The organism is Nitrosomonas supralitoralis, assembly GCF_003011925.2.
Classification (GTDB): Bacteria; Pseudomonadota; Gammaproteobacteria; order Burkholderiales; family Nitrosomonadaceae; genus Nitrosomonas; species Nitrosomonas supralitoralis.
This window is the reverse complement of the sequence record NZ_PXXU01000003.1, coordinates 1-57,671: the sequence shown is the minus strand read 5'-3', so window position 1 is coordinate 57,671 and position 57,671 is coordinate 1. Positions and strand designations below refer to the sequence as shown.

Sequence of the window (57,671 nt, the reverse complement as noted above, 5' to 3'; positions counted from 1 at the left end):
TGGGGTTGAGTTCGCTTTATCTGATTAATCCCAGGCTTTTCCCGAATAAAGCAGCCGATGACCGTGCGGTCAGTGCACGCGATATTCTGGAAAAAATAAAGATCTGCTCTGAACTGGATGAAGCGTTGGAAAGCACCGTGTTGAGTGCTGCAATTACCGCGCGACCACGTGGCCTATCGCATGAAATTTTCAATGCGCGACAGGGCGCTCGAGAATTATTGCGTTATGCACGTCAGCAGCCGGTGGCTTTATTATTCGGCGCTGAAACTTCCGGACTAACCACGGCGGAGGTGAGTAAATGCCAGATGATTATCCATATTCCCGCCAATCCGGAATTTTCTTCTTTGAATCTGGCGAGCGCTGTGCAAGTGATGGCGTATGAGTTGCGCATGGCGCTGATTGAACATGAGGAACCTATTCCCCCAATTGGATCACCGGCTAATTTCAATGAGCTGGAATTATTGTATGCGCATCTTGAGCAAGTCATGATTGCCAGTGATTTCCTCAATCCGCAAAAGCCCAGGTTATTGATGCAGCGCATTCGTCGATTGTTTGGCCGCGCCCGATTGGAAAAGGAGGAAGTGCAGATTCTGCGGGGTATCTTGACCGCTTTAGGCAAGCGCTGGTAGGTACTGATGTGTTTTGCGTTTGCAGAAAATCCCCTTAGCGCACGTTTGTCTTTCCGAACAAGGTAAGGAAACCTGGCAGATTTCTCGCACGGCTCGAAAGGACAGTTAAGGACACTTCTTATAATTCAGGGTGTTAAACAAATTGAGGCGAGAACAAAAAATGTTGTCGCAGCATATAACTGAAATGTAAGGAAACATTTTTTGCGAACAACAACGTTTTGTGACGAAATGTGGTTTTTTAGAAGTGCCCTTAAGTAAATTCTTCCTGATTTTCTTTGATCAAAGTGCCTACGCCCTGATCGGTCAAAATTTCCAGCAACAGAGCATGTACCACACGCCCGTCAATGATATGGCAGGACTTAACGCCTTTCTTGACGGCATCCAGCGCTGAGCCGATTTTCGGCATCATGCCGCCTGAAATAGTGCCATCGGCGAATAACTCATCCACTCGCTGCGCTGTGAGACCTGTCAGCAGGTTGCCATCCTTATCCAGCACGCCGGGTATGTTGGATAACAGAATCAGTTTTTCGGCTCTGAGAATTTCAGCCAGTTTGCCCGCGACCATATCGGCATTGATATTGTACGATTCGCCTTCGGCGCCGACGCCAATCGGTGCAATGACCGGAATAAAATCCTGCGTGTCGAGCAGCGCGATGAGTGCAGGATCAATCGATTCGATCTCGCCGACCTGCCCGATATTAATCCATTTGCCTGCGGTTTCACGATCCGCCATGAGCATTTTCTTGGCGCGGATAAAAGCGCCGTCCTTACCCGTCAAGCCGACGGCTTTGCCGCCGTGACGATTGATCAGATTCACAATGTCCTTGTTGACCAATCCGCCCAGCACCATTTCAACTACATTCATGGTTTCAGCGTCGGTTACGCGCATACCCTGGATAAATTCGCCCTGCTTGCCAACACGTTTGAGCATGTCGTCAATCTGCGGTCCGCCGCCATGCACGATCACCGGATTCATACCCACCAGTTTTAACAGCACGACATCACGCGCGAACCCATGTTTGAGATTTTCTTCCACCATGGCATTGCCGCCGTATTTAATCACGATGGTTTTACCATGAAAACGCTGGATATACGGCAAGGCTTCGCCCAGTATTTTAGCTTTATCTTTAGCGGTTGAGGGGGAAATCGACATGATGTTGTTAATCACTATTCAATCAATGTTAAATAAAAATGCACGGGTGCGGAACTCGACAGCAATTCATTCACGCGCGATCTGCAGGAATTTTTCGTCCCGGATCAGTGCAAATAAGCTCAATCCCTGCCACAAACGTCCTTCCGTATCCTTGTATTGCTTGATAATACCTTTCGGCAGTTTCTTCTTGGCAGGTTTAGCAGGAGTAAATTCAGACAAGTTTCTGATTCCCAGCATGCTGTTCACGATGAATCCGCCATACAGTTTATCAGCAGGCGATGACAATAAGATTCGCGATTTTTGATTGAACGGCATGGAAACTTTTTCCAGATAAGCGCCTAAATCCGTAATTCCATAAAGATTACCGCGTATATTTGCCAAGCCCAAAAACCAAGGTTGCGTCAGCGGAACATGGGCCAATTTTGGAATCGGTATAACTTCGCTGACCTCAGACATCGATATCAAATAGCGATCTTCACCCACAGCAACGCCCAGCACTGCGGATGAGGTTTCGCTGTTATCCGTGCTTGTTTTAACTTGATTTCGTGTCTGTTGCACTGGTTTTGTATTCATGCTGTCAGTTAACCGCCGTTTTGACTAACGGGTTGTTCGTTATCAGACTATTTTACTGTATTATCAGGCATGAAATTTTGAATTCTGTGGAGTTAATTAAATGAAATATCTCGATTGGCGCTGGTTGTCTGTTTTAGTCTGCTTTCCCTTATTAGCTGGCTGTCCTATGTATACACTGAGTACAGCTTCAGGATCGAATTCCTATATTTCTGAAGATCGTAGAACCAGCGGCATTTTTATTGAGGATGAAGGCATAGAGCTTAAAGCTTCACGGCGCATCCATCAACAATTTGGCAATAATGTCCACATTAATGTGACCAGCTACAACAGGATCGTACTTTTAACCGGAGAAGCGCCTACTGAAGCCATCAAAACAAATATTGAAAGACTGATTATGGGTGTTGACAATGTGCGCCGTATCCACAACGAAATCGCCATTGCCGCAAACACTGCATTGTCATCCCGCAGTCATGATACGCTGCTGACTTCAAAGGTAAAAGCGCGATTTCTGGCTGAACGCAAGTTCCAGATCAATCACGTTAAAATCGTTACTGAAAATGGCGTAGTGTACCTACTCGGTATGGTAACGCGCCAGGAAGGTGACAATGCCGCCCAAATTGCCAGCTCTACCTCTGGTGTGCGTAAAGTTGTTAAAGCATTTGAATATCTAAACTAGGGCTTACAGGTTAGCTTTTCCCTCATGTTGCCTGTTAATTTGATCACAGAGCTGCAACAAGCATTTCCATCCGACCGTTTTTATACTGATCCAGTGGATTGTTACTCTTATGCCTATGACAACAGCCGTAAGATCTTTCCACCTGATGCTGTACTATTTCCCTTAACCACGCAAGAAGTATGCCATATCATTTCATTGTGTAATCGATATCACGTTCCGATTATTCCTCGTGGTCGTGGTACCGGAACAGCAGGCGGCAGCTTACCAGAATTTGGTGGTATCGCCTTATCGATGGAACGCATGCTGAACATTATCTCAGTCGACCCAGCCAATCGAGTAATTGTGGCCGAACCCGGTGTACTAAATCAAACCGTGCAGGACGCTGCCAAGCCGCACGGGTTTTTTTGGCCACCTGATCCTTCCAGCGCTCATTTTTCGAGTATAGGCGGTAATATTGCCACCAGCGCAGGTGGCCCTCATGCAGTTAAGTATGGCACAACACGTGAGCATGTTCTGGGCTTGAAAGCCGTGACGGGCACGGGTGATTTGATCACTACCGGATGTTACACCACTAAAGGAGTAGTCGGTTATGATCTGACCCGGCTTTTAATTGGCTCCGAAGGAACGCTTGCTGTCATTACTGAAGCCACGCTCAAACTCACAGCGCTCCCCGTAACAGTCACTGGCATTACGGCACATTTCAGCGACCTCTCAAGTTGTACCAAGGCTATTGTCAATGTTATGGCGCTTCCGCAATTGCCGAGCGCATTAGAATTTCTCGATGCTGGCTCACTTAATCTCATTCGCGGGCGCTATCCTGATATGTTGCCTCTTAATACGCATGCCATGCTGATGATCGAAGTCGATGGCTTTAGCGAAGATATTACCTCTTCGATTGCTGCTACTCTCGATGCATGTCATACCGATGGATTAATTCACGCACAACAAGCAAACGATACAACTGCACTATGGCAGGCTCGCAAAGCCTTGTCACCGCTTCTGAAGGAAATTGCACCTAAGAAGATCAATGAAGATGTGGTAGTACCAGTGGATACTTTGCCGCAATTTTTAAAGGGACTGACAAGTCTAAGCGCTCACTACAACTTACATAATGTCAATTTTGGTCATGCAGGCAACGGCAACATTCATGTCAATCTGTTAATCAACCCTGATGATGTGGAAGAAGTGGCTCGTGCTGAACGCTGTTTGGATGAGATATTTGATTTGGTAATTAAACTGCGCGGCACACTGTCGGGTGAACACGGTATCGGCAGCGAAAAGCGTGCTTTTGTATCAAAAGAGATTGATAGTGTTACGTTGAATTTAATGAGAAATATTAAAAAACTATTCGATCCAAACGATATCTTAAATCCCGGAAAATTATTTCCGCCATAGTCTTAATGAGCGATTTTTATTGTTGCACTTGCAATACCATGGGTACTACTTCCAACACCCCATGCAAGTATTGCAAGTGCAATATATACTTTTTATGACACTAGTTCAGAAAAAAAAGTAGTGATCCACTAGTAGCGCGACAAACATTAGTGCTAGATAAAGGATTGAATAACGAAACGCCTCTCTTGCAAGCTGATCACTGTAATTACGATATATTTCTATCGCGTAGTACATAAAAACACCATTGAGTAGAATAGAGCTGACTAAATAGATCATGCCACTCATTTGTGTAATGTAAGGCAGCGTAGTTACCAAACACAATATAATTGTATAGAGCACCACATGTAATTTCGTAAACTGGTCACCGTGAGTAACAGGCAACATAGGCATGCCAATCGAGGCGTATTCTTTTTTTCTATAGAGAGCAAGCGCCCAGAAATGTGGCGGTGTCCAAGCAAATATAATTAAAAACAGCAGCAAAGCATCACTGGCAATTTCTCCAGTTACTGCCGTCCACCCCAATACGGGCGGCATAGCTCCCGACGCACCCCCAATAACAATATTTTGAGGAGTCAATGGTTTCAGGATCACCGTATAAATAATGGCATATCCCACAAATGTCGCCAATGTCAACCACATTGTAAGTTCGTTAATCCAGTTATACAGAATGAAAAGCCCTGAACCGCCAACAAGCAGTAAAAAGAACGTTGTTTCAGGAACGCTAACTTTTCCTTGTGGTAATGGTCTGCCTTTAGTACGAGCCATTACTGCATCCATTTTTTGTTCTACAAGACAATTTAAGGCAGCAGCAGCACCTGCCACTAAAGCTATGCCCAAGGTGCCCAGTAACAAGGTATCTATAGGAACAGCTCCGGGAACAGCCAAAAACATTCCGATTACTGCAGTAAATACAATCAGCGATACTACGCGAGGTTTTGTTAATCGATAAAATTGATTAATCCGCGATGCCGTTTCATGCCAAGCAATACTGGTAGCCATGTCATTAATCTCCTATGTCTGTACTCAATCTTTATTTTTTAGTTTCGCAGCTTTGTTATTCATACTTAGCAAAAATGCTAGTGTTCTAATTGTGAAACGTGTAACAAGCGTTTCAAATCGTGTCCCATTTTGGTGCCATCCACTTTCTCTGGAAATCGCATCATTAAATTACCAATGGGATCTATTAAATATATATGCTTTGTTTGCACATCCTGAGTCTCGATATAGCTAAGAATTTCGCTATCTTTTGCACTAACAAAAAAAGTACCTTCATATTCATTTTTTAATTCATCGTCTGGTTTAACATTGTCATTAATTAACCAAAGTCTTTCAATTCGATTTTTTTCTCTTCCTTGCACTAAGCGCACTTGACGCATGAAATATAGTTTATCTTTGCAAGCCTCATCACATTGACCTGAATCTACAGTTACCAAAACCCACTTTCCATGAAGATCTTTCATACGAAGTATTGTATTGTCACTCTGATTTGTGCCTGCTCCTGCAACTTTGACAATGGGGATTAGATCGCCATAGTGAGTGCTTTGCGGCCTGTATTCCGAGAAATACAAAGCATAAGAAACGATTACGGGCGCACACATTAAAGCAAGCAATAATAGAAACTTGCGTCTATTTCCCTTCTGAATTTGTTCGTTTGACATTCAAAACTATAAAAATAATTATTGTTGTAACTGCTAAAGAAAACCATTGAACTGCATACCCAATGTTTTTTGATGCTCCAGAATCTGGTTTATGCCAAGATCGTATCAAACCATCTTCGATTTCATCTTTTTGTAAAACCATAATGGGCTGCATTTTCAACCCCGTTATTTCTTGATACTTTTCCAGATTGAAGTTGTCCCAAACGGGCCCTGATAAGGTACTGCCAGAAAGTTCCAACATCCTTATCTCTGGTGATACTACCGTACCAAATACAGTTACTTCACCTCGATCTGTTGTTACTAAAGGCAATACTGACCGATCATTACCCGTGGCCACCCAGCCTCTGTTGATGGCTACAAACATTGAACTATTAGAAATTTTTAGCGGTGTTATGACATGGTAACCTGCACGCCCCTGATAAGTTCTATTGTCAAGAAATATCGTTTCATCTGCGAGGTATTCACCCCGTATTTCAACATCACGATATTGATAATCAACTAATTTTATCGGATTTCCTGGCAATGTAACTGCAGGCTGCATCGCATACTTTTCAAGTTGCTCATGCTGTACGTTTTTCTCATCAGCTCGAGACAACTGCCATTTACCTAGCTCGAAAAAAATTACGCCAAATAAAATGGTCAGTGCTATTGACCATAATTTTGGTTTAAAGTTGTATCCCATTGCTGTCATTTTTATTTACTTAAGTGCATGATACTAAATTATTTCTATTCTGGTTCATGCGATGAATCAGCATATTAAAAGAGGATAAAATTTCTTAATAACTCATTAAGTTTTGTATCGATTCCATCTTTGCGTGAAACTTGGGTAAAAAATCATGTGCTTTATTCCTAAGTTTCATAAAGATGGAATCTTGTTTTGCAACTACTTTAGCTATTTACATCAGATAAACAAATACAAACAGCCCTAACCATACCACGTCGACAAAGTGCCAGTACCAAGCCACACCTTCAAATCCAAAATGATGCTCAGGTGTAAAGTGTCCTGCGGCACTACGAAAATAGATCACGATTAACATAATCGTACCGATTGTCACGTGAAAACCATGAAAGCCTGTCAACATAAAGAATGTTGAACCGTATGCTCCGGTAGTCAATTTCAGGTTCAAATCGTTATAAGCGTGAACATACTCATAAGCTTGGCAAGCAATAAATAAGCTACCCAATGCTATCGTTGCCAATAACCATAGTTTTAGTCCATCGCGTCTATTTTCCTTCAATCTCCAATGGGCTATCGTACATGTAACGCCTGAGGTTAAAAGTAACAATGTATTGAAAGCAGGCAATCCCCAAGCACCCATCGGAGTAAATTCTTCGTGCGTACCCGGACCTGAAGTTGGCCAAGTACCATCATAAGCAGACCAGAAATCATTTCCTAAAACTGTGCTTTCTTCGATTAACCAAGGAATTGATAAATTCCGCATGTAAAATAACGCACCAAAAAATGCACAGAAAAACATCACCTCGGTAAAGATAAACCAACCCATACCCCAGCGAAAGGATAGATCTACCTGCTCACCATATTTCCCACTTTCACTTTCTCTGGCGACTGTTCCAAACCATCCAAACAGCATATAGATTAATATCGCAAAACCTATTCCTAACAACCCATAGCCAAGCTCTATCTTATTCATTGTCAGTGCAGCACCTGATCCCATGAATAAAATTGCCGCTGATCCAATTATTGGATACATCGACGGAGCTGGGACGTAATAATGTCCAGATTCTTGACTCATTCTTCTCTCCTTCTACTTAAGATTATTTCAAAATCTAACTAACCACCAATCTAACCACCAGCATAACGCCAAGTACAAAAATAATAGCTCCGATAATTCCACCAATGATTACTTGTGCAGGCGTTAAGGTTGCTGCATCATGCTCAAGATCACTTTTTTTCCGAATTCCCATAAAAGCGAACATTACTGCTTTTGCAATTTGCCAAATACTAGCGCTACTTTTTCTTTCAGTATTTTTGTTCAACTTCCAATTCCTTATTCCGTGGCCGTGCTTGCGCCACCAGGCAGTTCAAAAAAAGTATATGATATTGTCACCGTATCTATGTCTGCAGGTAACCCCGGTTCAATCACAAATTGCACAGGCATCTGCCTAGTTTCATGTGGTTTTAGCACCTGTTTTGTGAAACAGAAACACTCGAATTTCTTCAAATGCTTCTCAAGAAAACGTGGGCTATAACTGGGTATTGCCTGTCCACTAATTTCTCGATCTGTATCATTCGTAATTTCATACATCACATTTACTGATTCACCTGGATGAATGCGTACGCTGGTTTGTAGCGATTTAAATTGCCAAGGCAGTCCTCTTGTATTGGCATCCAACTCAATCGTAATCCAGCGGTCTTCATCCACCCAGTTATCCTTAGCCAGTACGTCCGGCTGCAGCAAATTATTAATTCCAGTTACTTCGCAAAACTTTTCATAAAATGGAACGAGTGCATATCCAAACACAAACATGATCAACGTGAAAACCAACAACTTTTTCATCATTAGAATATTTGATTTCAAATTACGCTCTACCATACTTTTAAAATAACCGTTATATAGATTGCTGCAACCATAGCAAACAGAATAATTGCTGTTATAAATTTCTTACGCTTTTTATCTGGCTCTTGTGACATACTTTTCCTTATTGTTTTACTTGACAATAGGTGGTTTCTCGAAGCTATGGTACGGAGCAGGACATGGCAAATGTGTCCATTCCAATGTTGTTGCGCCATCCCATGGTTTATCTGCCGCTTTTTCTCCACCACGAATACAGCTGATCATAATGTAGAGGAAAAGCAGCTGAGTCAGCCCAAATCCAAAAGCACCGATACTGGAAATCATATTAAAATCTGCAAATTGCAAATTATAATCCGGTATTCTTCGTGGCATTCCTGCCAGTCCCAAGAAATGCTGCACAAAGAATGTCAAATTAAAGAAGAACATTGACAGCCAGAAGTGCCATTTACCCAAGGTTTCGTTATACATATTGCCGGTCCATTTTGGCATCCAGTAATACGCACCCGCAAACAACGAGAACAATGCTCCTGATACCAACACATAATGGAAATGAGCAATTACATAATAAGTATCTTGAACTTGTATGTCGATCGGCACGATCGCGCAAATTACTCCGCTGAATCCACCAATCACAAACAGGAAAATAAAACCGATTGCGAATAACATTGGCGTTTCGAATGTCATCGAACCCCGCCACATTGTAGCTGTCCAGTTGAACACTTTAACCGCGGTTGGCACTGCAATCAACATCGTGGCGTACATGAAAAACAACTGGCCAACTGCTGGCATCCCTGCTGTAAACATATGATGCGCCCACACTACACAGGATAGAATCGCGATTGACGCAGTCGCATAAACCATTGAGGAATACCCAAACAGCGGTTTGCGCGAGAAAGTCGGAATAATTTCCGATACGATACCAAACGCAGGCAAAATCATGATATAGACTTCTGGATGACCGAAGAACCAGAATATATGCTGGAACATCACTGGATCACCACCACCCGCCGCATTAAAGAAACTAGTACCAAAATGACGATCTGTCAGCAACATGGTCACCACTCCAGCCAGCACTGGCATAACCAAAACCAGCAAGTAGGCTGTAATCAACCACGTCCATACAAACATTGGCATTTTCATCAATGTCATGCCAGGAGCGCGCATATTCAATATGGTCGTAATGATATTGATCGATCCCATGATTGATGATGCACCCAAAATATGAATTGCAAAAATCATTAGATCAACACCTAAGCCACCTTGTGTTGAAAGCGGCGGATAAAATGTCCAACCACCCGCTGCGGCACCGCCTGGAACAAAAAATGAACCAACCAGAAGCGAGCCTGCCACTGGCAACAACCAAAAACTCCAGTTGTTCATGCGCGCAAATGCCATGTCAGGAGCGCCAATCATCAGCGGCACTTGCCAGTTAGCAAAGCCAACAAATGCCGGCATAATGGCACCAAACACCATAATCAAGCCATGCAACGTTGTAAATTGATTAAATAACTCAGGTTCCAGAATCTGAATACCTGGCTGATATAATTCAGCACGAATTCCCATTGCCAAAAATCCGCCAATCAAGAACATCGTAAAACTGAACCACAAATACATCGAACCAATATCTTTATGATTGGTCGTTGTAACCCAGCGCATTATGCCACTAGGATGATGATCATCATGTCCGTGTGCGTCACCATGTACTGCTGCCATAGTTATCTCCTTTTACTTATTTTCAATATGCATTGATGTTTTAACTGCAGAACCGCTTAGCTGGGCAGCCACCCATTCGCTATAATCTTCTGCCTCCATCACTTCTACCACAATCGGCATAAAGCCATGATCTTTGCCGCACAACTCAGCACATTGACCACGATAAACTCCTGCCTTATTTGCCGTGAACCATGTGTCACGAATAAAACCCGGGATAGCATCTTGTTTGATACCTAACGCCGGCACCCACCAAGCATGAAGCACGTCATTTGCTGTTAAGATAATGCGCACTTTCTTACCAACTGGAACAACCACGCGATTATCGACTTCTAGTAAATAATGCTCGCCCTTGGGTTCTTTATTCTCGACTTGAGCTCTTGGTGTAGATAGCTTACTAAAAAAACTTATACCCTCACCTTCACCCTGAAGATAATCATAACCCCACATCCATTGATAGCCTGTTGCTTTAATGGTCATCTCGGAGCCAGAAGTATCTTTCATTGCAATGACCGTTTTCGTCGCTGGCCACGCCATCGCAATCAGAATGAGACACGGTATTGTAGTCCAGATCACTTCGACTGCAGTACTATGATGAAAGTTTGCTGCTTTATAACCCAAAGATTTACGATGTTTGAGTATGGAATAAAACATCACTCCAAATACACCAACGAATATAATCAAACAAATCCACAGAAGCGTGATGTGTTGATCATAGATATCTTGTGCTATGACACTCTGCGGCTCGGGAAAATTAAATTTAGATTGCTGCCCTACCGCCATGCTTGAGTACAAAGTAAAAGCGGACACCCCCGCCCAGGTTACTACTGATTTACTTCCCATATTTCCCCCTACATGATTACTAATTTTACAGACTTCAGGTACGACCTTGAACACTACAAACCTGAACCATTATCTTGATTCAGCCAGTTTACGAACTTCATATGTCACAATCTTGTTTTGTTAAAACCACACCATGATTGACGATAATCGCATTTCCTTGGCTGAATTTCCTTATTATCCGCAACTTAGATTTTCTTAGTTGTAGATACCTTCTACATGCTAATTAATCAAGTGGAAATTCTAGCATGTCGCTGATGCTCAAACAAGGAAAATTCATGATTTTTATAGGAATATTCCCATGTTTCAAAAATGGTATTGCTATAAGAATGCCGCCAAAAAGCATGCATAAAATGCAAAATTTCATTTCAATTCTTCTCGCAACTGGCTACTCTTTATAAAGTGGGGGACTCAAGTTTAAGTGCAACTTTTATAAGATTAACAGGAGGCAAGCTGCATTAGCAGCTGAACTTCTTAAACGATCAAGAAAAGGAATACAGATCAAGCACTATCAGTAGCTTACCCAGGAACAACGATATCAGATATACAGGTTAAGGAAGGCGGGATTTAATCAAACCGGAATTGCGAATGAAATTGGAGTGGACAAATCTACAGTCTGCCGTGAACTCAGACACAATTGAGGCTCGAAGAAGACGCCCGAAGCAGGCTCAAGAGCTGCGAGATAGACGTCGTCGGGCATGCAGTCACACTAAACGATTTGATTTGGAAGTCTGGAGCATAATAGTCGGATTGATTCGACAGGACATGAGCACCGAACAAGCATCAGATCGACTTACACTGAAGGATGAATTGTCAATAAGTCATGAGACCATCTATCAGTACATTTACGCTGACAAACAGGCAGGTGATGACTTGTGGCGGCATCTGCGTTGTCAGCAGCCACGGCGCAAGCATTAAGGAAGAGGATTTGATCGTCGTGACACCCTCCGTAACCGGGTCAACATTGATGAACGTCCGGAGATGGCTGAGCAGAGAGTTCGTATTTGCGATTGGGAGGGTGTGATACAGTAATTGGCAAGAACCATCAGGGAATGCTGGTAACGCTGGCAGAAAGGAGATCGCGTTACGTCCTGGCTGACCAATTGCAAAGCAAACATAGCGTGGGCGTGACTGTGAAGATCAACAGTCTATTACGTCCTTACAAGCACAAATGCCACATTGACTTCGCACATCCTTATCATGCCAGGGGACGAGGACTGAATGAGAACAGCAATGGATTGCTACGGCAGTATTTCCACAAGAATTGGAATTAACGAATGTTACCGAAGAACAATTGCAGTGGGCTGTTGATAGACTCAATCACCACCCACGCAAAGTGCTAAGATTTAGAACCCCGCATGAGGTATTCTTCGGAGTGTCGGTAAGTTACACCAAGCAGACATTAAAAGTTGCACTTCGAGTTTGAATCCGCCAGTGTATGAAGCCGAATTAAAACCCGCGTCTCTTACAGATTAAAATAATCGTTTTATTAATATGTACCTCAAACTAATTTAATCAGTAACACGATAAATAGGATTACTGCAGCAATTGGAATCATGAAGCTCATCCAATCAGAAGACGAGCCTTTGGGGCTATTCTTTATCATATTCCGAGTTGCTGGAAACAAGACAACGATAAACATGACTAATGCCAATGCGGAAATGATTTGCATCCACTCCATAATTAATTCCTCTTTAATTCTTTTGTCCAAAACAAAACCCCGGCTTAACCGGGGTTTTGTTTGAAAATCATTTAAACATCTATAAATCAGTCATCATTGCCCATAATACCCAATATTTGCAGTAGGCTAATGAAGATATTAAAAATTGTCATGTATAAACCAATAGTGGCTAACACATAGTTGGTTTCACCACCATGAATGATACGGCTTGTGTCATACAGGATAAAGCCGCTCATGATCATAATGACAACAGCTGATATCATTAATGACATAGCCGGTATTTGTAGAAAAATATTGGCCAGAGCTGCCAGCAATACCAACAAAAAACCTACCATCAAGAATCCACCTAAAAAGCTGAAATCTTTTCGTGTAGTCAATACATACGCTGACAGTCCCATAAATATTGCTCCCGTTCCAGCGAGCGACAATGTAATGATATTGCCACCATTAGGAAGAGACGCGTACATGGTTAACATCGGTCCCAATCCAAATCCCAGCAAGCCAGTAATCAGAAACACGATGCCGATTCCAGCCGGTGAATTGGCAAAGCGGGGCAATACAAACATCGCAATCACCATTGCACCAATGACTGATATTAAGTAAGTCATTGGCGGCATATTCATCATCATTGATATGGCAGCAGTAAAACCACTGAACAATAATGTTAGGGACAAAAGCATATATGTATTGCGTAATACTTTATTTGTTGCTATCGCAGAAGGTGATCTTTGCGCAGCAGTTGATAAATTTTGATTCATTATTAAATAGCCTCCACTGTGAAATTTATAACAAACTGTTCTAATGATCGATATGACTACTATATAAAGAATATAGTTCAAAGCATAATATCATGAATTATGCTGGACATTTAGATCCTACTCGCTTGAAGCTTTTGCTAAAGTAAAATTATATACAAGGAAAAAACCTCCTCGCTCAACTAAGGTAATATTAAAATTAATTGACCCCGCATCGAATTTAGCAATACCCGAATAATTAATGCGCTTTTCTCCAATTAACGAAAATGCACTGACAGTGCGTGAAAAATTAATCTCCTCGATGGATTGAAATCGACCGAAACTGCGGTACAGATCCATCAATTCATCAAGTTGTTCGTGGTTTATTGTTTGCTTAGCTTCTGGCGCCAAGTGAAGCAAAAGTGATTGTTTTTCCCAGCTCGAAATTTCAGTTAATATTTGAGCAATTGCAGTTTCAGCACTCTTACTGTAAAAATCTTTTTCACGATCAGTATAAAAATACAACATCGCCATCAGTGTCAGTAATATAGCTACAATAAATCGTAATGTTTGAGTCTGCATATGTTATAAGTATTTTATTTAATTATGTATTTATTTCTTCCCACAGTTCTCCGCTTAATCCACCATTTTGCTGAGCAATACCAAAATGCTGATAAGCCGCTGTGGTTGCCATACGACCTCTCGATGTACGTTTCAGAAATCCTTGCTGAATTAAATACGGCTCTAATACATCTTCAATAGTGTCGCGCTCTTCACTTATCGCAGCTGCGAGATTATCGACCCCGACTGGACCGCCACAAAACTTCTCTAATACCGCTAACAGCAATTTCCGGTCCATTACATCTAAACCGATCGCATCAATATCCAGCATAATCAAAGCAGCATCAGCAACGGAACGAGTAATATGCCCATCTGCCCTCACTTCAGCATAATCACGCACACGGCGTAATAATCGATTAACTATGCGTGGTGTACCACGAGAACGACGTGCCATTTCCAACGCTCCATCGGCTGAAATTTCCACATTCAATAACCCGGCGGAACGGATAACAATCTTGCAAAGTTCTTCCGGTGTATAAAACTCCAGGCGTGACACAATTCCGAACCTATCTCGCAATGGATTCGTCAACATGCCGGCACGTGTCGTTGCACCAACCAAGGTGAATGATGGCAAGTCGAGCTTCACAGATCTTGCTGCTGGCCCCTCGCCTATCATAATATCTAATTGGAAATCTTCTAGCGCCGGATAAAGAATTTCTTCTACTATTGGTGAAAGACGGTGAATTTCATCGATAAACAGAACATCATTAGGCTCCAGATTAGTCAATAAAGCCGCCAAATCACCTGGACGCTCCAATACCGGACCCGAAGTTTGTCGCAGATTAACACCCATTTCTCTGGCTATAATGTGTGCAAGTGTCGTCTTACCTAAACCGGGCGGCCCGAATAACAAAACATGATCGAGTGCTTCGTGCCGGTTTCTTGCAGCTTCGATGAATATCTGCAGCTGCTCGCGAATCTTTTCCTGACCGACATACTCTTCGAGTTGTTTAGGACGTAATGCTCGCTCTAATATTTCCTCCTGAGAAGATGAGGAAATTGAAGTTACAAGTCGGTCAGTCTCAATCATTCACAACCCTCGTGCTCGTCTGTTATGTTTCTTTAGATAACAATTGCAATGCCTGGCGTATACCGTCGCTCACCATCGAATTAGAAGAGATCTGCTTAGTCGCCCAACTGGCTTCACGATTGCTATAACCCAATGAGAGCAACGCATTGAGGATATCACCTTCACAAGTTGATGATGGAGCTTGGTCTGAATTGAGCACTGCTGAGTCCAGCTTATCCCGCAATTCAAGTAATAAACGCTCAGCCGTTTTTTTCCCAATCCCAGGCACTGTTATTAATCGAGCACTATCTTGGGCATTCACTGTACGATACAAATCAGTTACGCTTAGTCCCGATAAAAGTGCCAAAGCCGTTCTTGCACCTATGCCAGAAATTTTTATTAACATTCGAAATGTTTGGCGTTCCGGCTCTGTTGCAAAACCAAACAGTAAGTGCATATCTTCACGTATTACAAGGTGAGTATACAAAGTAACTTGAGTCCCAACTGCCGGCAGATCATAAAAAGTACTCATTGGCACATCAACTTCATAGCCAACCCCTTGCACCTCAAGTAACACCTGAGGTGGGTGTTTTTCCAATAATATGCCGGTTAAACGTCCAATCATACTAACCGCCCACGTTTCATTCGGTAACCAGTCGTTGCAATCCTTCCCAAACCAAGCCCGCCATTTGCATGGCAAATGGCGCAAGCCAAAGCATCAGCTGCATCGGCACCTGGACTTCCATTCAAGTTAAGTAATCGCACCACCATTTCTTGTACTTGATCTTTTTTTGCATGACCGTTGCCAACGACCGCTTGCTTAATTTGCAGAGCAGTATATTCAGCTACTATCAGATTATTCATTACCGCAGCACAAATAGCCGCGCCACGCGCCTGACCCAACAATAATGTTGATTTAGGATTGATATTGACAAAAACCTGCTCTACGGATACGTGTTGGGGGCGATATAGAGTAATGATTTCGGTTAAGTTATCTAGAATCAACTTAAGACGGAAAGGCAACTCGCCTCCTGAAGTTTTAACACTACCACTACTGACGTAGGTTAAATTGCCTCCACTTTTATCTATCACGCCAAAACCAGTAATACATAATCCAGGATCTATGCCAAGAATACGAATTTTCCCACCTCCCGATGGTTTAATTTGTTACTCTTCAAACACGACTGTAGTATATACATTTTGCACATCGTCCAAATTTTCCAGCGCATCTAATAATTTTTGCATTTTTACAGCATCGTCACCCGCAAGCACTGTTTCATTACCGGACTTCATCGTCACTTCTGCCAATTCTGCCTTAAAACCCATCTTCTCCAAGGCATTTTTCACACTCAAGAATTCATGGGGTGCAGTAATTACTTCGATACTACCATCATCATTATTGATCACGTCTTCGGCTCCGCTCTCCAATGCTGCCTCCATGATCTTATCCTCATTTGTTCCTGGAGCGAAAATTAATTGACCACAGTGTTTGAATAGAAAACTAACGGAGCCATCCGTACCCAAATTTCCACCATATTTAGTAAATGCATGACGCACATCAGCCACGGTTCGAACACGATTATCCGTCATGCAATCAACCATAACCGCAACACCTGCTATTCCATATCCTTCATAACGAATTTCTTCATAATCAACGCCATCCAGTGCACCGCAGCCTCGTTTAATCGCACGCTCAACGTTATCTTTTGGCATATTCTGATCGTATGCTTTATCCATCGCCAAACGCAAGCGTGGATTACTATCAGGATCTCCGCCTCCCAACCGAGCAGCCACCGTAATTTCCTTGATAAGCCGGGTAAACACTTTACCGCGCTTGGCATCCTGAGCTGCTTTTTTGTGCTTTATATTTGCCCATTTGCTATGACCAGCCATTTATCAATATCCTTAACTAAAGTAAATTTATATTATCACCCAGCATCCTATGGGTATAGTACCTAGCCCTGCTAGTATAAAGATACGCATGAGATATTCAATTGCATACAAATGTTTTGCTACGTTCAATCTACTTCCACCTATCTTAGCCAATGTTATTCGACAATCACAGCCTTTGCCAGATTCCGCGGTTTGTCTACATCCGTACCTTTCACTAAGGCCACATGATAAGCCAGCAACTGTAATGGTAGAGTATGCAAGATAAGACTCAATAAGCCTGCATGTTCAGATAGACGAATCACGTGCAGATTCTTGCCCTGCGTTATTTGAGAGTCTGCATCCGCAAATACAAAGAGCTCTCCACCCCGGGCATGAACTTCTTGCAAATTTGATTTATGCTTACCTCTCAACTGATCATTTGGCGCTACTGTTACGACAGGCATTACATTATCTACCAGAGTCAGTGGCCCATGTTTCAATTCTTCTGCTGCATATGCTTCAACATGAAAATGCGAAATTTCTTTAAGCTTTAGCGCTCCTTCCATCGCGAAAGGATAATGAATGCCGTGCCCAAGAAATAGTGCGTGGCGTTTTTGCGCAAAGCTTTATTCCCAGATCTTTACCTGCGGCTCAACTTGCAATGCATGTTGCAGGGCCATCGGCAAATGACGAAGCGCTATAATCATCTCCCGCTCACCTTGAACAGATAATTTATGACGCATCTTTGCTAATGTCACTGCCAATAGCAATAGTGAAGCCAACCGTGTGGTAAATGCCTTCGTCGAAGTCACTCCGATCTCTGGACCCACACATGTAAGAAAGCACAATTCAGATCGCCGTATCAATGCACTTACCTGCACATTACAAATAGCAAGACTGTGGTGATAACCTAGCTTCTTAGCATATCTTATGCGCCGCCAGAGTATCTGCAGTTTCACCTGGCTGAGAAATGCCGATTACTAAGGTAGCCTGATCTGCCATTGGATTACGGTAACGGTATTCGCTGGCAATTTCAACGCTGCATTTAGTTTCGGCAACGTTTTCCAACCAGTATCTCGCAACCAGACCTGCATGATGACTTGCTCCACAGGCTACGATTAGAAAATTATTGATTATGAAAAATACTTTCTCAGCCTCATCACCAAACAAAATAGGAGAAACCGATTGAGCATTTAATACCATTTCCAATGTATTAGCTACTGCAATGGGCTGTTCCAATATTTCTTTCTGCATGAATACGCATAGGGTCCTTTCTCGATAGCTTCACTTGATAAATTACTTTCGTGAACAGGTCGCCTAATTTCATTCACTAAGCTCGTGCTAAGGCAATTGACAATACGATAACTGCTGGTAAGTTCAACCCCATCTCCTTCTTCCAGATAAATCATACTTCTAGTTGCTTTTAAAAAAGCGGATGCATCAGAAGCCGAATAATCACCATTTTCACCTAAACCCGATAACAATGGCGCTCCATTACGCACCAAAACAATTCTTTCTGGTCGAGCCTCCTCCATGACCGCTATCGCATAAGCACCCTGCAGTTCAACAATTGATACACAGACCGCTGTGACCAAATCAGCGTTATGCTTGAGATTAAAAGCAATTAAGTGCGCAATTACTTCAGAGTCAGTATCAGAAATAAATTCGAATCCTTCTACGTGCAAACGTTTGCGCATTGCTTCATAATTTTCTATTATGCCATTATGGGCGATGACGATTCGGGCGGGAGATTCTGGTGTCCCAGAAAAATGAGGATGCGCATTATGCTCAGAAGGGGCTCCATGCGTCGCCCAGCGAGTATGTGCTACCAGCCAAACCATGTATATTCGCATCATTAGCAAGCTTTTGCAGCTCAGCTACCCGTCCTATTGTGCGCAATCTTTACAAGTCGTCACTTGTCACCACCAAACCGGCGGAATCATACCCTCGATATTCTAAGTGTAGTAGTCCATCCAATAATACTGGCACAACATTTCTCCTAGCTATGGCACCAACTATTCCAGACATATCGCATTTTCCCGCTGCTCAGGCTGAAAAGAATATAATACTATTTTATTTGATTGTTTGTTTTTTTGGACGCCTCCATCCAACCACGCTAATTTGCTTCGATCTGGATAAAGTAAGCTGATTTTCTGGTGTTTCTTTGGTAATCGTTGATCCAGCGCCAATTGTGGTGCCTTTTGATATCTTAACCGGCGCAATAAGTTGCGTATCAGATCCTATAAACACATCATCCTCAATAATAGTATGATGCTTGTTAACGCCATCGTAATTACAAGTAATTGTTCCTGCGCCTATATTGACATTTTTCCCAATTCCGGAATCGCCAATATAGCTTAAATGGTTCGCTTTACTCCCTGTACCGATCTGACTATTCTTAACCTCAACGAAATTACCAATCTGCACTTTGCTCGCTAATCGGGTACCAGGACGAATACGTGCATAAGGGCCAATTTTACAATTCTCGCCAATCTCAGCATCTTCCACCATGCTAAAAGGATTAATAATACTTCCCGACGCTACTGTTACATTTTTTAGTATGCAATTAGCCCCTATCCGCACGAAATTACCAAGTTTAACAGTACCTTCAAATATACAATTAATATCAATTTCAACATCGCTTCCGCAAAGAAGTTCACCTCGTATGTCAATTCTTGCTGGATCAATTAAACTAACACCTGCATCCAGTAACTTATTCGCACAATGTTGCTGAAAAAGCCTTTCGAGTTCTGCCAGTTGGCATTTGTTATTAACTCCCTTAACTTCCCAGAAATTCTCAGCCTGTGACGAAATTACAGAAACACCACTTTTAACAGCCAAAGCAATAATATCTGTCAAGTAATATTCAAGTTGCGTGTTATTATTTTCGATGTTGGGCAGCCATTTATGAAGATACGCATTCGGTATGAGCATAATGCCTGTATTAATTTCATGTATACCTTGTTGTTCGACGCTGGCATCTTTTTGTTCTACAATCGCAGTAATTTCACTGCTTTCTAAATCACGCACCACTCTGCCGTACCCAAAAGGATTTTCGAGTATTGCTGATAGCATTACACAGTTATCCCCATTCGCTGCGTTTACTAGCTGTCGCAATGTATAGCTACTAACTAATGGTACATCCCCGTAGAGGATAAGTGTCAAACCCGCATGATCAAGTTGAGGTAGAGCTTGCATTACCGCGTGCCCGGTCCCAAGCTGTTGCTTCTGTATAATCCACCTTAGATCATCCCCAATGATCGATTGCTTTATCTTCTCTCCATCATGCCCAATGATTACAAAAATTTTGCTAGGAGATAGCATTCGAGCTGTATTAATTACGTGCGCTAGTAATGGGCGATCTGCCAAAGTATGCAGTACTTTTGGAAGCGAAGAGTGCATACGTTTGCCAGCACCTGCTGCGAGTATTACGATATTAAGTTGCAACATAATTCAAATTGGTTTCTGAAGAAATATTCGGATTTAAACACATTGACTATAACTTCATTGTAACCTCTTGAACCAGTACTCGGAAGTGTGAACATAATAATTTTTATATCTGACACTTAGTTAATTGCTAAACCTAACTGTAATTTAATAGTAGGCACAAAAAAAGACGACTTAAGTCGTCTTTTTTACTTATCCTAGGCATATAGTTGCAACCAAGAAAATACTAATAATCGCTTAATTCCATTAATCTTAAGTAAACATCAACCGAAAAACGATAATTTAGTCCGTAGAGATTAATGCCCACGTTTTCTTAGTTTATCAATCGCTGCTAGCTGAGACATAGCTTCAATCAATTCAGCCTGCGCTCTGACATAATCCAACTCGGATTCTTTGTTTTTCATAGCTTCTTCAGCAGCTCTTTTCGCCTCGAGTGCTTTAGCTTCATCTAAATCGTCGCTACGCACAGCAGTATCCGCTAGGATGGTAACAATATCTGGCTGGACTTCCAGCATCCCGCCAGATACGTATATTAATTCCTCTTCTTTTAGTTGAGCTTTAATACGCACCATTCCTGATTTTATTTTTGTCAGCATTGGCGTGTGTCGCGGATAAATACCTACCTCACCCATTTGTGCTGGCGCGACCATAAACTCTACCGGTCCAGAATAAATTGATTCTTCAGCACTTACTATATCAAGATGAAAAATGGTGCCCATCACTATTTTCTCTAAGTTTATTGAAGGGTTTTAGCTTTTTCGACAGCTTCTTCGATATTACCAACCATATAAAATGCTTGTTCTGGCAAATCATCGTATTCACCACCAACAATGCCTTTAAATCCTTTGATAGTATCTTTCAGGGATACATATTTCCCTGGTGAGCCCGTAAATACTTCTGCCACATTAAAAGGTTGAGATAAAAATCTCTGAATCTTACGAGCTCTACTAACAGCCAGCTTATCTTCAGGAGATAACTCATCCATACCTAAAATAGCAATAATATCTCTTAATTCCTTATAGCGCTGCAAAGTTTGCTGCACTGCGCGAGCTGTATTGTAATGCTCTTCTCCCACAACTTGCGGATCAAGTTGACGTGAAGTTGAATCAAGAGGATCTACAGCTGGATAAATTCCTAATGAAGCTATATCGCGTGACAGTACTACCGTAGCGTCCAAATGACCAAAGGTAGTAGCAGGTGACGGATCGGTTAAATCATCAGCTGGTACATATACAGCCTGTATTGATGTGATAGAGCCAGTTTTTGTTGATGTTATACGCTCTTGCAACCGTCCCATTTCTTCAGCGAGGGTTGGCTGATATCCTACCGCTGACGGCATACGTCCAAGCAAAGCAGAAACTTCTGTTCCAGCCAAGGTATAGCGATATATATTATCTACAAAAAATAATACGTCACGACCTTCATCACGGAAAGATTCTGCCATTGTAAGGCCGGTTAATGCTACACGCAAACGATTTCCAGGCGGCTCATTCATCTGCCCATAAACAAGAGCAACCTTATCCAGCACCTTAGAATCTTTCATTTCATGATAAAAGTCATTCCCCTCGCGGGTGCGCTCTCCCACACCTGCAAATACCGAATATCCACTATGCTCAATCGCAATATTACGGATCAATTCCATCATATTGACCGTTTTTCCTACACCTGCACCACCAAATAATCCGACTTTTCCACCTTTAGCAAACGGGCAAATCAAGTCTATCACTTTGATGCCAGTTTCCAACAGCTCTGTAGATGCCGAAAGCTCATCAAAAGCAGGAGCCTCTCGATGTATCGACATCTGCTGCTCAGCACCGATATCTCCCATTTCATCTATCGGGCGACCCAAAACATCCATGATACGTCCTAACGTTTTGATTCCAACAGGCACATGAATCTGTTTTCCGCTATTTTGCACCATCATTCCACGACGCAATCCATCTGAGGAACCCAGTGCAATTGTGCGAACCACACCATCACCTAACTGCTGTTGCACTTCGAGCGTAAGCTCAGAACCTTCCATTATTAATGCATCATATACTTTTGGTAGAGATTCGCGCGGAAACTCCACATCAATCACTGCACCAATACACTGAACAATTTTTCCTTGACTCATTGTTGTTCCCTAAACAAATACAAAAATTTTTTAAACAGCTGCCGCGCCGCCGACAATTTCTGACAATTCCTTCGTAATTGCCGCTTGCCTAGATTTGTTATAAATCAGTGTCAATTCATCAATAACATTACCGGCGTTGTCAGATGCAGCTTTCATCGCAACCATCCTTGCCGATTGCTCTGACGCCATATTTTCAGCCACAGCTTGATATATTAAAGCCTCAATATATCGAACCATAATATCATCGATGACCGGCTTCGCCTCTGGTTCATAAATATAATCCCAAGATATTTTTTCCGGTGCATCGTTTTGATTATCGCTTTGCATAATCTCATCAGTTAAAGGGAGTAGTTGTTCCATAACTGGCTGTTGCTTCATGGTATTGATAAAACGATTATAAAAGATAAACACTCGGTCAAACTGATCCTGTGTATAACCGTCCAGTACAACTTTAACTGCGCCAATGAGTCTTGCCATATCCGGTGTATCGCCAAGCCCTACAACTTGCGAGGTAATATTCGCACCAATCCGGCTCATAAAACCCAAACCTTTGTTACCGATACAACAAGCCTCTATCTGCTCTCCCTCGTTACTCCATATTTTCATCTGGTTTAAAGTTTTGCGTAACACATTCGTGTTCAATCCACCGCACAATCCTTTGTCTGAAGTAACGACAATAATTCCGATTTTTTTGACCGTATCCCTTTCGATCAAGAATGGGTGTCTATACTCGGTATTTGCTCGGCTCATATGCGCAGCAACATTTCGAATTTTTTCTCCGTAAGGTCGCGCTTTTTTCATACGTTCTTGAGCTTTACGCATTTTTGATGCCGCTACCATTTCCATTGCACGCGTTATTTTTTGCGTGTTTTTAACACTCTTTATTTTATTGCGTATTTCTCTGCTGCCGGCCATATGTTTAATAAGTTCCGCTTTGCTTAAATTCCATAATTGCTGCTGTCAATTCCTTTTCAGTTCCAGCATCAAGCTCTTTGTTTTTCTCTATATTGTCTAGAATTTTTCCATGTTGGTTGCGAATGTAGCTCTTCAGAGCAGATTCGAATGCTAAAGCACGACCAACTTCCACATCATCGAAATAACCATTATTAATGGCAAACAAAGTAAGAGCCATTTCTGAAACACTGAGGGTTGCATACTGAGGTTGCTTCATAAGCTCAGTGGCCATTTTCCCACGCTCTAGCTGTTTTCGTGTTGCCTCATCTAAATCAGATGCAAATTGAGCAAAAGCAGCTAACTCACGGTATTGCGCTAAAGCCAAACGAATGCCGCCGCCTAGCTTTTTAATCACCTTGGTTTGTGCTGCACCACCCACACGGGAAACGGAAACACCAGCGTTTATAGCCGGGCGTATACCCGCATTAAACAAATCAGACTCAAGAAAAATTTGTCCATCAGTAATAGAAATCACATTGGTAGGAACGAAAGCAGTTACGTCACCAGCTTGCGTCTCAATGATCGGGAGGGCAGTTAAAGAGCCCGTTTTACCTTTTACCTCTCCATTTGTCGCCTTTTCAACATAAGCTGCACTCACTCTCGCCGCTCTTTCCAGTAAACGCGAATGAAGATAAAAAACGTCTCCCGGATATGCCTCACGACCTGGGGGGCGCCTCAAGAGCAAAGAAATTTGCCGATAAGCCCATGCTTGCTTAGTTAAGTCGTCATAAACAATTAATGCATCCTGCCCTTTGTCTCGGAAATATTCGCCCATAGTGCAACCTGAATATGGCGCAATAAACTGCATCGCAGCTGACTCTGAGGCTGTAGCCGCCACCACAATGGTATATTCCATTGCGCCATGTTCTTCGAGTTTACGCACTACGTTTGCAATTGATGATGCTTTTTGACCGACCGCCACATAAATACAAAACATGTTTTGGCCTTTCTGATTAAGTATCGCATCAATTGCCACAGCGGTCTTTCCTGTTTGACGATCGCCAATGATCAATTCGCGCTGACCGCGACCAACCGGTACCATAGAATCCACAGCTTTCAATCCAGTTTGCACTGGTTGATCTACAGACTGACGCCAGATAACACCTGGCGCAATTTTCTCAATCGGCTCCGATCTTACAGCTGTAATAGGCCCTTTTCCGTCTATTGGTTGGCCCAGTGCATTTACAACACGCCCTAACAAGCCTTCTCCAACTGGTACCTCGAGAATACGCCCGGTACATTTGACTATATCACCTTCACAGATATGTTCATAGGCACCCATAATAACCGCACCTACTGAATCTCTCTCAAGATTCAATGCCAAGCCAAAAGTATTGCCTGGAAACTCTAACATTTCCCCTTGCATTACATCTGACAATCCATGTATGCGAACAATACCGTCTGTTACAGAGACAATAGTTCCTTGCGTACGAACCTCTGCCGTATCCGCAAGTCCCTCAATCCTTTTTTTAATCAGTTCACTGATTTCGGATGGATTTAACTGCATTTATTTTAACTCCTAGCTTTTAAGGGCAACAGCCATAGCTTCTAGTTTCCCGCGAACTGATGCATCTAAAGTTTCATCACCAATTTCCACTTTGACGCCACCTATCAGTTCAGGATCAACACTCACTTGAGCTTCTATTTTTCGATTAAATTTTTGCTCTAATTTATTAACTAATTTATTAATTTGATCGCTTTGCATTTTGAATGCACTGATGATTTTAGCTTCCAAAACTCCTTCATGCTGTGCTTTCAATTGCTCAAATAATTGACTTACCTGAGGCAACACTAACACCCGTTTATTTTCAGCCATCAGCATAATAAGATTTCGCGCTTCAGCCGTGAATTTATTTCCACCAACCTCTTGAATCAACTCACCTAACTGTTTAATTGATATCAGCGGATTCCCGATCAGAAGCTTCACTTGATCATCTTGCGCTATTGCTGCCGCAAGCTGTAATATTTTTGACCATTGAGACAACTCCTTACTTTCAACAGCAAGCTTATACGCCGCTTCCGCATACGGTCTTGCAACAGTAATTGCTTCAGCCATTATTTTAAATCTTCCCTTATTGCCACAAGCAGATCCGCATGCGCTGCAGCATCTATTTCTCGACGCAATATTTTGGCTGCTCCCGCGACCGCCAATTCAGCAACCTGCTGCCTCAGCACCTCTTTTGCACTAAAAATTTCATGCTCAATATCAGCTTTTGCGCCAGCAACGATTCGGTCTCCCTCTTCTTTTGCTGTGTGTTTCGCCTCTTCAATGACTTCTGTAGCGCGCTTTTCAGCTTGCGCAATTATTTCTGAAGCACGCTGCTTCGCATCCTTCAGCACATCAGACGAACGGTGACTTGCCAATTCTAATTCGTGACGACCGCGCTCACCAGCGGCCAAACCATCAGCAATGTTTTTTTGCCGCTCTTCTATTGCTCTCAACAATGGCGGCCACACGTACCTAATAGTAAACCAAATGAAGACTGAAAAGGCTATCGCCTGAGAAATTAAAGTAAAGTTAATATTCATGACAAGCCTGTATTATCTGATCTAAACAGCAAAAGCATTATTACTGAATTACTGCCAACAATGGATTACCAAATGCAAACAACATCGCCAAACCAACAGCAATAATAAATGATGCGTCCGTTAAGCCCAACAACAGGAATACCTTTCCCTGCAAAGTTGGAATCATCTCTGGCTGACGTGCGGCTCCCTCAAGAAAACGGCTACACATTACCCCCACGCCAATACACGCACCAGCGGCACCAAGACCGATCATCAAACCAATACCTATCCCAGTATATGCCTGAATCATTGCCAAATACTGCAAATTCTCCATTTTAATTTCCTTCTGTAAGATTAAAAATATACAACAAAAAAATCTAGATCTTATTTAATGCGACTCATGTGCCATCGATAAATATACAACCGTCAACATCATGAAGATAAATGCCTGCAATGTAACAATCAAGATATGGAATATCGCCCAACCCGCTCCCAATATTGCGCCAAAGATTGTACCGGATACGCCTGTAGCTGCCCACATGCCCAGCAGTAGAAAAATAATCTCGCCAGCATATATGTTACCAAAAAGACGCAGAGAATGAGATAGCGGTTTTGAAACGTATTCAATAAAATTGAACAACAGATTCAACAACCATAGCAAAGGATTTTTCCCAAATGGCGTGCAGAAAAGCTCATACATCCAACCACCAAGCCCCTTGACTTTCACATTAAAGAAAATCATGAGCAACCAGATTGATAAAGCCAATGCAAAAGTTGTATTGACATCTGTTGTGGGCACTATCTTCCAATTGTGTAAGCCAAACGCATGCTCTAGAATCCAAGCCATAATATCTATTGGCAAAATATCCATGGCATTCATCATCAAGACCCACACAAAAATTGTCAATGCTGCAGGCGCAACAAACACATGCCGATTACCGTGAAATGAATTCTTGACCTCATTATCAATGAACTCAACAGCGAGCTCGACAAAAGCTTGAGTCTTGGACGGTACGCCAGAGGTTGCCTTTCGCACTACTAGCCATATAAAACCTATGCTTATAACACCCAAAATAATGGATGTCACCAAGGTATCAACATGAAGAACCCAAAATGAACCTTCTTTGATTTGTACTGTTAAATAGGTGAGGTGATGCTCAATGTATGATGTGGGTGTAAGTTCTGTATTTGATGCCATCTGCTGCCTGCTTTTACTTATGAATTTATCTTATCTTTAGTATCGTCTTTTAACAATAGCGCCATGCTATAAACTAGAACCATCAGGACAAATGTTCCTATAAATACAAATGCATTAACATTTGCATATAATTTAAACACCATCCATAGCAGACCCACTGTCAATATTATTTTTACCGCTTCAGCTCTTAACGCCGTCCTAATTGTTTCTCCTGCCGTATAACCTTTATGGCGGGATATCATGAACGCAAAAGCTGCTGAGGAAATTACACTTGTTGCTCCGCCCAGCATTGCTGAAATTGCACTGTGCATGTCGAGAATAAACCAAAAGACAATTACCAACGCAAATGTGATTAACAGTTGTATGCGCAGAACAATTCTAAGTGGTCTATTCTTTATCCAAGACATTTTCCACCTGCCCTTAGAACAGACAACATCCCTACACTTAAAAAAGGCGCAACTATAGCTTAATTGTCCCTATCAGTCAACGAGAACTGGCATTTAACTTTTATCGCTACTGCACCTCTTTTACCAACCAAAACCAAACTTAACCTATTTAAGTATTTCGAAGATTGCCGCAATCCCTTGGCCACCGCCAATACACATAGTCACCAATGCATAACGTCCCCCGGTGCGCTGTAACTCATACAGCGCTTTGATAGCTAGTATACAACCCGTCGCGCCTATCGGATGACCCAATGCCACTGCACCTCCATTCGGATTAGTTTTTTCTGGATCAAACTGTAATTCTTTTGCGACAGCGCAGGCTTGCACGGCAAATGCCTCATTGGATTCAATTACATCCATATCAGCTAGTTTTAAATTGGCACGCCCCAAAGCTGTCTGTACAGCGGGTACCGGTCCGATGCCCATAAATTTAGGATCAACACCTGAATGACCATAGGAAACCAAACGTGCCATGGGCTTCAAGCCGCATTTATGTGCTGCACCGCTCTCCATCAACACCACCGCTGCAGCACTATCGTTTATACCGGAAGCATTGCCCGCAGTTACCGTTCCTTCCTTTTTAAAAACAGTTCGAAGTTTAGCCAAGCTTTCCAAACTCGTGTCTTTTCGTGGATGTTCATCGGTATCAAAAATAATGGTTTTTTTACCAGCAATTAGTTCAACAGGCAATATTTGCTCTTTGAAAAAGCCATTATTAATTGCATGCAAGGCACGACGGTGACTTTCCACTGCAAATGCATCCTGCTCTTCTCTGCTAATCCGCCATTTTTCTGCAATATTTTCAGCCGTGACTCCCATATGCACTTGATCAAATGGATCGGTAAGCGCGCCAACCATCATGTCCACGGCACTTCCATTATTCATGCGCTGCCCCCAGCGCAATGCCGGTAATAAATAACCACCTCGACTCATAGACTCCGCACCACCCGCGACAGCCACATCAGTATCATTGAGCAAAATATTTTGACTAGCCGAAATAATGGCTTGCAAACCGCTGCCACACAAACGATTCACAGCCATCGCTGAAGTATGCTGCGGCAGACCGCCATTGATGCAGGCTATGCGCGCCAGATACATATCACGTGACTCTCCATGAATCACATTACCAAAAATCAGATGCCCAACATCATTAGGATCAATTCCTGCGCGCAATATGGCCTCTCGCACTACTTTTGCTGCCAGATCAGACGGTGCTATCTGTTGCAATGCGCCACCGTATTCACCAATGGCTGTGCGTACTCCACTTAAAATTACCACATCCCTCATGTATCTTCCTTCCTGGACTGAAGCCCGTTGAACAATCATACGAAAAAAATCCAGCGATTATTTGAATCTCAGACTGAGCAACAATTATTTGCGTGTACTCAGCTCTAATAAATCTCATGCAGAAGTGTCAACAATTCACTTAGCTACGTCTTAATCTGTTTATTAACCGCATTCATACAACTGTCGGCAAACCTCAGAAGTGTTTCAGCATCCCTATTTTCAGTACTTAATCCAACAGCACACTCCACTCTCTTTGAGGTCTCACCATTCGCAATTTAAGTGCATTAAAGTCCAATTAAACCAAATAAATAGATGCAGAAACCACATACATGGATATCAGCTTACTCAAGAATCCATCTCTCATTTCCAGATTTACTTGTCGCAACATATTCAGTTCATCCGGATTTACTATAGTGCACTCGACAATCCTTAATAATAGATTATGTTGTTTTGCCAACAATTAGCGTATCATGAGTTGCTAATAATTTTAGGTATTAATCAACTTTCGACCCCTTGGCGCATTTGATTATTTCACTGCAGCCCTGTTAGCTTATGAACAAATCTCGAAAGATCTCCATATTACTTCTGATTGTGTTGTTAGCTTTGACACAACCATCATTTAGTCAACAAACAAGAACATTTCCTTTGGATAGCAAACTAGGGAACTTGACGACTGTTTCTTTTCCGGTGTTCGTCATTAATAACCAGCAACTGAAAATGGGGTCAGGCGGACAAATTCGTGGGGTTGATAATTTAATTATTTTACCCAATGCCGCAAACTATAATGGCTATATTCGCTATCAATTGGATATCATGGGAAATTTGCATCGTGTTTGGATTCTGACCCCAGATGAAGTCGAGGAAGCGGAACATCAAGGACAGCAAATACTTCGATAGCACATTAATCTTTTTATATTCAAAGAACTAATCCGTGAATAACAAACTTTATATCAAAACTTTTGGATGCCAAATGAACGAGTATGACTCGGAAAAAATGGCAGATGTGCTGCACGCGGCTTATGGTATGGAACCTACCAATGATCCGGCCGAAGCCGATATGATCTTATTCAACACCTGTTCTGTGCGCGAAAAAGCACAAGAAAAAGTATTCCATGATCTGGGACGAGTACGGCACTTGAAAGAACGTAACCCTAATTTACTAATCGGTGTAGGCGGCTGCGTTGCCAGTCAGGAAGGCAAGGCAATTGTCAGTCGCGCACCATTTGTCGATGTGGTATTTGGCCCACAAACTTTACACCGATTGCCACAACTCATCGAAGCACGCAAGGCAACCGGACGCTCGCAGGTCGATATTTCGTTTCCTGAGATCGAAAAATTCGATCATCTACCACCTGCCCGTACTGAAGGTGTCACAGCGTTTGTCTCAATCATGGAAGGTTGTAGTAAATACTGCAGTTTCTGCGTAGTTCCATATACTCGTGGTGAGGAAGTCTCCCGTCCGCTGCATGACGTATTGACAGAAATCGCCATACTTGCCGACCAAAATATTAAGGAAATCACTTTATTGGGGCAGAATGTCAATGCCTACCTAGGTATGATGAGCGATGGCGATATTGCTGATTTTGCTTTATTGCTCGAATATATCCATGAAATTCCAGGAATTGAGCGCATCCGCTACACCACTTCTCATCCTAAAGAATTTACTACACGCCTGATTCAGGCATACAACCAGCTACCGAAACTAGTCAATCACTTGCACTTGCCGGTGCAATCTGGTTCTGACCGAGTGCTGGCCGCAATGAAGCGGGGTTATAGCGTGCTGGAATACAAATCAATTATCCGGAAGCTGCGCACTATTCGCCCGGACATATCTTTATCATCAGATTTCATCGTCGGCTTCCCCGGAGAAACCGAAGCTGATTTCCAGGCAACGCTGAAGTTGGTTGAAGACATAAATTATGACGATTCCTACAGTTTCGTATATAGCCCGCGCCCCGGAACACCAGCAGCGGACTTACCTGACGACATGTCACAGGAAGAAAAAATGGAGCGACTACACCGTTTACAAGCACAATTGAGCCTGCAATCCCGGAAAATCAGTCAGCAGATGATCGGCTCAATTCAACGAGTATTGCTGGAAGGCATATCTAAAAAGAACCTTGATGAATTGAGCGGACGCACGGATAACAACCGTGTCGTCAATTTAGCCGGAAACTCAGAGCTGATTGGTCATTTTGTTAACGTACGTATCACCGAAGCCCGTGCTCATTCGTTGCGCGGGGAGATTGTGTATGAATAAGAAACATGTCCATAACTTGAATTTTACTTGCAAAGTATCCCGTGCGCTGCGAAAATCACCATATCGAAATAGCACTGTCTGACATTGAAACCAACTCCTCTGGAAATCTCTTTTACACCCACAGATAACCAGCGCCTTGCTAATTTGTGCGGCGCTCTGGATGAAAACCTGAAACAAGTCGAGACCGCGTTGGATGTCACCATTTCTCGGCGTGGCGAACTTTTCAGTTTATCCGGCAACTCCGGCCAAACAAAACTTGCAGCGCAAGTATTGCGTGATTTTTATAGTCAATCTCAGCACCACTTAAGCTTAGAACAGATTCAGCTGGGTTTGATCGAAGCAATGAATCTACAACATAAAGCAAAAAATAAAGATGTCGCCATCGATCGCATCGACGACGCACAACCAGCATCCCCCGGACTATTGACACGCCGCAGCAACTTATATGGCCGCACACCACGCCAAGTTCAGTATTTGCAGCAAATACAGGAACATGACATCACATTCGCTATAGGTCCCGCTGGCACCGGAAAAACCTATCTTGCCGTTGCCAGTGCAGTCGATGCGCTTGAGCGTGACTTAGTATCCCGCTTGATTCTGGTTCGACCTGCCGTTGAAGCCGGTGAACGGTTGGGGTTTTTACCGGGTGATATGACTCAAAAAGTCGATCCATACTTACGTCCCCTTTATGATGCATTATATGATTTAATGGGCTTTGAAAAGACAGCCAAGCAGTTTGAGCGCAATACCATCGAGATCGCACCGCTGGCTTTTATGCGTGGACGCACATTGAATCAGTCATTCATTATTCTGGATGAGGCACAAAACACCACGCCAGAGCAAATGAAAATGTTTCTGACACGCATGGGACTCGGCTCAAAAGCGGTTATTACCGGCGATGTTACACAAATTGACCTACCCAAGCATCAGAAAAGCGGCCTGGTAGAAGCTGAGCAGATTCTGAAAGACATACGTGGCGTTGCCTTCACTCGTTTTCTGTCTGAGGATGTAGTAAGACACCCCCTGGTTCAACGCATTGTCACCGCCTATGAAAAGCACGACAAACAAGCTCGGGAATCTTGATCGTCCAACTCCGAAAGTAAAATCATTCAGTCTGATGGTGCAATACGCAACAGAGTGCACCGCGGTACCCACACGATCGCAGTTTCGTCGTTGGGCCAAAGCAGCACTAATGCAAGAGGCCGAAATTGTCGTACGACTTGTTGATGAAATGGAAGGACGGGAACTTAACCAGCAATTTCGTAATAAAAATTACGCCACTAACGTGCTAACCTTTGTTTATGACGACATGCAACCTTTGACAGGCGACATCATATTATGTGCACCAGTAATTAGCGAAGAGGCACTACAACAGCACAAATACCTAACAGCACATTACGCTCATCTTACCATTCATGGCATGTTGCATTTACAAGGCTATGATCATGTTGAAGATGCTGATGCGGCAACGATGGAACAATTGGAAACACAAATACTGACCAAACTTGGTTTTGAAAACCCTTATCTAGAGTATGACGATGCAAATTCCGTGCAATAGTCGTGCAATGCTTTTTTTCTCAGGAAACTGGCAAAGAAAATTGCTGCTCCATTTTTTTCTCACATCCACTGGATTTTAAATATATCATGGACGACCCTCCACCTAAAAACGGCTGGTTAGAGCGGCTAGGCGCGATGCTAATCCGCAAACCGGAAGATCGCGAACAGCTAATCACCCTGTTGCACTCTGCCTTTGAGCGCAACTTACTCGATTCTGATGCACTCAGCATGATTGAAGGTGTCATGCAGGTTTCAGAAATGCAGGCACGCGATATCATGGTACCGCGTTCGCAAATGGACGTTGTCGATATCAGCAAGAAACCTGAGCTATTCATTCCGTTTGTAATTGAAGCGGCGCATTCACGTTTTCCGGTTATAGAAGGAAGCGAGGATGAAATTATCGGCATTCTGCTGGCTAAAGATTTACTGCGCTATTACGCCGATCCGGAAGAATTCAATATTCGCGATATGTTGCGTCCTGCCGTATTCATACCGGAATCCAAGCGGCTCAATATATTGTTGAAGGAATTTCGCAGCAACCGCAACCATATGGCCATCATCGTAAATGAGTATGGAGGCATAGCTGGATTAGTGACGATCGAGGATGTACTCGAACAGATTGTGGGAGAAATTGAAGATGAATACGACTTTGATGATGAGGAAGATAATATCGTCATGGAATCGGACGGACTCTACCGTGTCAAGGCAATCACCGAAATTGACAACTTCAATGAAGTACTCGGTGCAAACTTCAGCAACGAAGATTTCGATACCATAGGCGGCTTGGTACTCAACAAATTTGGCCGTTTGCCGAATCGCAGCGAAGCAGCCATAATCGGTCAATTCAGATTCACTGTGCAGCGGGTTGATAGCCGTCGATTACATGTACTTAAAGTGGAAAAACTTGCAGCAGAAGTAGAAACACCCGCAGAATAAGTGCCTCCATAAAACTTTCACGCACTTATTATTTTTCCGGCACATGGCTAAAATCACCACTCGTTCATATGATTTGCGGTCTTTCCAGACACTTAATGGTAGCGGATTGCCTCCGGTGCTGGCGCGTATTTTCGCAGCACGTGGCATTGAGAACTCGAGTCAACTTGAATCCGAGCTCACAAGCCTGATTCCATTCGGACATCTCAAGAATATTACTGTAACCGCGACCCTGCTTGCCGATGCCATTGCTACAAAAAAACGGCTGTTGATTGTAGCTGATTATGATTCCGATGGCGCTACGGCATGCGCAGTCGGCATCCGTATTTTACGTAAATTTGGCGCCACCATTGACTATCTGGTACCTAACCGGTTCCAATTCGGGTATGGCCTGACTCCGGAAATCGTACTCTTGGCGCACGAAACCAAACAACCCGATTTGCTGATTACCGTCGACAACGGAATCGCCAGCGTTGAAGGTGTATCTGCAGCCAACAGCCTAGGCATACAAGTGATAATTACCGATCATCATTTGCCCGGCGATGAATTACCTGCAGCTATGGCGATTATCAATCCCAATCAGCCGGGTTGTCCTTTTCCGAGTAAGAGTATTGCTGGTGTGGGTGTCATTTTCTATTTGATGCTGGCGCTACGCGCGGAATTACGCCAACGCGGCGCTTTCACAACCAATCAGGAGCCGAATTTGGCTCATTTCCTTGATCTGGTCGCATTAGGCACCGTCGCTGATGTTGTCAAACTGGATAACAATAACCGCATTCTGGTACAGCAAGGCTTGCATCGTATTCGTAAAGGACGCGCTTGTGCGGGTATCAACGCGCTATTGCAAGTATCACGGCGCGATTGCCAACAAATCTCCACCTATGAACTGGGCTTCATGCTAGGACCACGACTCAACGCAGCCGGGCGCTTAGACGATATGTCACTCGGCATTGAATGCCTGATTTCCGATGACGAAGTCTATGCATTAGAAATTGCCAAACAGCTGGATGAATTGAACCGACAACGCCGCGAAATCGAATCCACCATGCAGGAAAGCGCTCTGATCAAGCTGGAAGATGTGCTCAAAATCCGTCGCGAGGAAATTCAAACTGCTTTTAGCATCTGCCTGTTCGATCATGATTGGCACCAAGGCGTCATCGGCATACTCGCGTCGCGCATCAAAGACAAGTATCACCGACCGGTGATCATATTCGCGCCAGGCAATGACGATGAAATCAAGGGTTCTGGCCGATCAATCAACGGCTTTCATTTGCGCGATGCGCTGGATCTGGTGGCCAAACGGCATCCCGGACTGATTCGAAAATTCGGTGGTCACGCCGCCGCAGCGGGATTGACCATCAATAACGGAGATTTTGAGAAATTCCGCGATGCTTTTGAGCAAGTAGCGCAAATCTTGCTGACGCCTGCCGACTTGACGCAAGTCATTGAAACCGATGGTGATCTGGATCTGGCTGAAATCAACTTGGAATTAGCGGAATATCTCGAACGTCAAGTGTGGGGACAAGGTTTCCCGCAGCCTTCATTCAATGCGCAGTTTTATGTTGAAAGCCAACGTATTGTCGGCGGAAAACACTTGAAGCTGAAATTGAGGAAACTGGATTCAGCAGACGGTGATCAATTGGCACAAACGCTACGAAAATCGAACGATACATACGATGGCATTCTATTTTTTTACAATGATCCACTGCCCGATGTGATCAACGCTGTTTATCGATTACAGATCAATGAATACAACGGCAAAACATCTTTGCAATTTTTGCTCGAACATTGGTTTCATGCAGATTCACCGGCAATTGACAATGCACACTGAATTCACGCTCAATGGCGAATTGGTCGCTTTGCCACATTTTTTGACCAGCCTGGCGATTGGCTTGCTGATTGGATTGGAACGTGAGCGCAGCCCGGGCTCTCGAGCAGGATTGAGAACCTTCGCGCTGGTTGCATTATTCGGCACGTTGGCCGCAATGCTGTCAGAGAAAGCCACGCCCTGGCTGCTGCTGGGCGGCTTGCTGATTGTGGGTTTTATGACCATCGCGGCCTATTTCCGAACCAAAGACGAAAATGCAGATCCTGGCACCACCACGGTCGCTGCAATCCTGATCTGCTATGGTTTGGGCGCCGCAGTGTGGTACGGATACAATAACTTGGCCGTCATGCTGGCAATTATCACCACAATATTGCTGTACTTCAAAACAGAGCTGCACGGTATAACCCAGAAGCTGAGTCGACGCGATTTAATTTCTGTGCTGCAGTTTGCCGTACTGACGTTTATCATTCTGCCGATCCTACCGGATAAGAATTATGGACCCTATGAAGCAACCAATCCGTATCAGATCTGGCTCATGGTGGTATTGATCTCCGGCGTCAGTCTGGCGGGCTATATCGCACTGCAATTGATCGGTCAGCGGCATGGAGCCATCCTGGGCTTATTCGGCGGGCTGGTATCCAGTACCGCCACAACGCTGGTATACGCGCGTCGCAGCGTTGAAAATCAGAACTTCACTCAATTGGCCGTGGTCGTTATCCTGATTGCCAACCTGACCGTACTGATCCGTTTAGCAATTATCAGTGCAATCGCTTCTCCCGCGCTATTGCCACAGTTATTACCGGTTCTTGGCAGCGGCTTTCTACTGGGAGCGGGTGTCACGGCTTATTGGTGGCACCGGCTAAACCGGCAGCAAAATGTCCCCATGCCGGAAATCAAGAATCCCACAGAAATCCGTACAGCAGCAACCTTTGGATTGATCTATGGCATTGTTCTATTCTGTTCCGCATGGCTTTCCGACATCGCCGGCAGTGGTGGGTTATACGCAGTCGCACTATTCTCCGGCTTAACCGATGTCGATGCTATCACCCTATCCAGCTTACGTTTGCACGAACTTGGCAAACTGGATACCACACAAACCGTCATGTCCATTTCACTCGGATTGCTCTCCAACATCGGTTTCAAACTTGGCCTCATTTTTTTCTTCGGCCACGCATTGTTAGCGAGACAGTGCATTTCTGGCATGCTGGCAACAGCTAGCGGGATTGGATTGGCGCTACTGTTTTTAATCTAGCCGGTGCCGACAAGAAATTCTCGAATATGAGTTTCTCCATCGATATCCGTGAAGCAACCGGGGTGCGCACTTTGCATTTCGGCTCCGACTGGATACAGGGCGCAATGCGCATCGCGCGACCTTGGCGTTTGGAACTCGACTATACCCGGGAAATGATGGCAAGCCTGTTACTGAGAGACGATACGCGCTTTCCGTGTAAAGTGCTGTTGATTGGTCTTGGCGCGGCATCACTGACCAAATTTATTTATCGCCACTATCCGCTGGCGAAACTAACCGTGGTTGAGATTGAACCGCGCGTGGTGGCAGCCGCGAGGCAATTTTTCAAACTGCCGGAAGACCCGTTACGCCTTGATATCGTGATTGCAGACGGCTCACAGTATATCGCCGAGCACGACAAGACTTACGACCTGATTCTGGTAGATGGTTTCGATGCCAATGCGCGTCCCGGTAAACTGAATATGCTGCCGTTTTACCAGATGTGCCGCTCGCGATTGAACAATAACGGCATTCTTGTAGTGAATTTACTGGGGCGCAGCCGCGGGTATCATGCCAGTCTGGAACGCATCAGAACATCGTTCGACGAACGCGCGCTGGCTTTCCCTTCCTGCGACAGCGGCAACGTCATTGCAGTCGCCGCAACCGGAGAGAAAATCGAGATCGCGCTGAATGAGCTCAAGAAACAGGCACTCGAATTGAAACAAAAAACCGGACTCAATCTGCTACCGACGCTGGTACGTCTGGAGCAGGCAAAATCTTGTCCGGGCGGAATCCTTAGGATTTAACAAAAGGCTATGTAACAATTCAATAATTAATTGTTACATAGCCTAACTGAAGCTTATAAAAATGAATAAACGCTATAGGCCGCGAATCACGACTATTTGAATAGCGCACTATTCTTTTCCACGCAAATGGAACGCACTCTTTCATTGAAAATATTTTCCAGTGAGACACTTGCTGAACCGCGAATGTAATTCGTGAAATGGTTTCCTTGAACTGAACAACCTGAAAATTGATTTATTATCTTGCTTTTGAGCAAGTAAGAATATATTTTGTGCTGCTTGCCAGGAATATATGGTCTGGGTCTGGGTCTGGGTCTGGGTCTGGGTCTGGGTCTGGGTCTGGGTCTGGGTCTGGGTCTGGGGCTGGGGCTGGGTCTGGGCTCTGTGTTGATAATACCCAGAGTCTTCATTATGGATGCTGCTTTCTTGCGACCAATCAGTATTCCCTGACGCAAAAACCACGTGGCGTAGCTGCGAGAACCTTATTGTGGTGTTTTTAGGAAAACTCTGAAAACTCATATTTATCATTCCAAATGCAGTGAGGAATCTCTAAAAATCAATGTAATAGATTTCTCTTCCTTGCTTGAAATGACACTTGGTGAGAGCTTCCCTAGCGTTTATAGTTAATAATTTGCGTTTCTTGGTCTTAGAGATAACATTTACGCAGTAAATTCTCAAATAAGTATCATACCGTTAATCAATTTATAATTAAGACATTGTGTTAGACATTCAATCTTTAACGTATCTGCAGGGCGGAATTCCGTTGCTGGAGAATTGCAATTTACAAATCTTTTCTAATCAGCGTATTGGGCTGGTGGGTAAGAATGGCAGTGGCAAATCAACTTTGTTCCGATTGATTCGTGGCGTGCTCAAACCTGACAGTGGAGAAGTGAACTTCCAGTCTGGGAAAACGGTCGCTTTTGTGGAACAGGAGATTATTGATTCTGATCAATCGGCGATTGCCTTTGTCTTGGATGGCGATGTAGAACTGTGTCAACTGGAAAAAATTCTGGCGCAGATCGAACATGATGCAGCCTGGTTTGAGGCACAACAGCGTTATGAAGCGATAGGCGGTTATAGCGCACGATCACGAGGGGCGCAGTTATTGAATGGACTGGGGTTCGCTAATTCCACATTGGAACAATCCGTCAATCATTTTTCTGGCGGTTGGCGCATGCGTTTGAATCTGGCTCGAGCGTTAATGCACCGAGCTGATTTATTGTTGTTGGATGAGCCTACGAATCATCTGGATCTTGAAGCCATTCTTTGGCTGGAGCAGTATCTGGTGCGTTATCCTGGAAGCGTGATCGTGGTTTCTCATGATCGTGAATTTCTCAACACTTGCGTGCATCGCATTGCACATATCAACAATCGGCAGATTGACAGTTATAGCGGTAACTACGATGATTTCGAGCGCACTCGTGCCGAACGTCTGACACAGCATACCCAGGCTTTTCAACAACAACAAAAACAGATCGCGCATATGGAGGATTTCGTGCGGCGCTTTCGTGCCAAGGCCACCAAAGCCAAACAGGCGCAAAGTCGAATCAAGGCCCTGGATCGCCTGGCGCGTCTTGCGCCGATGCATATAGAAGATGGTCATTTTGGGCTACAGATTGAAGCGCCTGAACGCAGCCCTGATGTTTTGCTACGGATCAAAGACATGGGTTTTGGTTACGGTGATCATCAACTATTCCAGCATGTAAATCTAGTTTTACAAGCGGGGGCGCGAATTGCATTGCTGGGACCGAATGGTGCCGGAAAATCTACCTTGATAAAATTGATGACGGGAGAAATCAAACCCACATCAGGTTTTATCGAGCGGACACCTAACATCGGCATTGGTTACTTTGCCCAACATCAGTTGGAAAACCTGGATAGTGAATCCACACCTTTGCAACATATGAAACAACTTGATCCAGCACAAAACGAATTGAGTTTGCGAAATTTTCTTGGAAGATTTGGTTTGGGTGGAGATCACGAAGATCGTCCGGTAGCAACTTTCTCCGGTGGGGAAAAGAGCCGTTTGGCGCTAGCAATGCTGGCATGGCAAAAACCACATTTTCTGTTGCTCGATGAACCTACCAATCATTTGGATTTGGATATGCGAGATGCCTTGACGCTGGCATTGGAAGCCTATACCGGAGCTGTGGTGCTAGTTTCGCATGATCGCAGCCTGGTGCGTGCGGTAGCGGATGAATTGTGGCTGGTGGCAGATGGTCAAGCGCGGCTGTTCGATGGTGATTTGGAAGATTATAAGAGCTGGATAGAAGCCCGCCGCGCCAAAGAAGCTGAAGAATTACGGTCATCCACACCAAAAACACAGATCAAAACAGCAGTTAAGCCAAACAAAAAAAGTCTACTGTCCAAGCAATCAAAACTTGAAGTTGCTTTGACAATTGCGCAAAAAGAATTGACCGAAGCAAACCGCCGGTTAGCAGATCCGGCAACTTATGTGAATTTTTCCAGGAATGAAATTGATCAATTCAGCGCGACCCTCGTCACTCTTGAAAAAAAAGTAGCGGAATTGGAGGAAAATTGGCTGGAGCTGGAAATGGCGCTAGAAGAATAGCGCAGATGATGTTCGAACAGCCTGCAAACTGAGTTTAGTTTAAACCTGCATATTCATGATTTCTTGGTAGGCAGTTACCAGCTTATTTCTGACTTGAACCATCGATTGAAAGGATACATTAGCTTTTTGCAATGAAATCATCACTTCGTGCAAGTCAACATTAGATTGGTCAGTGACAAATTGTTCACTCAGCTTGTCTGCATTCAATTGTGCATTATTGACTTGATCAACAGCAGATTTAAGCTTTTCGCTAAAATTAACACTGGCTATCTCATCAATGTTTGATTGTTTCTTTGTGCCGGAAGCAAGTGCTGAAGCTGACTGCAATTGCTGCAAAATATTATCAATTCCGGTATTGTCCATAATTCACCTCAACATTAACTTTCTAAATTATCGCGCAGAATCCTAAGGCATTCAAATAATTATATCAAATCGTGTGCTACTGTCTATAGGAGATACGTATCAGGTTGTCATACGATATTGTTGCAACTTATAACGCAAAGTCCGTTCTGAAATACCTAATTTTTTAACGGCCAGTTTTCGCGAACCATTAACTGCCTCGAGTGTTTCTAGAATATGCTTTCGTTCGAGCGCCTTGATATCCTGAATTGATGATGCCGAAGTGGTCTGATCTCTTTCGTCCACCGAGACTGTTTCTGGCAAATGAATATGTTCGATATCGATGATATGATCCATAGCCAGAATGATGGCACGCTGCATTACATTTTCCAGCTCGCGGACATTGCCGGGCCAGGAATATTGAGTCAGTTTTTTAATTGCAGCATGGGTCATTCTGCATGTTGGTTCTTTTGAGTCTATTGCCACGGTTGCTAGTACTCGTTGTGCTAGCGGCTCAATATCTAATGATCGTTCGCGCAAGGAAGGTATCTCAATGGGAAACACATTGAGTCGGTAATACAAATCTTCACGGAATCGGCCATTCTTTACCATTGCCATCATGTCACGGTTCGAAGTTGCCAGAACACGGATATCGAGTTTGATTGTTTTATGCCCGCCCACTCTCTCTACCTCTCTTTCCTGTAACACACGCAATAACTTTGCTTGTAACTCCAATGGCATCTCAGAAACTTCATCCAGCAGCAATGTACCACCTTGTGCTTGTTCGAATTTTCCGGGCTGAGCCTGTGCCGCGCCGGTAAACGAGCCTTTTTCGTAACCAAACAAGGTGGCTTCCAGTAGATTTTCTGGAATAGCTGCGCAATTGATGGCTACAAATGGTTTGACAGCGCGTAATGAATGTTGATGAATAAAACGCGCAATCACTTCTTTGCCACAGCCGCTTTCGCCAGTCAGCATAACAGTTGCCGATGATTGCGCTACTCGCTTGGCAAGCGATAGTAATGACCGTGTGTGTGGATCTCTAGCGACTACTTTGTCATTCAATTCGGATTCAGATAATGCGTATCGTTTAATGTGGGCCAACAGGTTCACCGGATCAAAGGGCTTCAGTAAATAATCACATGCACCGGTTCGCATTGCAGCAACTGCTTTTTCGACATCTCCATAAGCAGTCATTAACAAGACAGGTAACTCAGGATCGAATGCTTTGATTTTTGTTAATAATGTGAATCCGTCTATAGGTTTCATTTGAACATCACTAACAACCATCCCTATCTGTTGATTTTGCAGTACTTCCATGGCATCGTTTCCATTGGATGCAGCATATGTTTCATAACCGGTTAGCTTCAGGGAAACGCAAATTGCTTCCAATAAGTCTTGATCGTCTTCTACAATCAGGATGGGTAATGTTTTCATTGCATCAATCTCCGTTGTATCTTGGCAGGCATATCACAAACTCAGTACCGGTATCGGCTGCGGAGTTGATTTGTATACTGCCGTTCATAGACTGTATAACACTTCTCACAATGGCTAAACCCAAGCCGGTTCCTTCAGAACGCGTAGTAAAAAAAGGTTCAAATAATCTTTCCCGCAGCACCGAATCAATACCAGATCCATTATCATGGACACTAAAAACGATGTTTGATTTTTCTAAATAAGTAGTGAGGGAGATTTGACTACCTGCTGGGGATGCTTGAACTGCATTTTCCAGAAGATTAATCAGTGCACCACACAATGCTTGACGATCGGTTACCAGAAATTCATCTGCACTATAATCATTCACAGTAAATTGCAAACCATGTTTTCTCATTTGTGGTTCGATAACTTGCTGTAATTCTGCCATTAAACTACTGATTACCACCGTCTCAAGTTGATTGGTTTCACCTTTTACAAAACGCAGCATATCTTTTGTTAAGTGCTCCAGATGATGCAAGCGCTCAACCGTCTTGGCGGCAAATTTTTTACGCTCTTTCAGAGCCAAGGCATTACTTCCTAAGTGATTGGCGTAGATTAATGCAGTTGAAAGTGGAGTGCGCAACTGATGTGCAAGATTCGCTGCCATTTCTCCCATGGAAGTAAGTCGTTGATTACGTCTGATTTGCTCCTGTATCGCATAAGCTTCAGTAATATCATTGATCAACAAGATTCTCCTTCCGGCTGAATCGGTTGCACTGCTCTCGATACGAATGCGTCGTTGCTCAGTTGTTTTCGGCAACTTAACGTACCATTCATTAACGAGTCCTGCAGATGTTAAGCATTGTTGCGACACATGTTGCCACGTCATACCCAGCAAGGGATCACCGAGTATATTTATGGCCGCCGGATTGACTTGCTCGATGCGTTCCTGCGCATTAAGTGAAATTACCCCACCCGGCAAGGCATTTAACAAAAGACTCAATTGCTGAGACAGGTTTTCTTTCGCTGTTAATTGCTTGTGTAGCTCACCATTTGCAAGTGCCAACTCTTGCGTTAACTGCACGACTTGATGCTGCAATTCCTGATAGACAGTTGATAACTGCTCAGAGGCTTCATTAAATGCAGCAAATGCAAGCTGTAGTTGCTCTGGATCAAGCGGCATCAAGTCGATGTCAATAGATTTCTCTGTTTGCACGGGGTTAAATTAGCCATGAGTAGGAATTGCCAGTAGCTTAACATTGATACCAGTTCTGATAATGACGTGAATAAGGCAGGCAAAGCTATTCTTTTTAATCGATCAGATTTTGCGAATTTATCGATAATCATCACACTAATAAATATCTATTCAGAACATAAGCAATCTGGTTATAACAGATATTCTTACGGCATAACTTTATAGGAATTAAATCGAAATTCTGAAAGACATTTCTTTCTAAATAATCAACAGTAACAACGATTTTTAAAAACATAAGATAAATAACTTTCTTGAAAAAAACAGCGCGATCACTTTTACCGAGAAGTGATTTGGAATGAGCAGGAGAATAGACGTGGCAACAATACCTAGTGAAGCGAATGCAACAAACCCAGCCACAACAGGCAGGCTAGCACATTTAAGCTTGTTGTCTAACCAAAAGAAACTGGGGTTGATTCTTTCTGCAGCTGCAGTTATTGCCTTATTGACGGGTGCATTGATGTGGAGTCAGACACCCGAGTATCGTGCTCTCTATAATAACTTGTCAGATCATGATGGTGCGGCCATTATCAGTGCATTACAACAAATGAACATACCTTACAAGTTCTCAGAAGGCGGTAGCGCGATTCTGATTCCTGAAAAACAAGTTCATGAAGTTCGCTTGAAATTGGCAGGTCAAGGGTTACCTAAAGGAGGATTGGTAGGGTTTGAATTAATGGAGAATCAAAAATTTGGTTCCAGCCAGTTCCTTGAGCAAGTAAATTACCAACGTGCATTAGAGGGCGAATTGGCACGCTCGGTTCAAGCCTTATCAGCCGTGCAAAGTGCACGTGTGCATTTGGCTATTGCTAAGCCATCTGTTTTTGCAAGAGAAAAACAACAGCCAAGTGTGTCTGTATTACTCAACTTATATCCAGGTCGTGTTCTCGGTGTTGAACAGGTTAGTGCAATTGTACATTTGATGGCTAGCAGCGTACCGAATTTGCCAGTAAAAAATGTGACTGTTATAGATCAAAATGGCAACTTGCTAAGTACACAGAATGACAAAAAAGAAGATTCCAGGTTTGATGCCAAACAGTTGGCGTATTTACAGGAGCTTGAAGAAAATTATATCCGACGTATAGAAACCATATTAACGCCTATTACTGGAGCCGCAAATGTACGTGCTCAAGTGACAGCTGATGTCGACTTTTCTCGTATCGACCGTGCTGAAGAAATTTACCGACCTAATAACACGGAAACGGATGGTGCTTCGATTCGGAGTCAGCAAACGCATGAATCTATGTCCATAGGCTCAAAATTAGATGGCGGAATTCCCGGAGCGCTGACAAACCGACCACCAGAACCTGCGATTGCTCCAATCGAAGCGGGCGGTAAGAAACCCGCTGGAGATAAAGCCGAGGATGAAGATAATGGTGATAAAACTCCATCGCTACCAACCGATAAGAAAAAGGAATCTACAATTAATTATGAAGTGGATAAAACTGTCCAGCATACGCAGAACTCAACCGGGAATATCAAACGATTATCCGCCGCAGTGGTCGTCAATTACCGCAAGAAAACAGATGCAAACGGGGAAGTCACTTATGAACCATTAAGCAACGAGGAAATTAAGGAAATTAATAATCTCGTGAGAGAAGCCATGGGCTATAACGAGAAACGGGGAGATTCACTAACGGTTACTAATAACTTATTCACAGGCGAAACTCAAGCAGTGTCGGAAGCTCCATTCTGGAAAGATCCTGATGTCATCATGTTGGCAAAGGATCTGGCAAAACAGTTATTAATTTTAGGCGTTGTCTTAGTCTTCTTGCTAAAAATTCTTCGACCATTTCTGAAAAGTTTAGCGCCACCAGCACCCACACCAGCATTGACTGACAAGACAAGCCATGCTGACGTTAACGGGACTGCACTGGAACAACTGCCAGAGCAAACGGATGGAACAGCGATGCCACAGACTATTCAGAAATCGATATTTGATGAAAACCTCAAGCGTGCCAAGCAATTGGCCCTAGAAGAGCCCGTCATCGTTGCCAATGTCGTTAAAGATTGGATGGTTAAAAATGGATGATGATGGAATCAAGAAGAGCGCCATTTTGCTCATGACCCTGGGGGAGCAAGAAGCCGCATCGGTAATTAGATTATTAGGACCCAAAGAAGTGCAGCGACTGGGTGAGACTATGTCCACGCTGCAGAATATTAGTCGTTCAGAGATTGAAAACATAGTATCTGAATTCTGTACCGAGGCTGAAGGAAGAACTACCTTAGGTCAGGGCTCTGCAGATTATATTCGCAAAGTTCTGACGAGTGCTTTAGGTGATGAAAAAGCCGCTTCGATAATAGATCGAATTTTACAAGACGGTGATACGAGCGGTATTGAAGGATTAAAATGGATGGACGCAGTCTCCGTAGCTGAGATGATCAAGAATGAGCATCCTCAAATTATCGCTACTATCTTGGTTCATTTGGAACGCGATCAAGCCTGTGAGATTTTAAGTTTGTTTACTGAGCGCTTACGCAACGACACATTACTACGTATTGCTACGCTCGATAGTATTCAACCCGATGCACTGCGTGAACTCAATGATGTATTAACAAAATTGCTATCGGGCAGTGCTAATATCCGCAAAGCTGCCATGGGCGGGGTACGAACAGCTGCCGAAATTCTCAATTTTGCTCCGTCGGCTCAAGAAGCCAGTGTTATTGAAAACATCAAACAATATGACGAAGAATTGGCACAAAGAATCATGGATGAGATGTTTGTGTTTGATAACCTGGTTGACATTGATGATCATGGTATTCAATTGCTGCTCAGGGAGGTGCAATCAGAATCTTTAATCATCGCCCTTAAAGGTGCACAAGAGGAATTGCGCAAGAAGATTTTCAAGAATATGTCACAACGTGCCGCTGAAGCTCTTCGTGAAGATCTTGAAAGTAAAGGCCCAGTTCGCGTCTCTGAAGTTGAGGCTGAGCAAAAAGAAATTCTTAAAGTTGTGCGTCAATTGGCTGATGACGGACAAATTGTTCTGGGTGGAAAAGGAGATGATGGCTTCATTTAACTGATAGCTTCTCTGTTAAATTGCCTAAATTAATAATAATAGCTTATTGCTATTTAATTCGGAACTCAGGGTTTGTCGATGATAACAAATGATTTTATTTCAAAAGAGAAACTCAACGCTTATCAACGTTGGGAAATGGATTCATTAGAGGATTCTGATTTATTGATAAAAACACAAGAACCTGAAAATAGTAACATCGAAGATGTGCAGGAGAAAGTGACGCTGCCCAACGAGGAGGAAATCGCGGCCATTTATCAACGTGCTAAAGAAACAGGTTATGCAGTAGGATTACAACAAGGCCATGTAGCTGGATATGCAGAAGGTAGAGAAGCAGCAGAGATAGAAGTGAAAGTGGAAGCGGCTAGCCTCCAATCACTCCTGGTAAAATTGTCTCAAGATCTTCAGAAGATGGATCAGCAGGTTGCAGATAGTTTGCTGGATTTGTCGATTGCACTTGCACGGAAGCTAGTTACAGAAGCATTAAGGCTAAAACCCGAACTGATCATACCCATTGTGCAAGAGGCTATTCGCAATCTATCGCATTCGATGCTGTATCCGCGTCTTTATTTACACCCAGAAGATGCCAAACTCGTTGCAGCACATTTTAAAGAGCAGGCGGAACAAGATAGCTGGAGCATCCGTGAGGACGAGCAATTATCCAGAGGTGGTTGCCGAATTGAAGCAGAAGGTGGTGAAATCGATGGTAGCATGGAGACTCGCTGGCACAGAGCTCTATCGACCATTGGCCACAATGATAAATGGCTTGAGATGAAAGATTAGAATGTCACGTCATGAACAATGGGGCAGTTTCTTAAACAACTGTACTCAAATAATTAACCCTACCAATCCTTTCTTATTAAGTGGGACAGTAACCAAGGTTACTGGATTGGTCATGGAAGCTGTCGGTCTCCGGTTGGCGGTTGGGAGCAGTTGTACTGTTTTTTTATCAAACGGTTATAGCGTTTCCGCTGAAGTCGTGGGATTCTCAGGAGAGCGTTTATTCTTAATGCCATCGAGTGATGTGTATGGATTATCATCCGGTGCAAAAGTATTTCCTTCGGAAGTCGCCGGCGAGTCCCCTCGCATCGGTAATTTTCAACATCCACGAAGACGCGCTGCGGATCGTGCTAAGCATGTAATTGTCGGACCAGAGTTGCTGGGTCGTGTACTAAATGGTGTGGGTGAACCGCTCGACCGACTTGGACCAACACACGCAGAACATAGCGTACCACTATACAGTCGTCCTTATAATCCGTTAGAAAGAATACCCGTCAGTGAACCACTTGATGTGGGGGTACGGGCCATTAACACTCTGCTTACTGTTGGAAGAGGACAACGCATGGGGTTGTTTGCAGGAAGTGGTGTGGGGAAAAGTGTATTACTTGGAATGATGGCGCGCTATACCACGGCTGATGTAATTGTCGTCGGTTTAATCGGAGAGCGGGGTCGCGAGGTTAAGGAGTTTATTGAAAACATTCTAGGCAAAGAAGGCCTGGCACGCTCAGTGGTTGTTGCCGCGCCCGCGGACACATCACCATTGTTACGTTTACAAGGTGCGGCTTATGCAACGGCTATTGCCGAATATTTTAGAGATAGCGGCAAGCATGTCTTACTCATTATGGATTCATTGACTCGTTATGCCATGGCACAGAGGGAAATCGCATTGGCTATCGGCGAACCTCCTGCTACTAAAGGCTACCCGCCATCAGTTTTTGCCAAACTGCCTCAGTTAGTTGAACGCGCAGGTAATGGCAATCAGAAAAACGGTTCAATTACAGCATTTTATACTGTGTTAGCTGAAGGAGATGACCAGAACGACCCAATCGTAGACAGCGCTCGTGCCATTCTTGATGGACATATTGTTTTATCACGAAGACTAGCGGAATCAGGACATTATCCGGCGATCGATATTGAAGCTTCGATTAGTCGCGTGATGACCAATGTGGTACCACAGCAACAAATTGATATGGCACGGCAATTTAAAAGCCTGTATGCACGCTATCAGCGCAGCCATGATTTAATCAGTGTTGGCGCTTATGTCGCTGGTACGGATCCAGAACTGGATCGAGCCATTAGGTTTTATCCGGCATTCGAGAAATTTTTACTACAAACTATGACCCAGCACGAGAATTTTGCCGATAGTATTGTAAAGCTAACCAGATTATTTGAGAATAATAACTAGAAGACATTGTACTAAAAGGAGAAAATTGTTATGCCGACAACATCATCGCTAAAAATTCTTCTGGATTTAGCGCAACTGCAAACAGATACTTTAGCAAGAAAACTGGGTAAGCTAAATCTCCAACAGCAAGAAGCAGAAAAAAAATTAAATTTGCTTTTGCAGTATCGACATAGCTATCAATCACACTTACAAAATTCAACAGAAACCGGAATCGATCATATTGAATGGCTTAATTTTATTGCTTTCATGAACAAGCTTGATGCTGCTATAACAGAACAACGCCAGGCAGTGTTATTTGCTCAAAATAAAAAGAATACCGGAAACAATGAATTTCTATTCAGTCAAAAAAAATTAAAGTCTTACGATACCTTATCGCAGCGTAAAAAAACAGAGGAAGAATTAATACAACTAAAAAATGAACAAAAATTACAAGATGAATTTGCATCGAATTCCTACTTTCGCAATTCGCATCCCCCCAAAAACAGTTAGTCTCTTATCAACGACTGTCGCATTGGCATGAATATTGCTTTTTGACTGCTAGTCATTGTTAATTGTATGAGACCAAAAACTTATGTTAACCATATCAGTTGCACCTCAAATTAATTCATCAGTTGAAAATATTGCAGCAACCATCAACTCAGGTTCATCAGAAGTAAATAAATCTGAAGGTGAAAAGTTTAGGAAAGTTTTGCAGCGTGAAGTATCTGAAGCTGCGAACAAGCATGAAAGAAACAGCACACCCGCTGCAAAACAACGCTCTGACAGTACGATTTCTGAAGAAGAAAACGATAATGACACAAACTCAACTGCAACTGCAACTGCAGCGGATAATGCGAGCAGTACAAATCACTTTGTTCAAAATCTACTTATTGATTCAGCTAATCTACTCAACGCTGATCAATCACAACTTCCAACGCAGTCAATCCTTGATCCCAACACAACGATTGCAATACCGAATATGCCGCAAGTCTCAACCGCGATATTATCGAATTCATTAATTCCACAGGATGATAAGCAGGCTTCTGGCTTAATGATTTTAACTGCGAATCAAATAATGCAGCAAAAGATAGCTCAACAAAATTTGATTACGAATGATTATTTTTCATTACCCAATAATATCTGGCAATCATTGAATTTGGCAGATTCTGCCGTTAACGGCAATTTATTGTCATTTTCATCAGAAACGATGGAGGCTACTCGAAGTGCCGCAGGGGAATCGATCTTCTCTGCGCATAATGAATCACCTGCATCACAATCATTCAACGTAAGTAGTTTAAATAATACGGGTACACAAATTACTGCACCGCAGGATATTCATGTTGAGCTTCCAATAAATCAGCCAAAGTGGGGAAGCGAGTTTGCTCAAAAAGTGGTTTGGTTGACTTCGCAACAAAATCAGGTAGCTGAGATCCATTTGAATCCAGCACATCTGGGGCCTGTCGATGTGATGCTGACTATCACGCAGGATCAGGCAACTGCTCAATTTGTGTCTCCACATTTAGCGGTACGAGAAGCTATTGAGGAGGCCTTGCCAAGATTGAGAGAGATAATGGCTGAAAACGGCATCCAATTAGGCAATGTAATGGTTGGGGCTGATTCATTCCAGCGGGAAAATAAACAACAACAGGCCTATCAATCAACAAAGAACGCAACCAGTTTGCTTGGTGCTGAATCGGAAACTACAAATCAAATTAACACAGTTACTATGTCTGGCAGACATCATGGCATGGTGAATACTTACGCATAGCGGATTAACAGATATGCTTTGTCCGATTCACAGGCATTTATCCCTTCTGTATTGATTTATAAAACTGTCGAAAAATAGTCTGAACAGCAATCATCATAAAATTAATCACAAGATAATCAATAAATTGCAACTTACATTCTCGAGTAAATTACTATTGCTCAGCAACTCCTGTCATCTATCACTCACATAAAATGTGATTGTGTGCGTGAAAAAGAATGCTTTTCATGCACATGCGACTAGCGGTTCATTCTAGTGACCAGAATCATTAAATATTTGCTGGATCTCAGATGAAATCCAGTTTCTGAAATAGCGACACTATTTCACTGTTATTTGCCATATCGGTTTGTTGTCTCGTCGAAGATAATCAATTTCGTCAAATAACGGAGTTGAACCATATGTCAAAATCTAATGAAGCGCCATCTGCTGCAGAAAGCAAAAAAGGCAAGAAGGGCTTGATAATTATAATTTTGATTGCAATCCTCGCGCTCGGAGCTGGTGCAGGTGGCACTTGGTACTTCATGCAAATGTCGGGAGATGAGGACGGCGAGAATGAAAAACCGAAAGCCAAAGCCAAACCAACTACCTTCATAGAACTCGAGATTTTTACTGTCAATCTTCAACCGGAAGAGAACAATCAATATCTGCAGGTGGGATTAACTGTCAAGGCCAGAGAGACCGAAGTTGTGCAAGTAATTGCCAAACAAATGCCTTTGATTCGCAATCATATTCTTATGTTACTTTCCAGTAAGAAGGCGACTGATATTTCGAGCATTGCCGGCAAGCAACAGTTAAGTCAACAGATTGCTGATGAAATCAGGCAATCTATTGATTCCGAAGATCATCAAGAAGATGTGCGAGAAGTATTATTCACATCGTTTGTTATTCAGTAAATCCAAAATGGCCGAAGACTTTCTATCACAAGAAGAAGTTGATGCACTTCTCAAAGGCACTATAGGTGAAACTGAAGAAGTGCAAGAAGAAGAGAAAGGTGGTGTCCGCAGCTATAACCTTGCGACACAAGAACGTATCGTTCGCGGACGAATGCCCACCTTTGAAATCATCAATGAGCGGTTTGCAAGATTATTTCGTATCGGCTTATTCAATTTTATGCGCCGCACTGTGGATATCGCAGTCGGTCCAGTTAAAGTAATTAAATTTAGCGAATTTATACGTAATTTGGTCGTACCTACCAATCTCAATATGGTTCATATGAAGCCTTTGCGAGGTACAGCATTGCTTGTTTTTGATCCCGATTTAATTTTTCTAATTGTAGATAATTTATTTGGCGGTGATGGTAGATATCACACGCGCGTTGAAGGAAGGGATTTTACTCAGACAGAACAACGCATCATTCAGCGTTTGCTGGGTGTAGTTTTTGAGGAATACGAGAAATCGTGGAAATCAGTTTATCCGATTCAGTTTGAGTATCTCAGATCTGAAATGAATCCTCAGTTTGCCACAATTGCTACGCCGAATGAAGTTGTGGTTACCGTATCATTTGATATTGACATGGGTAATAAAGGAGGAGGGTTACATGTTTGTATTCCTTACTCTATGGTTGAGCCAATTCGAGATACCTTATACAGCGCGTTGCAAGGTGATCATCTGGAAGTCGACAAACGCTGGATCAAGTCGTTGTCACAACAAGTTCAAGGTGCCGAAGTGGAATTGATCGCAAACATTGGGCATACAAAAGTTACATTTGAACAGATTCTAAGCATGCAAGCTGGAGATATTATTCCATTAGAAATCCCAAAATCTATTTCGGTATGCGTTGATGGCGTACCTGTAATGGATTGCCGCTACGGCACTATGAATGGACACTACGCGCTTAGAGTTAACTCAATGATATCTAGGAAAGAATCAGAATAATTTACTGGAGTGTAAGATGTCAGAACTAACAGGAAACGAACAAGCAGAAACTGATGACTGGGCGGCAGCCATGGCTGAACAGGCAACAACTTCACAAACTAACGCAAGTAGTGACAATGCAGAAAATGCGGATGACTGGGCAGCAGCAATGGCCGAACAAAGGGCAGCAGAACAAGGTAGCTCAGGCAATGCAAAAATAAATTCACTAGCATCGACAAACACCGAAAAGAACGCACCCATATTAGGCACACAGAATGCTGGCACATCAGTTTTTCAGGAATTTACAAAGGATGGCGAACAACATGAGACTCGCCATGACATAGATTTGATTTTGGATATTCCGGTACAAATGACGGTGGAACTTGGTCGGACCAAGATAGCTATCAAGAATTTATTGCAACTTGCACAAGGTTCTGTAGTAGAACTTGACGGCATGGCTGGTGAACCCATGGATGTACTGGTTAATGGCTGCCTGATTGCACAAGGGGAAGTTGTGGTCGTGAATGAAAAATTTGGTATTCGCCTGACCGATATCATCACGCCAAGTGAACGGATTCGCAAACTCAATCGCTAGAGCTCATAAAATGCTAAGTCGTTATTTACTGTTTGTCATTATGACCGTTCCGTTTCAGGCGATTGCAGAAACTGGAAAACCAAGTTACACCCCTCCTCCCGCGGTGATTTCAACCGAAAGCACGCTGCAAATGGCAGGTGGATTACTGCTGGTATTGGCACTCATAGGTGGTATTACATGGCTGCTCAAGCGATTTTCATTGATACCTACTACTGCAACTGGCATTGTTAAAGTTATCGCAGCGACCGGAGTAGGTCAAAGAGAGCGAGTTGTAGTCGTTGAAATTGATGGCACTTGGCTGGTACTTGGTGTGGCGCCCGGTCGCGTGAGCAAGTTACATGCAATGACTAAGCCAATGACAGAAGCAATCGATCCGATATCTCAGGCGCCAACTGCCATGGCTTTTGCTGAGCAACTTACCCAGAGTATAAAAAAAGAAAATGCATAACTTGCTTCTGCTTCTTACACCGATCATTCATTTATTTTCAACCGTAACCATGATTATTACCCGATTGTCAGCAGCTCACTTGCGTTATCTGAGCAGGATAAGATTGCATCAATTGTTCCGGATAATACTTTTCTTTGCTGGTTTTATTGCTTTACCGGTATTTGCACAACAATCTGGTTTTCCAGCATTTACCAGCACATCTAACGCAGATGGAAGTGCAACCTATACATTGAGCTTACAGACGTTATTGTTGCTGACTTCTCTGACATTTTTGCCTGCTCTGGTATTAATGATGTCAAGCTTTACACGGATTATCATTGTGTTGTCGTTGCTTAGAATGGCTCTGGGCACGCAATCTTCTCCGCCTAACCAGGTGTTGCTTGGATTAGCATTGTTTCTGACTTTCTTTATCATGTCACCAGTTATCGATCGTGTCTATTCCGAAGCTTATCTGCCCTTCTCTGAAGATAAAATAAATATTATGGAAGCGGCTGAAAAAGCAACTGTGCCATTGAAATCCTTTATGCTACAACAGACCCGAGAAACGGATCTGGCGCTTTTTGTTCAAATCTCCGAAAGTGAAGAGATTGAAAGTCGCGATGAAGTACCGCTAAAAATACTTGTTCCGGCTTATATTACCAGTGAATTGAAAACGGCATTCCAGATTGGTTTTGTTATCTTCATCCCATTTCTGATTATCGATCTGGTTGTTTCCAGTGTATTGATGGCCATGGGTATGATGATGCTGTCTCCAATGATTATTTCACTGCCATTTAAATTAATGCTTTTTGTTCTGGTCGATGGCTGGCATTTAATTATTGGCTCATTGACTCAAAGCTTTTATACCTAAGAAGGAAGCCTATTATGACCCCAGAAAGTGCAATGACCATTGGCCGGCAAGCGCTTGAAATTACATTCATGGTCTCCGCTCCGCTACTGCTTGCGGCTTTAGCCACGGGTTTGCTCGTCAGTATTTTTCAAGCAGCGACTCAGATTAACGAAATGACCTTGTCGTTCATACCAAAGTTATTAGTAATGTTCTTGGTTATGGTATTGGCTGGACCCTGGATGATTGCCGTGATGACAGATTATATGCAACGAATGTTCACAAGCATTCCGTGGCTGGCCGCTGGCTAAGGCTTAATAGTCAGATTAGTTTTCTTTGATCAAGCGAGCAATGTGCTAATAGTATGATCAGTATAACCACCGTAGAATTAAATACATTACTGGCAGGATTTCTTTGGCCGCTTAGCAGAATTCTTGCACTTATCGCAAGCGCTCCTATTTTAGGGAACCCCAGTATCCCGGTCAGGGTAAAGTTGGGACTCGCGATTATGATTACGATTCTGGTCTTGCCGTTAATCGAGAAATCATTGCCACAAATTGATCCAGCTTCTGGAATTGGCTTAGTAATACTGTTGCAGCAAGTATTGATTGGCGTGTCTATTGGGTTTGTCATGCGCGTTGTTTTCGTTGCTGTGGAAATGGCGGGTGAACTAATTGGCTTGCAAATGGGGCTTGGTTTCGCAATGTTCTTTGATCCCCAGAATTCCGGTCAGATAGACATCATCGGGCGCTTTCTGGGCGTAATCGCCAGTTTGGCATTTCTTGCCATGGATGGCCATTTAATGATGATTGCCTTGATTTCACAAAGCTTCAGTACCTTGCCCATAGGCTCAACGACAACGACAGATGTTACATTCACCACGCTTGTTAAATGGGGAGGGGAGATTTTTAAATCCGGCCTGCAATTGTCACTCCCTGTCCTGACAGCATTACTAATTACCAATCTTGCTTTGGGTATCCTGACCCGGGTTGCACCGCAATTAAATATCTTCGCAGTTGGTTTTCCATTAACACTATCCATCGGTCTGCTTGTTTTAGGACTCAGCATGCCTTTTTATACTCCTATTCTGGAGCATCTAGTACATGATGGTTTAAATCTGATAATGGGAATTCTTAATATCAAGAATATCAATATGCCATAGATGCAATCAGTTATTGCGCAAGGTAATCTTTGATATGAATTGGTTTTATTTCTTGCAGATAAAGAGGCAATATTTCCCCTCTTTTTCGATGCAAATGGATCATCTGGAAGCTGTTAAAGTAGTTGTCTGTTTTATGGAAATTGTTTATGAACATAGATTATTCAATTAACTGCTGGTTTGGTTAAAAATTCATGACATTCAAGTCACGTTTATTTAATTCACTGCGCAAATTTTCTTCATCGACGGAGCCACACCCCGATGATACGGCTGTTTTGTCCACTGATGACTCAGAGTATTTCAGTATGTCGAGTGAAGATCAGCAGTTTGCATCAGCAGATGAAATTAAACAGTTGCTTGATACCGCATTCCGCGATCGACTAAGCGTTGAAGATCAAGCGATCAAAGAAGCGCGCAAACGAATTGAGGCAGAGAATATTGCCAAAGTGACTGCTGAAGCAAGAGCTCGAGCAGAGGCCAATGCCAGAATTGCCGCTGAGACTCGAATCCATGCTGAATCAATGGCTACTGATCAAGCCCGGGCTAGAGCAAAGACTGAAGCATTAGCATTTAGAGAAGCCAATGCTCGCCGGGAGCTTGAAATGAAAGCCAAGCTCCTTGCAGATGAAAAAATAAAAGCTGAAAAAGCGTTGAATGCCTTATTGGAAGCTAAAATCAAAGCGGAAGCTTCGATTGTTGAGAAAATGCAGGAACGAGTTGAACAAGAAGCAGTAACGCTGGATGAGGCTCACGCTACTGTACAAAAAGAAAAAGAAGCAACTGAAGCGGCGAAGTATCGCTCAACAATAGCCAATGAATCACATCTCGCCGCATTAACCGCGATCGAAGCAGAAACCAGAGTTGCTGCACTGGCAAAAGCCAAAATTCAGGAAGCGCAAAAAACCATTGCGTTGGCATGTGCGCATGAAGTAGCTGAAAAAAAAGCCTTAGAAGAATTGCAGATGCGCTCAAATATTGAATCACAAACCCTGGCACAAGCTGCTCGGCGTTTGGAGGCAGAAAAACGAGCAAGAGAGAATGAGGAAGAGCGTCTTCATGCAGAAACAGCAGCTGCTAATGCAGCAATGGAGAAAGCTGAATTGGAGGCTGACGCAGCCGAGCAAGCTCGGATAAGAGCCGAGTTAGATATTCAAGCAACCATTGCTGCACGCGATAAGATCGATACAGAAAAGGCTGCAGCAGAAATAGCGAAGGCTATTATTGCAAAGGAAAATGCTGCCACTGAGGCTATCCGGATGCGGCTGGCTCTGCAATCTGAGTTGCTTGAAGAAGTAAATCAGCGGATGTTGATTGAGTCTGAGGCACTGGTTGCAGCGGAACTGGCTTTGCAATCAGAAAAAGAAGCTACAGCAACTGCAAAAGCGAAGCAGAAAGCCGAAGTTGCTGCGACCAAAGAATATCAGAAACGTGTTAAAGCAGATCAGGAAGCAACCAAGCAAGCTAGGGCGCGAGGCGAAGCCGAAAAATTTGCACAAGATGCGGTAAAAAATAAGGCGGAAGCAGAAGCACGATTAAAAGCTGCCGCAGAAGCCATAGCACAAATGAATATCCTTGCAGCTCAAGAAACCATTAACAAAGTTGATTTGGAACAACGCCTACAAGAAGATGCAGAAATTCGTGCCAAGGCGATAGCAGATGCAAAGCAAGCCGTGGCTGAGCGACTTGAGATTGAACAGAAAATAACAGGATTGGCAATCACCAGAGCGCAAGCCAAGATTATTGCCGTCAACAAGGTCAGAGCGCAACTTGAGGCTGAAAAGAATGCCACCAGGATTACATTGGAGAAAGCCAGAAAGGAATCGGCTGCTCTGGTAGCCATACAAGAACGGATAGTATTGGAATCGACTGCGCTGGAAGCGGCTGTTGCCAGAGAAGCTGTTGAGACGATGGCTAAAGAGGCACTGTTTGCCCGCTCCCAAGCAGATAAAGAGGCGACTGCTGTCGCTACTGCAAGAATACGAGCAGAGATCGCGGCTGCAGAACATTCGCGTAGCAAAATGGCTTCGAGTCCAAAACATCTTCCTGGTTACAGAGATGCATGCAAAAAATAGGTACAAGCATGATGCATCAGTAGGTCACTAGCTGTACTAGCCTATAGCACTTGATCTGACAGCTGCCCGCCAAGTATCGGTCAATTTAGATATGAGCTAGTGCAATCTACCCAGATATTCTTTAAACGCTAACCACAGAATTATTCACTCAAATCACTTTCTCGTGCGAGGCGTGCAAGTTCAAGCAAATTACTTGCGCCCGTTTTTTGCATGATCTTGGATCTATGGATTTCAACCGTGCGATGACTGATACCTAGGCTATAAGCAATTTCTTTGTTACTATGCCCTTGAACCGCCAAGGCCATCACCTCCCGCTCACGTCTGGTGAGCTTTACCAAGCACGATACCATTTCTTTATTACGCGTAATGTCACTAACCTTTTTTCGCGCGTCTGCAAAAGCAGCGCGCACACACACCAACAGTTTCTCACGTATCACGGGTTTCGTCAGAAAATCCACCGCCCCTCCTTTGATTGCTCTCACGCTCATGGGAATATCCCCATGACCGGTAAGAAAAATAACCGGCAGCTCAATCTTGCG

60 protein-coding genes and 1 pseudogene (1 of these 61 running past the window's edge) are annotated in these 57,671 nt (G+C 43.3%); 29 read left to right on the top strand and 32 right to left on the bottom strand.

Translation table 11 applies throughout. From position 1 onward, the window contains the following. Nucleotides 1-629, top strand: partial view of an RNA methyltransferase gene (locus C7H79_RS01430; protein WP_106705515.1) — the 3' portion only. It extends 97 nt beyond the left edge of the window; the window shows 629 of its 726 coding nt (coding positions 98-726); its start codon lies beyond the left edge, outside the window; it ends in the stop codon at nucleotides 627-629. Between the two features lie 250 nt (nucleotides 630-879). Here C7H79_RS01430 and argB read toward each other — a convergent pair whose 3' ends face one another. Together argB and C7H79_RS01420 are read right to left on the bottom strand one after the other, a co-directional pair. Next, the gene (argB, locus tag C7H79_RS01425) at nucleotides 880-1,782 is read right to left on the bottom strand and encodes an acetylglutamate kinase (RefSeq protein ID WP_106705514.1); all 903 of its coding nucleotides are present in this window, start codon (nucleotides 1,780-1,782) and stop codon (nucleotides 880-882) included. A 66-nt stretch (nucleotides 1,783-1,848) separates the two neighbouring features. Beyond that, a complete protein-coding gene (locus tag C7H79_RS01420; protein WP_106705513.1) occupies nucleotides 1,849-2,355 on the bottom strand; it encodes a chemotaxis protein CheW in 507 nt (168 codons plus the stop codon). A gap of 100 nt (nucleotides 2,356-2,455) precedes the next feature. On the opposite strand from C7H79_RS01420, the gene C7H79_RS01415 reads away from it, so the two are divergent. Then, complete coding sequence (locus C7H79_RS01415; protein WP_106705512.1) at nucleotides 2,456-3,031, top strand: BON domain-containing protein; 576 nt, start codon at nucleotides 2,456-2,458, stop codon at nucleotides 3,029-3,031. Nucleotides 3,032-3,055: 24 nt separating this feature from the next. After that, nucleotides 3,056-4,426: an FAD-binding oxidoreductase gene (locus C7H79_RS01410; protein ID WP_106705511.1), complete on the top strand. Its 1,371-nt coding sequence runs from the start codon at nucleotides 3,056-3,058 to the stop codon at nucleotides 4,424-4,426. A gap of 105 nt (nucleotides 4,427-4,531) precedes the next feature. On the opposite strand, the gene cyoE is transcribed toward C7H79_RS01410, so the two are convergent. The 8 genes from cyoE to coxB form a co-directional block, all read right to left on the bottom strand. Continuing rightward, the gene (cyoE, locus tag C7H79_RS01405) at nucleotides 4,532-5,425 is read right to left on the bottom strand and encodes a heme o synthase (protein WP_106705510.1); all 894 of its coding nucleotides are present in this window, start codon (nucleotides 5,423-5,425) and stop codon (nucleotides 4,532-4,534) included. 77 nt (nucleotides 5,426-5,502) lie between these two features. Further along, on the bottom strand, nucleotides 5,503-6,084 hold the full coding sequence (locus tag C7H79_RS01400) for a redox-active disulfide-containing membrane protein (RefSeq protein WP_106705509.1): 582 nt from the start codon (nucleotides 6,082-6,084) through the stop codon (nucleotides 5,503-5,505). Beyond that, nucleotides 6,053-6,775, bottom strand: coding sequence for an SURF1 family protein (locus C7H79_RS01395; RefSeq protein WP_106705508.1), 723 nt, complete (start codon nucleotides 6,773-6,775; stop codon nucleotides 6,053-6,055). Before C7H79_RS01395 ends, C7H79_RS01400 begins: the two co-directional genes overlap by 32 nt. Nucleotides 6,776-6,980: 205 nt before the next feature. Further along, complete coding sequence (locus tag C7H79_RS01390) at nucleotides 6,981-7,838, bottom strand: cytochrome c oxidase subunit 3 (protein WP_106705507.1); 858 nt, start codon at nucleotides 7,836-7,838, stop codon at nucleotides 6,981-6,983. 34 nt (nucleotides 7,839-7,872) lie between these two features. After that, on the bottom strand, nucleotides 7,873-8,082 hold the full coding sequence (locus C7H79_RS01385; protein WP_106705506.1) for a DUF2970 domain-containing protein: 210 nt from the start codon (nucleotides 8,080-8,082) through the stop codon (nucleotides 7,873-7,875). A gap of 11 nt (nucleotides 8,083-8,093) precedes the next feature. After that, nucleotides 8,094-8,639: a cytochrome c oxidase assembly protein gene (locus C7H79_RS01380; protein WP_106705505.1), complete on the bottom strand. Its 546-nt coding sequence runs from the start codon at nucleotides 8,637-8,639 to the stop codon at nucleotides 8,094-8,096. A gap of 114 nt (nucleotides 8,640-8,753) precedes the next feature. Then, entirely contained in the window at nucleotides 8,754-10,334 is a 1,581-nt protein-coding gene (gene ctaD / locus C7H79_RS01375; protein WP_106705504.1) for a cytochrome c oxidase subunit I, read from the bottom strand. Between the two features lie 12 nt (nucleotides 10,335-10,346). Beyond that, a complete protein-coding gene (gene coxB, locus C7H79_RS01370; protein WP_106705503.1) occupies nucleotides 10,347-11,174 on the bottom strand; it encodes a cytochrome c oxidase subunit II in 828 nt (275 codons plus the stop codon). A gap of 539 nt (nucleotides 11,175-11,713) precedes the next feature. Here coxB and C7H79_RS19375 point away from each other — a divergent pair. Both C7H79_RS19375 and C7H79_RS17615 read left to right on the top strand, forming a co-directional pair. After that, nucleotides 11,714-11,812, top strand: coding sequence for a helix-turn-helix domain-containing protein (locus C7H79_RS19375; RefSeq protein WP_106705578.1), 99 nt, complete (start codon nucleotides 11,714-11,716; stop codon nucleotides 11,810-11,812). 369 nt (nucleotides 11,813-12,181) lie between these two features. Then, the gene (locus C7H79_RS17615) at nucleotides 12,182-12,445 is read left to right on the top strand and encodes a hypothetical protein (RefSeq protein ID WP_147383551.1); all 264 of its coding nucleotides are present in this window, start codon (nucleotides 12,182-12,184) and stop codon (nucleotides 12,443-12,445) included. A 493-nt stretch (nucleotides 12,446-12,938) separates the two neighbouring features. On the opposite strand, the gene C7H79_RS01355 is transcribed toward C7H79_RS17615, so the two are convergent. The 18 genes and pseudogenes from C7H79_RS01355 to C7H79_RS01270 form a co-directional block, all read right to left on the bottom strand. Beyond that, nucleotides 12,939-13,610, bottom strand: coding sequence for a Bax inhibitor-1/YccA family protein (locus tag C7H79_RS01355; RefSeq protein ID WP_106705501.1), 672 nt, complete (start codon nucleotides 13,608-13,610; stop codon nucleotides 12,939-12,941). A gap of 117 nt (nucleotides 13,611-13,727) precedes the next feature. Then, a complete protein-coding gene (locus tag C7H79_RS01350) occupies nucleotides 13,728-14,120 on the bottom strand; it encodes a hypothetical protein (RefSeq protein WP_242447077.1) in 393 nt (130 codons plus the stop codon). A gap of 70 nt (nucleotides 14,121-14,190) precedes the next feature. Next, entirely contained in the window at nucleotides 14,191-15,237 is a 1,047-nt protein-coding gene (ruvB, locus tag C7H79_RS01345; protein WP_106705499.1) for a Holliday junction branch migration DNA helicase RuvB, read from the bottom strand. 22 nt (nucleotides 15,238-15,259) lie between these two features. Next, a complete protein-coding gene (ruvA, locus tag C7H79_RS01340) occupies nucleotides 15,260-15,841 on the bottom strand; it encodes a Holliday junction branch migration protein RuvA (protein ID WP_106705498.1) in 582 nt (193 codons plus the stop codon). Then, nucleotides 15,838-16,356, bottom strand: coding sequence for a crossover junction endodeoxyribonuclease RuvC (gene ruvC, locus C7H79_RS01335; RefSeq protein ID WP_106705497.1), 519 nt, complete (start codon nucleotides 16,354-16,356; stop codon nucleotides 15,838-15,840). Before ruvC ends, ruvA begins: the two co-directional genes overlap by 4 nt. A gap of 27 nt (nucleotides 16,357-16,383) precedes the next feature. After that, complete coding sequence (locus C7H79_RS01330; protein WP_106705496.1) at nucleotides 16,384-17,109, bottom strand: YebC/PmpR family DNA-binding transcriptional regulator; 726 nt, start codon at nucleotides 17,107-17,109, stop codon at nucleotides 16,384-16,386. Nucleotides 17,110-17,264: 155 nt separating this feature from the next. Then, nucleotides 17,265-19,116: pseudogene (gene glmS / locus C7H79_RS01325) on the bottom strand (glutamine--fructose-6-phosphate transaminase (isomerizing)). A gap of 45 nt (nucleotides 19,117-19,161) precedes the next feature. Then, nucleotides 19,162-20,538 carry a bifunctional UDP-N-acetylglucosamine diphosphorylase/glucosamine-1-phosphate N-acetyltransferase GlmU gene (gene glmU, locus C7H79_RS01320; RefSeq protein WP_106705495.1) on the bottom strand — a complete coding sequence of 459 codons (1,377 nt, stop codon included), beginning with the start codon at nucleotides 20,536-20,538 and terminating at the stop codon, nucleotides 19,162-19,164. Nucleotides 20,539-20,831: 293 nt separating this feature from the next. Then, nucleotides 20,832-21,254 carry a F0F1 ATP synthase subunit epsilon gene (locus tag C7H79_RS01315; RefSeq protein WP_106705494.1) on the bottom strand — a complete coding sequence of 141 codons (423 nt, stop codon included), beginning with the start codon at nucleotides 21,252-21,254 and terminating at the stop codon, nucleotides 20,832-20,834. A gap of 17 nt (nucleotides 21,255-21,271) precedes the next feature. Continuing rightward, nucleotides 21,272-22,651: a F0F1 ATP synthase subunit beta gene (gene atpD, locus C7H79_RS01310; protein WP_106705493.1), complete on the bottom strand. Its 1,380-nt coding sequence runs from the start codon at nucleotides 22,649-22,651 to the stop codon at nucleotides 21,272-21,274. Between the two features lie 30 nt (nucleotides 22,652-22,681). After that, entirely contained in the window at nucleotides 22,682-23,566 is an 885-nt protein-coding gene (gene atpG, locus C7H79_RS01305) for a F0F1 ATP synthase subunit gamma (protein ID WP_106705492.1), read from the bottom strand. A gap of 4 nt (nucleotides 23,567-23,570) precedes the next feature. Continuing rightward, entirely contained in the window at nucleotides 23,571-25,112 is a 1,542-nt protein-coding gene (gene atpA, locus C7H79_RS01300) for a F0F1 ATP synthase subunit alpha (RefSeq protein ID WP_106705491.1), read from the bottom strand. A gap of 12 nt (nucleotides 25,113-25,124) precedes the next feature. Then, nucleotides 25,125-25,661, bottom strand: coding sequence for a F0F1 ATP synthase subunit delta (locus tag C7H79_RS01295; RefSeq protein WP_106705490.1), 537 nt, complete (start codon nucleotides 25,659-25,661; stop codon nucleotides 25,125-25,127). After that, nucleotides 25,661-26,134: a F0F1 ATP synthase subunit B gene (locus C7H79_RS01290; protein WP_106705489.1), complete on the bottom strand. Its 474-nt coding sequence runs from the start codon at nucleotides 26,132-26,134 to the stop codon at nucleotides 25,661-25,663. Before C7H79_RS01290 ends, C7H79_RS01295 begins: the two co-directional genes overlap by 1 nt. Nucleotides 26,135-26,174: 40 nt before the next feature. Beyond that, nucleotides 26,175-26,447 (bottom strand): F0F1 ATP synthase subunit C, encoded by a 273-nt coding sequence (gene atpE, locus C7H79_RS01285; RefSeq protein ID WP_013646518.1) that lies wholly within the window; start codon nucleotides 26,445-26,447, stop codon nucleotides 26,175-26,177. Nucleotides 26,448-26,501: 54 nt separating this feature from the next. Then, nucleotides 26,502-27,311 (bottom strand): F0F1 ATP synthase subunit A, encoded by an 810-nt coding sequence (gene atpB / locus C7H79_RS01280; protein WP_106705488.1) that lies wholly within the window; start codon nucleotides 27,309-27,311, stop codon nucleotides 26,502-26,504. A gap of 17 nt (nucleotides 27,312-27,328) precedes the next feature. Further along, nucleotides 27,329-27,718 carry an ATP synthase subunit I gene (locus C7H79_RS01275; RefSeq protein WP_106705487.1) on the bottom strand — a complete coding sequence of 130 codons (390 nt, stop codon included), beginning with the start codon at nucleotides 27,716-27,718 and terminating at the stop codon, nucleotides 27,329-27,331. A 144-nt stretch (nucleotides 27,719-27,862) separates the two neighbouring features. Then, nucleotides 27,863-29,044, bottom strand: a complete 1,182-nt coding sequence (locus C7H79_RS01270) for an acetyl-CoA C-acyltransferase family protein (protein ID WP_106705486.1) — start codon at nucleotides 29,042-29,044, stop codon at nucleotides 27,863-27,865. Between the two features lie 552 nt (nucleotides 29,045-29,596). Here C7H79_RS01270 and C7H79_RS01265 point away from each other — a divergent pair. The 10 genes from C7H79_RS01265 to C7H79_RS01220 all read left to right on the top strand — a co-directional run bounded on the left by C7H79_RS01265 (nucleotide 29,597) and on the right by C7H79_RS01220 (nucleotide 40,225). Further along, nucleotides 29,597-29,941: a hypothetical protein gene (locus C7H79_RS01265; protein ID WP_242447076.1), complete on the top strand. Its 345-nt coding sequence runs from the start codon at nucleotides 29,597-29,599 to the stop codon at nucleotides 29,939-29,941. Nucleotides 29,942-29,975: 34 nt separating this feature from the next. Then, nucleotides 29,976-31,304, top strand: a complete 1,329-nt coding sequence (gene miaB / locus C7H79_RS01260) for a tRNA (N6-isopentenyl adenosine(37)-C2)-methylthiotransferase MiaB (RefSeq protein ID WP_106705485.1) — start codon at nucleotides 29,976-29,978, stop codon at nucleotides 31,302-31,304. Between the two features lie 84 nt (nucleotides 31,305-31,388). Next, on the top strand, nucleotides 31,389-32,387 hold the full coding sequence (locus tag C7H79_RS01255; RefSeq protein ID WP_106705484.1) for a PhoH family protein: 999 nt from the start codon (nucleotides 31,389-31,391) through the stop codon (nucleotides 32,385-32,387). Then, nucleotides 32,353-32,862 carry an rRNA maturation RNase YbeY gene (gene ybeY / locus C7H79_RS01250; protein ID WP_106705483.1) on the top strand — a complete coding sequence of 170 codons (510 nt, stop codon included), beginning with the start codon at nucleotides 32,353-32,355 and terminating at the stop codon, nucleotides 32,860-32,862. The genes C7H79_RS01255 and ybeY overlap by 35 nt, the downstream gene beginning before the upstream one ends. Before the next feature lie 86 nt (nucleotides 32,863-32,948). Continuing rightward, nucleotides 32,949-33,797: a CorC family transporter gene (locus tag C7H79_RS01245; RefSeq protein WP_106705576.1), complete on the top strand. Its 849-nt coding sequence runs from the start codon at nucleotides 32,949-32,951 to the stop codon at nucleotides 33,795-33,797. A 43-nt stretch (nucleotides 33,798-33,840) separates the two neighbouring features. Next, nucleotides 33,841-35,625, top strand: a complete 1,785-nt coding sequence (recJ, locus tag C7H79_RS01240) for a single-stranded-DNA-specific exonuclease RecJ (RefSeq protein ID WP_106705482.1) — start codon at nucleotides 33,841-33,843, stop codon at nucleotides 35,623-35,625. Beyond that, entirely contained in the window at nucleotides 35,615-36,874 is a 1,260-nt protein-coding gene (locus C7H79_RS01235) for an MgtC/SapB family protein (RefSeq protein WP_106705481.1), read from the top strand. Before recJ ends, C7H79_RS01235 begins: the two co-directional genes overlap by 11 nt. A gap of 26 nt (nucleotides 36,875-36,900) precedes the next feature. Beyond that, complete coding sequence (locus tag C7H79_RS01230; RefSeq protein WP_106705480.1) at nucleotides 36,901-37,656, top strand: fused MFS/spermidine synthase; 756 nt, start codon at nucleotides 36,901-36,903, stop codon at nucleotides 37,654-37,656. Nucleotides 37,657-37,932: 276 nt separating this feature from the next. Further along, nucleotides 37,933-38,103 carry a hypothetical protein gene (locus C7H79_RS17805; RefSeq protein WP_172592319.1) on the top strand — a complete coding sequence of 57 codons (171 nt, stop codon included), beginning with the start codon at nucleotides 37,933-37,935 and terminating at the stop codon, nucleotides 38,101-38,103. Nucleotides 38,104-38,371: 268 nt separating this feature from the next. Beyond that, nucleotides 38,372-40,225, top strand: coding sequence for an ABC-F family ATP-binding cassette domain-containing protein (locus tag C7H79_RS01220; protein WP_106705479.1), 1,854 nt, complete (start codon nucleotides 38,372-38,374; stop codon nucleotides 40,223-40,225). A 39-nt stretch (nucleotides 40,226-40,264) separates the two neighbouring features. Here C7H79_RS01220 and fliE read toward each other — a convergent pair whose 3' ends face one another. The 3 genes from fliE to C7H79_RS01205 form a co-directional block, all read right to left on the bottom strand. Then, on the bottom strand, nucleotides 40,265-40,588 hold the full coding sequence (gene fliE / locus C7H79_RS01215; protein WP_106705478.1) for a flagellar hook-basal body complex protein FliE: 324 nt from the start codon (nucleotides 40,586-40,588) through the stop codon (nucleotides 40,265-40,267). 99 nt (nucleotides 40,589-40,687) lie between these two features. Further along, the gene (locus C7H79_RS01210; protein ID WP_106705477.1) at nucleotides 40,688-42,001 is read right to left on the bottom strand and encodes a sigma-54-dependent transcriptional regulator; all 1,314 of its coding nucleotides are present in this window, start codon (nucleotides 41,999-42,001) and stop codon (nucleotides 40,688-40,690) included. A gap of 4 nt (nucleotides 42,002-42,005) precedes the next feature. Then, nucleotides 42,006-43,196 carry a sensor histidine kinase gene (locus tag C7H79_RS01205; RefSeq protein WP_106705476.1) on the bottom strand — a complete coding sequence of 397 codons (1,191 nt, stop codon included), beginning with the start codon at nucleotides 43,194-43,196 and terminating at the stop codon, nucleotides 42,006-42,008. A gap of 352 nt (nucleotides 43,197-43,548) precedes the next feature. On the opposite strand from C7H79_RS01205, the gene fliF reads away from it, so the two are divergent. The 14 genes from fliF to C7H79_RS01135 all read left to right on the top strand — a co-directional run bounded on the left by fliF (nucleotide 43,549) and on the right by C7H79_RS01135 (nucleotide 57,132). Then, a complete protein-coding gene (gene fliF, locus C7H79_RS01200; RefSeq protein ID WP_106705475.1) occupies nucleotides 43,549-45,264 on the top strand; it encodes a flagellar basal-body MS-ring/collar protein FliF in 1,716 nt (571 codons plus the stop codon). Further along, on the top strand, nucleotides 45,257-46,252 hold the full coding sequence (gene fliG / locus C7H79_RS01195) for a flagellar motor switch protein FliG (RefSeq protein WP_106705474.1): 996 nt from the start codon (nucleotides 45,257-45,259) through the stop codon (nucleotides 46,250-46,252). Before fliF ends, fliG begins: the two co-directional genes overlap by 8 nt. A 78-nt stretch (nucleotides 46,253-46,330) precedes the next feature. Then, on the top strand, nucleotides 46,331-47,032 hold the full coding sequence (locus C7H79_RS01190) for a flagellar assembly protein FliH (RefSeq protein ID WP_106705473.1): 702 nt from the start codon (nucleotides 46,331-46,333) through the stop codon (nucleotides 47,030-47,032). 1 nt (nucleotide 47,033) lies between these two features. Beyond that, the gene (gene fliI / locus C7H79_RS01185) at nucleotides 47,034-48,434 is read left to right on the top strand and encodes a flagellar protein export ATPase FliI (protein WP_106705472.1); all 1,401 of its coding nucleotides are present in this window, start codon (nucleotides 47,034-47,036) and stop codon (nucleotides 48,432-48,434) included. Between the two features lie 30 nt (nucleotides 48,435-48,464). After that, nucleotides 48,465-48,923: a flagellar export protein FliJ gene (fliJ, locus tag C7H79_RS01180; protein ID WP_106705471.1), complete on the top strand. Its 459-nt coding sequence runs from the start codon at nucleotides 48,465-48,467 to the stop codon at nucleotides 48,921-48,923. 82 nt (nucleotides 48,924-49,005) lie between these two features. Continuing rightward, a complete protein-coding gene (locus tag C7H79_RS01175; protein ID WP_106705470.1) occupies nucleotides 49,006-50,181 on the top strand; it encodes a flagellar hook-length control protein FliK in 1,176 nt (391 codons plus the stop codon). A gap of 395 nt (nucleotides 50,182-50,576) precedes the next feature. After that, the gene (gene fliL / locus C7H79_RS01170; RefSeq protein ID WP_106705469.1) at nucleotides 50,577-51,071 is read left to right on the top strand and encodes a flagellar basal body-associated protein FliL; all 495 of its coding nucleotides are present in this window, start codon (nucleotides 50,577-50,579) and stop codon (nucleotides 51,069-51,071) included. Nucleotides 51,072-51,078: 7 nt separating this feature from the next. Further along, nucleotides 51,079-52,053: a flagellar motor switch protein FliM gene (fliM, locus tag C7H79_RS01165; protein ID WP_106705468.1), complete on the top strand. Its 975-nt coding sequence runs from the start codon at nucleotides 51,079-51,081 to the stop codon at nucleotides 52,051-52,053. Between the two features lie 16 nt (nucleotides 52,054-52,069). After that, nucleotides 52,070-52,627 (top strand): flagellar motor switch protein FliN, encoded by a 558-nt coding sequence (fliN, locus tag C7H79_RS01160; RefSeq protein ID WP_106705467.1) that lies wholly within the window; start codon nucleotides 52,070-52,072, stop codon nucleotides 52,625-52,627. 10 nt (nucleotides 52,628-52,637) lie between these two features. Next, a complete protein-coding gene (gene fliO, locus C7H79_RS01155; protein WP_106705466.1) occupies nucleotides 52,638-53,075 on the top strand; it encodes a flagellar biosynthetic protein FliO in 438 nt (145 codons plus the stop codon). Next, nucleotides 53,068-53,925, top strand: a complete 858-nt coding sequence (gene fliP, locus C7H79_RS01150) for a flagellar type III secretion system pore protein FliP (RefSeq protein WP_374057988.1) — start codon at nucleotides 53,068-53,070, stop codon at nucleotides 53,923-53,925. Before fliO ends, fliP begins: the two co-directional genes overlap by 8 nt. A gap of 14 nt (nucleotides 53,926-53,939) precedes the next feature. Further along, nucleotides 53,940-54,212 carry a flagellar biosynthesis protein FliQ gene (gene fliQ, locus C7H79_RS01145; RefSeq protein ID WP_106705465.1) on the top strand — a complete coding sequence of 91 codons (273 nt, stop codon included), beginning with the start codon at nucleotides 53,940-53,942 and terminating at the stop codon, nucleotides 54,210-54,212. 53 nt (nucleotides 54,213-54,265) lie between these two features. Then, the gene (gene fliR / locus C7H79_RS01140) at nucleotides 54,266-55,063 is read left to right on the top strand and encodes a flagellar biosynthetic protein FliR (protein WP_106705464.1); all 798 of its coding nucleotides are present in this window, start codon (nucleotides 54,266-54,268) and stop codon (nucleotides 55,061-55,063) included. Between the two features lie 191 nt (nucleotides 55,064-55,254). Then, nucleotides 55,255-57,132: a hypothetical protein gene (locus tag C7H79_RS01135; RefSeq protein WP_106705463.1), complete on the top strand. Its 1,878-nt coding sequence runs from the start codon at nucleotides 55,255-55,257 to the stop codon at nucleotides 57,130-57,132. Between the two features lie 140 nt (nucleotides 57,133-57,272). On the opposite strand, the gene C7H79_RS19330 is transcribed toward C7H79_RS01135, so the two are convergent. Then, a partial coding sequence (locus C7H79_RS19330; RefSeq protein WP_147383550.1) for a response regulator transcription factor occupies nucleotides 57,273-57,671 on the bottom strand: 399 nt, incomplete at its 5' end.

Coding starts and splice junctions, on each gene's coding strand:
- C7H79_RS01415 (WP_106705512.1), top strand. CDS start 2,456: ATGAAATATCTCGATTGGCGCTGGTTGTCTGTTTTAGTCTGCTTTCCC.
- C7H79_RS01350 (WP_242447077.1), bottom strand. CDS start 14,120: ATGGCGATGTTGTATTTTTATACTGATCGTGAAAAAGATTTTTACAGT.
- C7H79_RS01230 (WP_106705480.1), top strand. CDS start 36,901: ATGAGTTTCTCCATCGATATCCGTGAAGCAACCGGGGTGCGCACTTTG.
- C7H79_RS01175 (WP_106705470.1), top strand. CDS start 49,006: ATGTTAACCATATCAGTTGCACCTCAAATTAATTCATCAGTTGAAAAT.
- argB (WP_106705514.1), bottom strand. CDS start 1,782: ATGTCGATTTCCCCCTCAACCGCTAAAGATAAAGCTAAAATACTGGGC.
- C7H79_RS01380 (WP_106705505.1), bottom strand. CDS start 8,639: ATGGTAGAGCGTAATTTGAAATCAAATATTCTAATGATGAAAAAGTTG.
- ctaD (WP_106705504.1), bottom strand. CDS start 10,334: ATGGCAGCAGTACATGGTGACGCACACGGACATGATGATCATCATCCT.
- atpA (WP_106705491.1), bottom strand. CDS start 25,112: ATGCAGTTAAATCCATCCGAAATCAGTGAACTGATTAAAAAAAGGATT.
- fliP (WP_374057988.1), top strand. CDS start 53,068: ATGCATAACTTGCTTCTGCTTCTTACACCGATCATTCATTTATTTTCA.
- C7H79_RS01135 (WP_106705463.1), top strand. CDS start 55,255: ATGACATTCAAGTCACGTTTATTTAATTCACTGCGCAAATTTTCTTCA.
- atpE (WP_013646518.1), bottom strand. CDS start 26,447: ATGGAGAATTTGCAGTATTTGGCAATGATTCAGGCATATACTGGGATA.
- fliE (WP_106705478.1), bottom strand. CDS start 40,588: ATGGACAATACCGGAATTGATAATATTTTGCAGCAATTGCAGTCAGCT.
- C7H79_RS01245 (WP_106705576.1), top strand. CDS start 32,949: ATGGACGACCCTCCACCTAAAAACGGCTGGTTAGAGCGGCTAGGCGCG.
- fliN (WP_106705467.1), top strand. CDS start 52,070: ATGTCAGAACTAACAGGAAACGAACAAGCAGAAACTGATGACTGGGCG.
- C7H79_RS01265 (WP_242447076.1), top strand. CDS start 29,597: ATGAACAAATCTCGAAAGATCTCCATATTACTTCTGATTGTGTTGTTA.
- coxB (WP_106705503.1), bottom strand. CDS start 11,174: ATGGGAAGTAAATCAGTAGTAACCTGGGCGGGGGTGTCCGCTTTTACT.
- fliJ (WP_106705471.1), top strand. CDS start 48,465: ATGCCGACAACATCATCGCTAAAAATTCTTCTGGATTTAGCGCAACTG.
- fliO (WP_106705466.1), top strand. CDS start 52,638: ATGCTAAGTCGTTATTTACTGTTTGTCATTATGACCGTTCCGTTTCAG.
- ybeY (WP_106705483.1), top strand. CDS start 32,353: ATGAAAAGCACGACAAACAAGCTCGGGAATCTTGATCGTCCAACTCCG.
- cyoE (WP_106705510.1), bottom strand. CDS start 5,425: ATGGCTACCAGTATTGCTTGGCATGAAACGGCATCGCGGATTAATCAA.
- C7H79_RS01295 (WP_106705490.1), bottom strand. CDS start 25,661: ATGGCTGAAGCAATTACTGTTGCAAGACCGTATGCGGAAGCGGCGTAT.
- glmU (WP_106705495.1), bottom strand. CDS start 20,538: ATGTTGCAACTTAATATCGTAATACTCGCAGCAGGTGCTGGCAAACGT.
- C7H79_RS01330 (WP_106705496.1), bottom strand. CDS start 17,109: ATGGCTGGTCATAGCAAATGGGCAAATATAAAGCACAAAAAAGCAGCT.
- C7H79_RS01210 (WP_106705477.1), bottom strand. CDS start 42,001: ATGAAAACATTACCCATCCTGATTGTAGAAGACGATCAAGACTTATTG.
- C7H79_RS01270 (WP_106705486.1), bottom strand. CDS start 29,044: ATGAGGGATGTGGTAATTTTAAGTGGAGTACGCACAGCCATTGGTGAA.
- C7H79_RS01390 (WP_106705507.1), bottom strand. CDS start 7,838: ATGAGTCAAGAATCTGGACATTATTACGTCCCAGCTCCGTCGATGTAT.
- fliQ (WP_106705465.1), top strand. CDS start 53,940: ATGACCCCAGAAAGTGCAATGACCATTGGCCGGCAAGCGCTTGAAATT.
- atpD (WP_106705493.1), bottom strand. CDS start 22,651: ATGAGTCAAGGAAAAATTGTTCAGTGTATTGGTGCAGTGATTGATGTG.
- ruvB (WP_106705499.1), bottom strand. CDS start 15,237: ATGATTGAGACTGACCGACTTGTAACTTCAATTTCCTCATCTTCTCAG.
- C7H79_RS01355 (WP_106705501.1), bottom strand. CDS start 13,610: ATGAATCAAAATTTATCAACTGCTGCGCAAAGATCACCTTCTGCGATA.
- atpB (WP_106705488.1), bottom strand. CDS start 27,311: ATGGCATCAAATACAGAACTTACACCCACATCATACATTGAGCATCAC.
- C7H79_RS01275 (WP_106705487.1), bottom strand. CDS start 27,718: ATGTCTTGGATAAAGAATAGACCACTTAGAATTGTTCTGCGCATACAA.
- C7H79_RS01190 (WP_106705473.1), top strand. CDS start 46,331: ATGATAACAAATGATTTTATTTCAAAAGAGAAACTCAACGCTTATCAA.
- C7H79_RS01410 (WP_106705511.1), top strand. CDS start 3,056: ATGTTGCCTGTTAATTTGATCACAGAGCTGCAACAAGCATTTCCATCC.
- atpG (WP_106705492.1), bottom strand. CDS start 23,566: ATGGCCGGCAGCAGAGAAATACGCAATAAAATAAAGAGTGTTAAAAAC.
- C7H79_RS01315 (WP_106705494.1), bottom strand. CDS start 21,254: ATGGGCACCATTTTTCATCTTGATATAGTAAGTGCTGAAGAATCAATT.
- C7H79_RS01395 (WP_106705508.1), bottom strand. CDS start 6,775: ATGACAGCAATGGGATACAACTTTAAACCAAAATTATGGTCAATAGCA.
- C7H79_RS01420 (WP_106705513.1), bottom strand. CDS start 2,355: ATGAATACAAAACCAGTGCAACAGACACGAAATCAAGTTAAAACAAGC.
- ruvA (WP_106705498.1), bottom strand. CDS start 15,841: ATGATTGGACGTTTAACCGGCATATTATTGGAAAAACACCCACCTCAG.
- fliL (WP_106705469.1), top strand. CDS start 50,577: ATGTCAAAATCTAATGAAGCGCCATCTGCTGCAGAAAGCAAAAAAGGC.
- fliG (WP_106705474.1), top strand. CDS start 45,257: ATGGATGATGATGGAATCAAGAAGAGCGCCATTTTGCTCATGACCCTG.
- fliI (WP_106705472.1), top strand. CDS start 47,034: ATGTCACGTCATGAACAATGGGGCAGTTTCTTAAACAACTGTACTCAA.
- C7H79_RS01290 (WP_106705489.1), bottom strand. CDS start 26,134: ATGAATATTAACTTTACTTTAATTTCTCAGGCGATAGCCTTTTCAGTC.
- recJ (WP_106705482.1), top strand. CDS start 33,841: ATGGCTAAAATCACCACTCGTTCATATGATTTGCGGTCTTTCCAGACA.
- C7H79_RS01235 (WP_106705481.1), top strand. CDS start 35,615: ATGCACACTGAATTCACGCTCAATGGCGAATTGGTCGCTTTGCCACAT.
- C7H79_RS01400 (WP_106705509.1), bottom strand. CDS start 6,084: ATGTCAAACGAACAAATTCAGAAGGGAAATAGACGCAAGTTTCTATTA.
- fliR (WP_106705464.1), top strand. CDS start 54,266: ATGATCAGTATAACCACCGTAGAATTAAATACATTACTGGCAGGATTT.
- fliM (WP_106705468.1), top strand. CDS start 51,079: ATGGCCGAAGACTTTCTATCACAAGAAGAAGTTGATGCACTTCTCAAA.